We start from the raw sequence: 57,671 nt of genomic DNA, 5'->3' as shown, positions 1-57,671 counted from the left end.
GAATCCGCTGAATTGCATCCACAACCGCGGCTTGCACCTCTGGATGATTTGGATCACCCTGATAGCCCATGGTAGCAGACAGGTCTACGGCGCCAATAAATACCCCGTCAATTCCATCAATCTGAAGAATAGCATCCAGATTTTTCAATCCGGTAACCGACTCGATCTGGATCAGCAAACAGATTTCTTCATGCGCAGTCTGATAATAATTCGGAATGCTGTTCCAGCGCGTGGCACGTGCCAGTGCAGCGCCAACGCCACGAATTCCTTCCGGTGGATAACGCACTGCCTTAACCATCAGTTCCGCCTGTTCCACAGTTTCGACCATCGGAATCAATAAAGTCTGCGCACCGATATCGAGCAGCTGCTTGATCAGCTGTACACTGCCAACCGGAGGTCTTACCACCGCTTGCGACGGATAAGCGGCAATACTTTGCAGTTGCGACAATGTAATTCTCAAATCGCTGGGAGCATGCTCACCATCAATCAGTAACCAGTCATAGCCGGCATTTGCTGCAATCTCGGTACCATAGGCATCGGCCAGTCCAATCCATAAGCCGATTTGCTGCTGGGTTTTAAGTTTGTGTTTAAAATAATTGGTCACTTGCATCCGCTAACCTATTTGCATGTTGCTGCCGATGCCTCTTATTAAACGCTTCTTGCTTAAAAGTGCCAATAGACAAAAAATAGTTTTTAATCTGATTTAGCTCTAAGTTTGGCTGACACACAGTTCAAGATCATGTCAAAATTGGCTTTGCTAGATGCTGTTTTATTGTAATAATCTGGGGAATAGGAAAGTGTATATAGTTAAAATCCCTACCCGCTGCTTATTTGAAAAGATTGGAGTCCATTGATGGATTTACTCAAGATCGCGCAAAATCGCTACACCACTAAAGCCTATGATCCTAGCAAAAAAATCCCCCCAGCCCAGTTTGATCGCCTGTTAGAAATTTTGCGTCTTACCCCCTCTTCGATCAATATTCAGCCGTGGCATTTTTTTATTGCGGATCATGATGCTGCCAAAAAGCGCATTGCAAAAGCCTTGGTCGGCACTTATGCCTACAATGCACCCAAAGTTCTGGATTCTTCACATACCATTTTATTCTGCACCAAAGCAGATATTAATGAGCAACATTTAGACAACTTATTAAACCGTGATGATCTTAGCGGCCGTTTTAAAGATGAATCTGCCAAGGAAGGCCAGAAAAATACACGCGCAGGCTATATACATTACTATCGTAATGAAAAAGGAGATATTCAGCGCTGGGCGGAAAACCAGACCTTTATTGCACTAGGCCAGTTGCTTCTGGCTGCCGGAATTGAAGGTATCGATGCCACACCGATTGGCGGTTTTGATGAAGAGATTATCAGTGAAGAACTACAACTTGCAGAACAGGGTTTGATCCCTTCCGTATTGTTGACTTTAGGCTATCGCAGTGAAAATGACTTCAATGCCAAGCTACCTAAATCACGCCTACCTGCCGAAGATATTTTCACCAAACTGTAATTAAATTATGTTATAAAAGGGGCCAAGTGCCCCTTTGCATATCAATTCGGGCCTATTTTTTGCTTTATTCTCCAAATATCTAACTAGAATAACAATTAGAGGTATCCATGTCTGTTATAGCTTCCCGCTCCTTAAAATTCGAATGCAAACATTGCGATAAAATCTATTTACACCATTATGCGCATTCCCAGTATCATTATCCGCATTGTCCCGACTGTAAACAGGCCGGCTTGCTGCTGGGACGGGCAGAAAAACAAGACCTGCTGCGTTATCCGCTTGAATTTGCCTCTTCCTATGTTAGACAGACATTGCATAAGCTAGGCAAATCACACTGATCACACCTAGGATTAATCCTATCGTGCTTGCAGGTTTGAGGCGCTCCTTAAAGATCAGCAACCCTGCAATTACACCAAAAATGACTACCAGAATATTCATGCCGGCAAACACGATTGCCGGTGTATCTTTAAGCAGCATATGTGCCTTGACATAAAAGGCGATGTTGGCGAAGTTCAGTACGCCCAGTAGCAGGCCTAAGCCGATGTCCTTGCCGGACCCCAGATGATGATATTTGAGTAGTAGATACAGCATCGATAGAATCATGGCGCATACAAACATCAGATTAAGCGCTACGGCAAATTGCAAACCCAAGCTGGTCGTATATTTCAACAATACATCAATCAGTGCATAACCCATCCAGACCAAACCCAGATATAACATTCCCTGACTGCCCTGCCCGCTACTTTGGCGATGTGAAAGCAGAATGCACAGTACTGCACTGATCCCCAAGGCAATACCCAGTATTTTTAGCTGGTTGAACTGTTCCTGAAAAATAAAATAGGCTGCCGCCAGAGATAAAACCACCGAGAGACGCTGGGCAATTTCTGTTTTTAAAATTCCCGCTGTCTGTAAGGCCTGAGCCAGAAACAGGAACACGCTTGGAAGCAAAATACCCAAGGCTAAAATGAGTAACCACGGTGTCTGGGTCATTGAAATATGCTGAATATCAGGCTTGAACCAGACAAAACATAAGAGACTAGCTGAGGCATAATTCCAGCTAATCATGTGAATCGGGCTCAAGCCCGTGTTCCTGGCGACTTTTAATAATATTGAGACTACAACACTACATAATGCTGCAATAAAAATCAGTTCCATACGCTGCTCTTATTTTTTCATCTTTATTTATCCATAAAAAAGCCCACATTTGCTGTGGGCCCTTCTTATAAATCATTCATCAGGAATTATTTATAACGCTCAACCATTTTCTCTAGAGAAATCGGGCGAATCTTGTCTGCATTACCTGCAGTACCAAAAGCTTCGTAACGATCAATACAGATTTGCTTCATTGCATCTACAGTTGCACTGAAGAATTTACGTGGATCAAATTCGCTTGGTTTTTCAGCCATCATACGGCGCATTGCACCTGTAGACGCCAAACGTAAGTCAGTGTCGATATTAATTTTACGCACACCGTGCTTGATCGCTTCAACCAGTTGTTCAACAGGTACACCATAAGTTTCCTTGATGTCGCCGCCATACTGGTTAATTACTGCCAACCACTCTTGTGGCACAGAGCTTGAACCGTGCATAACCAAATGCGTATTTGGAAGTGCCGCATGAATTTCTTTAATGCGGTCAATCGCCAGAATATCGCCTGTAGGTGGACGCGTAAATTTGTACGCACCGTGTGAAGTACCTACAGCAATCGCCAGCGCATCCACATTGGTATCAGCAACGAAGCTACGCGCTTCTTCAACTGAAGTCAGGAGTTGAGAATGATCCAGTACGCCTTCTGCGCCTACGCCATCTTCTTCACCCGCCATACCTGTTTCAAGGCTACCCAAACAACCGATTTCACCTTCAACAGATACGCCACACGCATGTGCCATTTGAACTGTACGACGAGTCACATCAACGTTATATTCATATGAAGTTGGTGTTTTACCGTCTTCACCAAGTGAACCATCCATCATCACTGATGAAAAGCCTAACTGGATTGAACGTTGACAAATGTCAGGGCTGGTTCCGTGGTCTTGATGCATTACCACTGGAATATGTGGCCATTCTTCAATTGCAGCCAAAATCAGGTGACGCAAGAACGGAGCACCTGCATATTTACGCGCACCCGCAGATGCTTGTACGATAACAGGTGAATTGGTTGCATCTGCTGCAAGCATAATTGCACGCATTTGTTCTAAGTTGTTTACGTTAAATGCTGGTACGCCGTAAGCATGTTCGCCGGCGTGATCCAAGAGCTGGCGCAATGAAATAAGAGCCATAATATCCTCCCAGTGAATGCCACATATTCTACATGTTCAAAGGTTTCAATTCAGCAACAAATAACACTATTTAAAAAAAATCCCTGCTTTTGCAGGGATTTTGTCTCACATGCACTGGATTAAGGTGCTACAGGCTCAGAAGTCGCTGTAACTGACTGGTCTGCAGTGGCTGCGTCTGCTGGCGCATTGGCAATTTCAGCTGGAATATCGGTATTTTTTTCATCTAAAACTGGCTGGTCAATGGCATCAATCGCGGCTTGCTGTTCTGGCGTTATAGTCTCATTGGCCACTGCTGCCGAGCTTTCTGTTTCAGCGACCGGTGCATTTTCCTGTTTCGCACATGCAGTCAGTGCCAATGATGCAGCGAATAAAGCTGCCAAAGTTAACTGTTTTTTCATCACGTGATCTCATCATTTGGTGATTTAATCTCTGCATCTTATGACAGATTTATTGCATTTTCATGACGAAGCCATGAAGGAGAATCTATCTTTGTCAAAAAATAGACATAAAAAAAGCTGGCATACGCCAGCTTTTTTTCACCTTAAAAGATGCAATCAAGCACGTTCTAAGAGTACCGCAACTGCAGGAAGGGTTTTACCTTCAACGAATTCAAGGAATGCACCGCCACCCGTCGAGATATAGCCAATCTTGTCAGCCACTTCGTACTTGTCGATCGCAGCAAGTGTGTCACCCCCACCCGCGATCGAGAAACCTTCCGATTCAGCAATCGCTAAAGATAAAGTTTTGGTACCTTCACCGAATTGATCGACTTCAAATACACCGACTGGGCCATTCCAGAGAATGGTTTTAGAGGTTTTCAGGATTTCTGCAAATGCTTTCGCAGTTTCCGGACCAACGTCTAGAATCATGTCGTTATCAGCAACATCTGCAACGTTTTTCACCGTTGCTTTCGCAGCAGCCAATGAACCCAGGAAATCTTCAAAGTTGATTTCAGAGGCATCTGCAACCACAACATCAGTAGGAAGCGGAACTGATACTTTTGCAGCAATGGCTTTTGCTGTATCGATCAGATCTTTTTCACACAGTGACTTACCAACGTTATAGCCTGCCGCAGCAAGGAAAGTATTGGCAATACCACCACCCACGATCAATTGATCGCAGATGTCAGACAGTGAAGTCAACACATCAAGTTTAGTCGATACTTTAGAACCCGCAACAATTGCCACCATTGGCTTTTCAGGTGTCTTAAGTGCACGGCCTAGTGCATCAAGTTCAGCTGCCAATAAAGGACCTGCTGCTGCAACTTTAGCAAGACGCGCTACGCCTTCAGTCGATGCTTCTGCACGGTGCGCTGTACCGAATGCATCCATCACGAATACATCACACAGCGCTGCATATTTTGCAGCAAGTTCAGGATTGTTTTTCTTCTCACCAACGTTAAAACGGCAGTTCTCAAGTAACACAACTTGACCCGGCTGAACCTCAACGCCATCTAGGTAGTCGGTAAATAATTTTACGTCTTGACCCAAAGCTTCAGTCAAGTAAGCCGCTACAGGTGCAAGCGATTGTTCAGCTTTAGGCTCACCTTCAACCGGACGACCAAGGTGAGAATACACCATCACTGCAGCGCCTTTTTCAACTGCTGCTTGAATGGTTGGCAATGCTGCACGAAGACGCGCATCGCTGGTGATCACACCATTTTTAACAGGAACGTTTAAATCTTCACGGATCAGAACACGTTTACCTGCTAAATCGAGGTCAGTCATACGCTGAAAGTTCATGTAGAGCTCACTTTATAGATATTAAAACCAGCCGATTTTAAATGATTATGCAGAAAAAGGTTAGCATCTTTTGCAGAAAACATTCTGAATGCCAAAGTTTTGTTATGATAGAAAAAAGCTTCTTTTAGATTCAGTGCCTATGTCGATACATCCTGATCCAAATCTTAACCGTTTGAATGTGTTAGGTGAGCCTTTATCAAGCTGCTGCTTCGATCCGATTACCGGTTATTTCCGCAATGGCTTTTGCCATACTGCGACCACTGATCTGGGGCAGCATACGGTATGCGCGCAGATGACGTCGGAATTTCTCAATTTCTCGCAAAAAGTGGGCAATGACCTGATCACACCTTTGCCAGAGCTGGACTTCCCTGGCCTGCAACCCGGTGATTTCTGGTGCCTCTGCGTGACACGCTGGGTCGAAGCCTATGAAGCAGGTCAAGCGCCCCCGATCAAGCTGCAAGCCTGCCATAAAGCGGTGCTGTCTTATGTACCTTTAAATATTCTTGAGGAATATGCTGTCTAATGAATGCTGTACAGATTATTTTGGCATCCTCCAGCCAAACCCGTAAAGAGTTGATGGATCGCCTGCATATTGATTATATTTCTCTAGTACCGGATATCGATGAATCTCCTCGCGGTGAAAATCACGCAGATGATTTGGCCAAGCGGCTGGCTTTTGAGAAAGCCAAATATATTGCTGAGAAAAATCCTGAAGCGATTGTGATTGGTTCGGATCAGGTGGCATGGCGTGAAGGCGCACCAGATATTTTTATTGGCAAACCTTTAACCCCTGAAAAAGCCATTCGCCAGTTACAGGCCAATTCGGACAAGATTGTCTATTTCAGTACTGCACTCAGTGTGCAACAGCAGGCTACTGGTTATGAACGAACGCTGGTCGAGCACTATAAAGTCAAGTTCCGTAAACTGTCCAAAGCCGAAATTGAACGCTATGTCACGATTGAACAGCCACTGCATTGTGCCGGCAGTTTCAAATGTGAAAGCCTCGGCATCAGCCTGTTTGAAGAAATGATCGGGCAAGACCAGACCACTTTGATGGGCATGCCGATGATCAAGCTGTGTCACATTCTTCGTGAATTGAAAATTTTAGTTCCTTAATCTCCCCTTAATTCAGGCTGTAATCTATGTCTCAACCTTTAGACGTTTTAGGCGGAATCACCGCTGAACAATTTTTGAGTGAATACTGGCAAAAAAAACCGTTACTGGTGCGTAATGCGATGCCTGAAATTGCCAATCTGCTTGAACCTGACGACGTGATGGAACTTGCGCTTGAAGAACACGTCACTGCGCGTTTAATCAAGCAAAAAGACCGTGATCCGAATCAGTGGAGCGTGAAATCTTCGCCTTTACTTAAAGCTGATTTTCAGAAAATGCCCAAGCTATGGACACTTTTGGTTCAGGCGGTAGATCATTATTCATTTGACCTGTCGGAAATGTGGAAAAAGTTCCCGTTTATTCCACAGTGGCGCCGCGATGACATCATGGTGTCTTATGCACCTCAAGGCGGCTCTGTAGGAAAGCACTTTGATTTTTACGATGTCTTTCTGGTACAAGGCTACGGGCATCGTCGCTGGCAGCTCGGACAAATGTGTGATGCCGAAACTGCATTGGTTCCGGGTCAGCCACTGAAATTATTGCCTGAAATTGAGGTGAATTTTGACGAAGTTCTGGCACCTGGCGACTTGCTGTATGTGCCACCTGGTTTGGCGCATTACGGCGTTGCAGAAGATGATTGTCTAACCTTTTCCTTTGGCTTCCGTATGCCAAATGTGAGCGATATGATGGATCGTGTCGGTGATAAATTTTCTGAGAATGAAAGTTTACGCAATCCGCTGGTTGATATTATTCGTGACCAAGTCGGAGCCATTGGTGAAGTCAGCGGCAATGAGCTGGAATATCTAAAAGAACAGATCATGCAGCAACTGCATAATTCGAATGTTTTAGAAGATGCCATTATGACTTTAATGTCAGAACCCAAATATCCAGAGAACCTTCCGGAAGCGGAAGAAATCGGCACAGGTGATCTAGAAGAAGCACTGGATCAGGGTTATAGCCTGATGCTCGAACCGGCTTCACGCCTGCTCTACACCGAAGCAGACGGCGATGTTCTGTTCTGGGCCAATGGTGAAGGGATTGAAATCTCTGAGGTATTTAGCACAAAACTCAAGCAGCTTGCAGATGGTGAAATCATATTGCTGGATGAAAACTTCGCTGATGAAGATATTCTGGAAGATGTCGCGGCATTATTAAATGATGCGGTACTGATGCTGGTTCCGCCAGCAGAACAAGATTGATTCTAAGCTAAAGCCAAATAAAAAGAGGATTAAATAATCCTCTTTTTATTTGCAAAGATTAGGGTTGATAGAGCTCCAATACGACCTGAATCACTGTATGCCCTTTCTCAGACTCAATCTGAAACACGCCTCCCATACGTTCGACCCGCATTTTCATGCTGCGCATCCCAATACTCAGACCATTTTTTTGCACTATTTCAGCATCAAACCCAACGCCATTGTCCTGAATACTTAAAGTGAGTTGATGTGGCAGAAAATATTCCAGACTGACTTTCGCCTGACTGGCCTGACTGTGCTTAATGATATTGGTCAGACTTTCTTCGACCACCCGAATCAGGGTCAAACATTGCAATGCGGTCGGTTCACGCTGCCAGACTTTTGGAAATAACCATTCAACCTCAATATTTATCTCTTCCAGCAACTGGGTAAAACGATAACGTACCGGGGCAATCCAGAGTAGTGGGGTTTCCGGTACTTTATTTTCGATAGACGAACCACTATCAATGATTTGTCTGAGATCATCTCTGAGCAATTTCAGCATGGAAAGAAACTGTCGGTTGGGAATGCTGTCAGTACTCTGATCGACCAGAATCATAGAGCGCACAATCGAGCCTCCTAGCCCATCATGCAGTTCATGCGATAAGTTAATCCGCTCCTGTAAGCGGACATTATCCAGCTCCAGTTGATGTTTATCGTTCAGGCTTTTATTCAGATCAGCGCCGACCTGCTGGACTTTACGTTCTAACTGGCTATTAAATTTTTCGATTTTCCTGACATTACGATTCAACCGCGTGGCCATAATCAGTACCACAAACAGGGTAATAATTGGTGAGGTATAGGGTGATAAAGGTGAAAAATCACTAATTGCCGTTTGACTTAAAATGATCAGATCTACGATTACACATAACAAAATCCCCCACAGACACAGCATCAGGAAAAGATATTCCCCATTGCGGGTTTTAAGTGCGTGATAGCTCACATAAATAATACAGCTTATAAATAATCCCACATAGAAAATAAATGCTGTGCCCAGTACCTGCCCCAGATAATCCAAGGAACTCATCACAATCAGCAGAGCAAATAAAAGCGTGATCAGGATAAATCCCCGCTCCACATACTTAAATCTCTGTTTTAAAAAGCGGATCAAATACAGACTAAAACAGTGGATATAGGCAATAAAACAAAGCATATTGGCTTTGCTGGCCGCGATGCTGGAGCGAAACGGAAAGCTTTCTGTGGTCAGTACATTGGAAATAAACAGAATCCATAGGAATGAACTGAGTGCCAGCCAGCCAAAGGTGGTTTCTGAACGTCGAAATTGCCAGACAATGAAGCAGATGATCCCAATCATTGCTGAGAAAATCATATTCATCTGAAACAGCGTGCGGCGATCCCAGATTTCGCCTAAATACTTCTGGCTATTGACCAGCACATTATTAAATTCAATTTTACCCAGTCCGGCGTTCTGAAAACTATAACCCTGTACATAAACCAGAATTTCATTACTGCCCTTGTTTAAGCCACTGATGGGCAAAATCCAGTAACGCGGCATATTCCAACTTTTTGACAATGGCTCTTGCAGGTGTTGATCTGACCAGAGTAAATCACCATTCAGGAACACGGCGCCGGCCGAATTAATATAATCAATGGAAAAGGCAATCGGTTCTGCAAGACGAATATTGTCTTGGCATGACCAGTTCCAAACAATTTTATACCAGGCCCCACCATGATAATCTTTCCAGTTACGCTGCCAGTTATCCGGTAAACTGACACTTTGCCAGCCAGATGCAGGCATCTGGCTAGGATTTTGCACCTGAACCTTTTGAATGTAGTCAATCTTTACATCACAGAGATCATTGACCTGAAAATGGTCTTGCGCCTGACTCATACCACTTAACAGACACAGCCAGCAGCAAAAGAGCAAAATACCGATCCATTGCAATCTCTGTCGCTGCCTGCTTCCAGAACGAGCTGGATGCATCACAGAATTCCTAAATGCCGTGCGGTACTGACTGCCTTGGTACGCCGACTGACGGACAGTTTCCGGTAAATATGTTTGATATGACTTTCCACGGTATAACGTGACACACAGAGCTGCTCGGCAATCTCTCGATTACTCAGGCCTTGTGCGACCAGTGACAGAATTTCTTTTTCCCGATGGGTCAGCACTTCCTGCTCGGCATCCGAGTGGTTGCGTTCGACTGGTGGTGATGAAGCAGGTATAGAAATCTGCTTGAGAATTTCCCGCGCAATAAAAGGATCAATTGGCGCGCCACCCCGTAAAATACTGCGGATCACCAGAGTGACCTCCACATCATCGCGTTCTTTTAATACATAACCGGTGGCACCCGCCTGAATTGCGGTAAATAAACTGTTCTGCGTACTCCAGGCCGAAACCACCAAAATCAGAGTTTGTGCGTCATTTTCGCGAATTTTTTCAATAATCGAAATCCCACTTCCATCCGGCAGCCCCAAATCGACCAATGCCAGTGAAATCGGCTGTTGTTTTAAAATGAAATATGCTTCTTTAAGATTATTGGCAAAGAGCAGAACATCTTCGCTATAGCCCAAATTGGTTAATATAATTTTTAAACGTCGTTGAATGACATACTCATCTTCAACGATTAATACAGGTACTGGCAAGACTGCCTCTAGTGCTGTCATAAGCACGCCCCTTATATTTATTGTTATGTCACCTTGAAGAGTAAAATATAACCAAAAAAACTCTAAAAATCATGATTTATTTCATTTTTATGCTATTTCTTTCTAGCCTCATAGGGATATTCTAAATACCGTCTGCTTAAAACCAGCATAAAAAAATACCATCTACGCAGTGAATGGCATTTCTTAAGCACAATTTTAGAGTTTTAATAGGCTGAATATTTTAAGCGGCGCCGTATTGCTGTTTTAAATATTTTACAATCTCAGCTGATTCAAACATATTCACGCCTGTATTTGGATCGACCAGATAAGGAACCTGAATATTATTTCCCATCATTTCAAATAAATGTTCACGCTTCCCGCCTGGTAGTGGTTCATATTTCCCCGGTCTTAAGCGCAACTTGGCTGGCCCATAATCCTGCCAACGTTCTTTGGCGACATTATGAAAAACAAAGGGAATTTCAAGCTCTGAGAGAACGCCACGTACCACTCGGACAAAAGGACTGGCTTCAAAACCCCATAATTCCAATAGCTGTTCCGGTGCCGGACGATCAACCACCTGTTTATTGATCCAGACTCCGCGCGCACCATTAATAATCGTTCCAGCAAAAGCAGCGACTGGAATTTTCGGATAAGTTGCATATTTCTTTGGCGTTTTGCCACTTTTGCCATAATGCTTGAAGAGATGATGGATAATATCTTGCGACTCATACATCTGATCGCCTGTATTTTCATCCACCAAAAATGGAAAGCGAGTCTTGCCGCCCAACTGTTTTACGACCGGACGATATTTCGTACCACCCTTAGGGCACGGATAAACTTCATAGTCCAAATTAAGTAAGGTCAGCACTTCTCGCACCCGACGACAAAAAGGTGAACCTTCAAATTCATAGAGCTTAATTGATTTTTCAGGCTGATTCGGAAATGGCGTTCCAACCATGCCACGTCCTCCTTGGGCGACTGAAGAGGCTAATGCTTGTGCAACCTTGATTTGATGACTCAACATAGTATTTTCCTATTTTTGTTTTATATGAATGAAAGACAGAATCTAAGCATCCTGTCTTTCAGGGTACAAATGAGTTTTGTTGTTATTCTTGCATGCAGAAATGCAGATTCTAGCCGATTAAGCCATTAAGGCTGTTTTGGACACCACAATACCATTATTGTCTGCATAGACATAATCGCCAGCATTAAACGTGACTCCACCAAAACAGAGAGAGATATCAACTTCACCCACACCCTTGCGATTACTCTTTTGCGGAATAGCCGCCAATGCATGCACACCAAGATCAAGTTCAGCAATCGCATCGACATCACGGACGCAACCGTAAATAATCACGCCATTCCAGTGATTTTTTACCGCTGATTCTGCAATCAGGTCACCCATCAAGGCACAGCGCATCGATGCACCGCCATCTACCACCAGTACCTTGCCCGTTCCATCTGTGGCCAATAACTCTTTCACCCGTGAGTTATCTTCAAAACATTTTACTGTCACAATCTGACCGCCAAAGGTTTTGCGCGCCCCATAACTCTTAAAAAATTTACCGTCCAGGCAAGGTGTCACCACCTGAAGCTCTAGGTCTGGATGATCATCTAACAAGTCACAGGTGACAAATGCTGCTGTAGACACGGTGTTTTCCCCTCATTTCATTTTTTGTATGCGTAAATTATCATAAATTTCAAATTTTACCGTCTGAGTTAGCGCGGCCTCGACCATAGTATGAGCCACCTGATCGGCTGTCACTGGCTTATACGCAAAACTATCCGGAATAAAACGCGATATTTTATGATAAACCTGCTGTGCGGCATCCTCCAAAAAACGCTGCTCGGGACGTTCGCCAATTAATAATGAAGGCCGAATCAGGCTGATTTTATCCAGACTCAAGGTCTGTACATATTCTTCTAGCTGGCCTTTAACCTGATTATAATAAAAATGAGACTGGGAGTTGGCGCCCATCGCACTCAACAGCAAGTAATGCGCTGAAGTCTGTTGCAGCAATTCGGCAAAATGGGCATTAATAGTATAATCAATATTATAAAAGGCCTGCTTGGATCCGGCTTGTTTCATGGTACTGCCCAAACAGCTAAAACCGTGACTGTGCTCGCTGACATCCTGATCATTCAGCATCAGAAAATCTTCAAGTACCAATTGCTGGACTTTATCCAAACTATCCAGATCATTTTGATATTTTCTGACCACTGCAGTAATATGCTGGCAAGTTGGCTCGTCTTGCAGACGTTTTAAGAGTTGTTTTCCCACCAAACCGGTGGCACCTATGACGATGGGATGAATCAGCGATTTAGTCATTTTTTATACGATCTCCTAGGTAGAATACTAATCTAACGTTTTCTTTAGAATTTTTCTGCATCTAAAATGTTGTCAAAGCATGTCAAGACTTGACTTCGGTGCTCAGTTTAATCAAAATATGGCACTTGTTTACGGGCTGGTGATAATTCCTCTGATGATGGTTTTCAGTTGAGTTTCAGCCCGCCCAGACCAATCTATTTCAAGGAGTGCACGAGTGGCAAACTCTGCTCAAGCTAAAAAACGTGCTCGTCAAAACGTTAAAGCACGCAAACACAACGCAAGCTTGCGTTCTATGGTTCGTACCTATCTTAAACGTACATTAGCTGCTATCGGCACTAATGACTATGCTGTTGCTACTGAAGCGTACAAAACGCTTGTTCCAGTAATCGACCGCATGGCTGACAAAGGCATCATCCATAAAAACAAAGCAGCTCGTCACAAGAGCCGCTTGAACGCGCAAGTTAAAGCACTAGCTTCTAACTAATCGCAAATAAAAAAAGCCCTTTTTAGGGCTTTTTTTGTATCTGAAATTTAGAAAATTTAAAGAAAAAAAATATCAATCTTCATATCATACCGCCTGGCTGATGTATTTAACCTGCCAATACCATGCTGAGATTAGATAACTATTTAATAAATTCAAAACCAAGTCATATTTCTATTTTCAAGTTCTTTTAACTTATCGATCTTTATCCATAGAGGATGGCGAAGTCGTTTTGTCCTGTTTCGAATTGTCAGTGTCCCGTTTTTGACATGCGGTTAAACCCAAAATCGCGATCAGGCTTAAAACTGTAATAATTTTCATAATTTTTTCTCAAGAAGATTTCCATATCTATCAAGCATAGATAATTTTCAGCGTTACATTATTGAACTTTTATCTTATAAATGTAAAAAATGCTATTTTAGAATTTACTCTTTAACGTTTTAGACCGACGTATAGTTAATGATCAATACAGAAGTTCAGCATCTTTATAATTTTTACAGCTAAAAATAAAAAACCCAATTGCTGCGCACAATTGAGTCTTGGATAAAATAATTTTATTTAAGAAGTCTGTGAGCGCTTAAAATCAGCAATATCCAGCTCATGTACCTGACCACGCCAGATCCATTTCAGTTTTGATTCCAGAAAAACATCGCCCTCGAACCAGACAAACAGACCTTCCATCATTTTAGGCCAGTCTTCTCGGCTGATGTCCTGACGCCCGGACATTACGGCAATCATCGCTGCCAGAATCGTGTCATGACTGACCGCCAGACTCAGCCCATACTTATTTTGCGGATGGGTGTTATAAATCAGTTCCAGCACATCCACCACACCATGAATCGGCTGTTTCATCCCCGGCAAGGCATTATTCACAAAACTGTTCACAAAACCGAGAGCGCCCTGCTTGGCAAAATAAGGACCGGCTTTTTGAATATCCAGCACAAAACTGCCCGGCTCGACCAGCAATCCCTGTTCGATAATTTCAATACGATGGGTATTCTGTTCAGGGGTAACCGCATCTGCACCTTCAATCATGAGCGCAGCAGTATCAATACAGCGCTGGATCGGGCTCGAAATACAGTGATGAATTACACGATCTGTCTGATCAGCCAGATAAGCACCCCATTCCTGTGCCAGATCCCGCCCCTGACCAGTCAATTGCAGGTCATAACCTGCCAGACCTTGACCCGGAACATCTTCACGAACCGAATGGCGTGTGAATAAGGTGACAGGCGTCTGTACATCAGGCAATAAATCAATTGCACTTAACATACTCGGTGGAAGCAGTTTCAGGGACACGTGACAGCCAACTGGATTGGTAATGAGTTAATCATCACTATACCATGCTCAGGATTTTGCTCAATGCTCGGCCTGCATGTCAGCCACCGCCTGTAATGCAATATTTTTCATATTATTATTTTTATAGGCAATAAATCCGCCATTGAGTAAGGTATCGCGATGATTATAAATAAATGGCCGCCCTTTTAAATCGACCAAACCACCACCAATCCGTTCGAGCATACATTGACCAGCACTGGTGTCCCATTCCGAAGTTGGGTGAAAACGTGGATAGATATCCACCTGATCTTCCAGCATCATACAAAACTTGTAGGCGCTGCCCGCTTTGAACTCTGTATATTCGGTAAGTTTGGCCAGATGCTGTAAATAGTCGACATATTTCGGTTTCTGCTGGCTACTTTGACTCAGACCAATCGCAATTCGTTGGTCTGTTGGCGCTGCTTCATAGCCAAACCACGTATCTCGCTGAATATCATATTTATAAGGCAGCCCCTGCTCTGCACAGAAATAAATCAGTTGCTGTTCTGGTACTGCCAATATGGCAAAAGTCGTCAAACTTCCACGAACCAAACTCAAATTGATGGTGAATTCAGGCCGCTGATGCAAAAACTCCTTGGTGCCATCTAGCGGATCTAATAACCAGAATTCTGGCCATGAACGACGCTCATGTTCTTTTCCTTCTTCTGACAATAAAGGCAAGTCTGAAATATCTGCCAAAGCCTGAGTTAGAAAAGTATTGACCCTTAAGTCTGCCTGAGTTACCGGAGAATTATCATTTTTTTGGATGACATCAAAAGCCGCACCAGAACAATAACGCTGATATTCTTCTCGCAAAATTTCACAGGCTTGTGTCAAAATGGGCACAAACTGCAAAATCATCGGATCTTGTGGTGCTGCTATTGCTTTAAACATAGAAAACCTAAATATGTCAAAATGCTCTGAAAAACCTACCATAATTTTCGATATGGATGGAACTTTACTTGATCTTGCCTACGATGATTTCATCTGGAATGAGTTGCTGCCTGTGCGTTATGCTGCCACACATGGCTGTAGCATGGAACACAGTCAGGCGACCCTCTCCGCATTCTATCAGGAACATAATCATACCCTAAACTGGTACTCCTCACGCTTCTGGACGGCTAAAGTCGAAGTTGATGTTCTGGCGATGCAGATTGAACATAAAGACAAAGTCGCTTTACGCCCGTATTGTCTCGAATTACTGGATTATCTGAAAACGAATGGCTACCCGATCTGGCTGGCCACCAATGCCGATTGTGCCGGACTGGCCTTTAAATTGGATCACTTAAATTTAAGCCATTATTTTGATGTGATTGTCAGTTCAGAAACGATTGGGCACGCCAAAGAATTTGTTGAATTCTGGCAAGGCTTGAACGCCATGCATCCCTTCGATCCGCAACATGCTTATTTTATTGATGATACTGAAAAAGTCCTGAATGGGGCCAAAGCCTACGGGATTGAAAACCTGCTCAGTATCCAGCAACCCTCTTCGGCCAAAGTCGCACGCGAGACTTGCAATTATCCGATGCTGCACCAATTAACAGATTTAATCACTTATTTAAATCAGGCTGAGGTAGAGAAAAAATATGCGTAAATCGTCTTTACCCGAAGATGCGGTAGGCATGCGTATAGACAAATGGCTTTGGGCAGCACGGTTTTTCAAGACCCGTTCCATTGCCAAACATGCAATTGAAGGTGGTAAAGTCCACCACAATGGTGAACGTGTCAAAGTATCACGCGAAGTTCGTGTTGGCATGGAACTGACGATTCAGCAAGGCATCGACAAGAAAACCGTCCTGGTGAAAGAACTTTCCGATGTTCGTGGGCCCGCACCTGTGGCACAAAAACTGTATGAAGAAACCGAAGTCAGTATTGCTCGACGGGAATTGATTACCTCACAAAGAAAGTTGCATAATCTAGCTCGTCCCGATCATCGTCCAAGCAAGAAAGATCGCCGGGATATCAGTAAATTTAAAAATGAAAATAGTCAGAGTTTTGATCAGTCATGGTCCTATAATGACGATTAAATTCAAGCGTCAGAATGTGTCGTACATGCGCTGACATTGATAGAACACTAGGGAAAATTCTGTCACTATACGCCTGTGGAACAAAGCTCTAATTTAAGACATCCACTTGAGTACTAACTGAGTGACATCGTATTGAGGTTGTAAGATGGATGAGAATAAAAACAAGGCGCTTAATGCTGCCTTAAGCCAGATTGAAAAACAGTTTGGTAAAAATACAGTCATGCGTCTTGGTGACAATACCGTTCAGGCTGTTGAAGCAGTATCTACAGGTTCTTTAACCCTGGATATCGCACTCGGTATTGGTGGCCTACCGAAGGGCCGTATCGTCGAGATTTATGGTCCTGAATCATCAGGTAAAACCACGATGACCCTGCAAGCAATTGCAGAATGTCAAAAAGCCGGTGGTACATGTGCATTTATCGATGCCGAACATGCACTTGATCCGCAATATGCGCGTAAACTTGGCGTAGATATTGATAACCTGCTGGTATCGCAGCCCGATCACGGTGAACAGGCACTTGAAATCGCAGATATGCTGGTACGCTCTGGTGCAATTGACATGATCGTGGTCGATTCTGTAGCTGCTCTAACGCCACGTGCGGAAATTGAAGGCGAAATGGGTGACTCGCATATGGGTCTGCAAGCCCGTTTGATGAGCCAGGCACTGCGTAAAATCACCGGTAATGCCAAGCGTTCCAACTGTATGGTGATCTTCATTAACCAGATTCGTATGAAGATTGGTGTCATGTTCGGTAGCCCGGAAACCACGACTGGCGGTAACGCATTGAAGTTCTATGCATCTGTACGTCTAGACATCCGTCGTATTGGTCAGGTGAAAGAAGGTGACGAGATCGTTGGTTCTGAAACCAAAGTCAAAGTCGTGAAAAACAAAATGGCACCTCCATTTAGAGAAGCGCTGTTCCAGATTCTATACGGCAAAGGCGTGAACCATCTAGGTGAATTGATCGATCTTGCTGTACAGCAAGAAATCGTGCAGAAAGCCGGTGCGTGGTATTCTTATCAAGGCGACAAAATTGGCCAAGGTAAGAACAATACCATCCGTTATCTGGAAGAGCATAAAGAAATGGCGCAAACCATTGAAAAGCTGATTCGCGAGCAACTGCTGACCAAAGCCGTGATCACTGAAGAAGATAATAAAGAAGAAGCAGATCTTTTAGATGCCTAATCTATTATTATCTGCCTAGTCTTTAAACATCACGACACAGCGCCCTACGGGGCGTTTTGTTATTATGGGTAGATGATAAAATGCGAGAGAAAGATGTCAGAGGCAAAATTCAGCAAACTGCTCGATTATGAAACTTTAAAACAGCAATTTGGCGATGCTGATGATCAAGCGACCCAGCAAAACACATCGAAACAAAAACCCACTTTCGACTCAGAAGAGCGCCTGTTTGATACCCCTGATGATGAAAAGAAAAAACCGGGCTTAACTGGCTCGCGTTTGCGTTCGTATGCCTTTGCCGTACTGACCCGCAAGGAATATGCCAAAGCCGAACTGATCGAGAAGCTATGCCTATATGCAGAGGATCGCGATGAAGTGCTGGAATTAGTTGAAGAATTATCACGAGAGAATTATCAGAGTGATCAGCGTGTCGCAGAAACCATGCTGTCGAGCCAAAAGCGTAAAGGCAAAGGCCCCAATCAGATTAAAATGAAATTAAAAAACAAGAAAGTTGATACGGCTTTAATCGCAGAAGAACTGAAAGAAACTGACTGGGTGCAGCAAGCCTATGCGCTGAAAGTCAAAAAATATGGGGCGGAAGTTACTAAAGATCCGAAGCTCAAGGCCAAACAGATCCGTTTTCTGATGTACCGTGGTTTTGAAATGGATACGATTATTAAGGCGATTAACCGTAAAGTGGAAGATTAATTTGTATTCAGATTCATTAATAGACCCTCTACAAAAGTGTTTGCAGATTGATCTTAAAATGAGAAAATCAGTTCGCTAGCAGAACGAATTATCGGGATAATAAAATATTAAAAATTAGCTGATATTAGAAGTGAGCTTTGAGATTAATAGGCTGGGATAAAATTTTTTTATTATTTAAAAATATGGTGGCAACCCTACCAGCAAAGCTCCGGCACATCATAGTTCTATTACCGTTGCTACCTTCCGGTCCTGGCGGGGTTCATAGAGTACAATTGCGAAGTAACCAGCAGGGCTACCATTACAAAAACAGAGTATAGAGATTTTTAATCAAGTTGCAAGCTTTGTTCCTTAAAATAATCCATCAAGCTATCCGTTTGATTATTTTAAAAACAATATTAATATTTCTGCTGATTTTCAAGCGATCTTCACAATCAATCCATCAACACCCAGATTCGCATGATCTTTGTAAAACCTTGTTGCAATTTCTAAAAATGCCGTTTTTAATGTGTGCAATGTATATGAATGATCTTCTTTAAAAGATGAGCAGCGGATACGTATCTCACAAAGAATTATGGAAATTTTATGATGTTTAAAAAGACCGTATTGTGTGCAGTGACAGCACTCTTTACCACACCGCTATTTGCCAATATTCCAATTGAATCGCGTGGCTTGAGCCAGACTGCCAATCAAGCGTCAATGAATACCCAGTCTGCGAGTTCTGCCGGCGTATCGACACCTGTGCAAACCAATACCAGCTGGCAGATTATGCAAAAAAACCAGCAACTGGAAAGTGATCTGCGGATCTTGCGCGGCAAAATGGAAGAACAGGAAAATGAAATTGCCCAACTGAAAAGCGAACTGACCAATCGCTATGCCGATCTCGATCAGCGCCTGGAACTGTTACAGCAAAAAATTGAACCGGCTGAAGAAAACCCAACGGAGGACAACCCACAGGATAGTTCTCCCAGTTTAAATGCGAATGAGATCAATACAGCGAGCAGCGGACAACAGCCCACCGAGCTGGACAAAGCAGCCTATACAGTAGCCTTAGATGCCTATAAAAATGGCGGTGCAGCCAAAGCCATTGCACCCATGCAGAACTTTATTAAAAACAATCCGAATAGTGTGTATATCAGCAATGCCTATTTCTGGTTAGCAGAATTCAATCTGGCCATCGATCCGCCAAATTTTGAAGAAGCAAAACGCAATTACACCATTGTGGCAGACCGCTATCCAAAGTCGACCCGTGCTTCGCGTGCGCTTTATCAACTGCATAACATTAGCAAGGACGTCGAGCAAAAACCGGCCATTGCCACCCAGTACAAGAACAAATTACTCAGTAATTACCCGCAATCTGAAGAAGCTAAATTTTTTAAGTAATAATCTTCTAGATAACCCTTAATTCAGCAATAAAAAAGACACCTTAAAGGTGTCTTTTTTACTTGAAATATTTTAGCGCACAATGCCACGCTTGGATTGTTCAAGAGAATCAATCAAACGTTGTGCTTCGGCAACTTCCGGCAAGATATCTTTACGAATCTGCTCGATTGCTTCCTGCGTGGTTAAACCTGATTTATAAATCAGTTTAAAGGCAGTACGCAAACCGTCAATTATGGCCTTAGACCAGCCCTTACGACGCATTCCCTCAATATTCATAGCAAAAGCGTGCGCAGGATTACCTGACACCATCACATAGGCCGGCACATCTTTCAAAATCAGTGATGCTCCGCCAATCATGCTATAAGAGTCAATCTTGCAGAATTGATGAATCCCTGAGTTTCCACCAATGACCACATAATCCCCGACATGAACATGTCCAGCCACACCGACATTATTGGCAAAGATATTGTGATCACCGACCATGCAGTCATGGGCAATATGGGTGTTGACCATTAGAAGATTATGACTGCCAATCTTGGTTAAACCCTGATCCTGAACGGTACCACGATGCAAACTACAATGCTCACGGATCTTGTTGTGATCGCCAATCTCAAGCCAGGTTTCTTCACCGGCATACTTAAGATCCTGACAAACCTCGCCTACACTGGCGAACTGGAAAATTTCATTATATTCACCTATACGCGTATAGCCACCCACCACTACATGTGAATGAAGTTTGCTACCCGCACCAATAGTGACGTTTGGCCCAATAATACAGTATGGACCAATTTCTACATCAGCAGCGATGACTGCTGATGCGTCAATAATGGCAGTTGGATGAATAAGGGGATTATTGCTCATGCCTGCTCGACTTTTTGATGCGAAACCATAATTTCCGCGGTTGTTGCGACGACGCCATCTACAGTGGCAATACAATTATATTTGTAAATGCCGCGCTTTTGCATCACCAATTCAGCTTTTAATACCAATTGATCGCCTGCAACCACCTGTTTTTTAAACCTAACCTTCTCCGCACCGGCAAAAAGGAACAATGAACCCGCACTTGGTGTTTCATTGTTCATCACAAAACCCAGAATTCCCGAGATTTGTGCCAGTGCTTCAACAATCAGCACACCCGGCATAATTGGATAATTCGGAAAATGGCCTTGCAAAAACTCTTCATTAATTGAGACGTTTTTATAACCAACAATGCCATTTTCGGTAATCTCGACCACGCGATCAACCAATAAAAATGGATAACGATGGGGCAAATATTCACGAATCTTTTGAATATTCATTGGCAATTCAGGTTTCGTGAATGTAGGCAAATTCGACTCTGTCATCATAATTATTTACGCAACTTAAATGTTGATTCAATGGACTCAATTTGAGATTGCATATGATCTAGTCGTTTCATCACCTGGGTCAATGGCACATCTGCTAATTGTTTAAAACGCACAGCAGCACGTTTCCAGTGCAAACTTTCCAACATAGGTGTACCAGAAGAATAACTGCCCGCCTCAGAAATATTTTTTGTCACCATTGACATGCCAGTAATTGTGACATTATCTGCGATATTAATGTGCCCTACTACCCCCACCGCACCTGCAAATACACAGTTTTTGCCAATTGTAGTGCTTCCGGCGATTCCGCATTTTGCTGCGAGTGCGGTATTGGCACCAATCTTGACGTTATGCGCGATTTGCACAAGATTATCAATAATCACACCCTGTTGCAAAATCGTATCATCCAATGCACCGCGGTCTATACTACAGTTTGACCCGATACGCACATCATCAGCAATACGCACAGAACCAAGCTGGGCAATACGATGCCATTTACCTTGATAAGGTGCAAAACCAAAACCTTCGCTGCCAATCACGGTATTGGCATGAATACGAACGCGATTGCCAATTTTGGCGCCACCCGTCAGCGTCACATGCGCATCAATAAAACAGTCCTGACCGATTTCCACATCATTATCGACATGTACATGAGGCTGAATAACGGTATTGGCGCCCACAACACAATGCTCGCCAATCACCACATAGTGTCCAATATACGCATCATCGGCGATGATCGCTGAAGGATGAATTTGAGCAGTACTTTCGATACCACGCTGGGTATTTTTTTTCTCAAATACATGGGTCAGGATCGCAAAAGCCAGATAAGGATTTGCAACAACAATAAAGTTTTGATGTGACGTTATTTGTTGTTTCAGTTCAGCCGTGACAATTAAAGCAGCTGCCTGACTTTGATTGGCTTGCTCTACATATTTGTCTGCATTGACGAATGCCAAATCTTGCGATGTCGCATGCTCAAGACTGGCCAAAGCGCTCAAACGCAAATCTGCCTGACCTACGCACTCGCCTTGAACCAGGCGAGCAAGGTCAGCTAACTGAAGCTGTTGATGATTCATTGATTACTTAATTGCATTAACCTTTTGAATCATTTTATCAGTTAAATCATATTTAGCGTCATAAGCAAGTGCTGAATTTTTATTTAAAACCACATCCAGGTTATTTTCTTTACGTAATTGTTCAGCAATTTGCTTTACACGTGCATCAAATACCGTCCGAATTTGCTGAATCGAACTCTGAACATTACTCTGCACAGATTGTTGCAACTGATTCAATTCCTGAAATTTAGCCTGATATTGCGTAGACATCTTCTGCTTTTCAGCATCGCCCAGTTTGGTATTAGACTGAGCACGCTGCTGCAAAGCTTCCAGTTCTTTACTGAGTTGTTCAATCTTGCTGGTTTGTGGCTGAATTTTTTGTTGAAATGCCGTGTTTTGCTGTTTCAGATAAGTACTGCCTTCGACTACACGCTCCAAATCGATTACCCCGATACCAGCTGCTTGAGTCAAAGGTGCAATACTTGCCAAAGCCAGGCTCATCGCCATGATCATTTTTTTCATATTCTTACTCATTCAAAAAAATTTGCTCATAAAGCCTCGCAACCTCATGAGCAAAATCTATATTCAGGATTAGCTAATAATCTTAGAAAGTACGGCCGATTTCGAACTGGATATTTTTAGTTTCATCACCGTCTTTCTTATTCAACGGATAAGCATAGCTCAGTGACAATGGGCCAATCATGGTAATCCAGGTGAAACCGGCACCAACGCTATAACGCATATTGCCTGCATCGAAACCGAAGTTATCTTTACAGTATTGGCGAGCATTATAAGTAGTACCACCTACAATAAGATTACTGTCTGGAGCAGGCACATCACAGTTGGTATCAAAAACCTGCGCACCTTCTGCAAAGATAACCGGACGAACCTGACGCGCCCAATCGCCTTTAAATGGCACTGGCAGTACTAGCTCAGTACCAAACTGAACCAATGCATTACCACCTACTTCTTCAGGTGAAGGATCCGGCTCACCTCTTTCACTAAAATATACACCATCATATTTTGGACCTAAGGTACTATTTTCATAGCCACGCACCGAACCAAAACCACCGGCATAAAAATTCTTATAGAATGGCAGGTCATTACCATAGCCCAACTTACCATAACCGCGCAGAACAAAGTCTTTACCTAACGGGAAGAAGGCCTGAGCATCATAAGTCACTTTTTGATATTCCACTTCACTACCCGGTAATGCAACTTCTGCATTAATACGATGTGACATACCATTAGTCGGGAACATCGGACGGTTTAAGGTATTATACGACCAGCCTAAATTTAAGTTATATGTTAAGAATTTACCTTCAAATTCACTTTCATAACTATTGGTGACTACACTACCCTCTGGACATGTCCATGCAGGGTCATTACCCGGATTAGCAATTGAACATGTTTGGAATGTATTGGTATCAATACTCTTCCCTCCATTCGCTTCTAGATAATCACGAACATACGTAGATACAAACTGACCTGTTGTCACTTTAGTTTGATCGATATTTAAACCAGCACTAACACTCTGGTTTTCATCAATTGGATAACCAAAGTTAATTCCACCACCAAAACTGTCCGTCACATAGTTGTTGACGTTATAATCATCGTCTAGCTTGGTCTTGCGGTAGTACATGTTATAACCGCGACGTACACCATCAATGGTGAAGTACGGGTCCATCACACTCAGGTTATAGTAATCTTGGGTTTCAGAACGTGACAGGTCAATCGATACGCTATTACCGGTTCCCAGGAAGTTGGTTTGACTTAAACCTGCCTGGAAGGTCACACCACCACTTTGCGAGAAACCGACAGCCAGAGTACTGGTACCCGAATGCTGCTCTTCAACGGCAACATTTAGATCCACCTGATCGGGTGCACCCGGAATACGTGCAGGTTTGATATCGACTGTTTTAAAGAAACCGGTACGTTCCAGACGGACTTTGGACAGATCAATCTTTTCATTACTGGCAAGCGCACCTTCCATCTGGCGCATTTCACGACGTAATACTTCATCGCCAGTTTTGGTGTTACCGGTAAAATTGATACGTCGTACTGTAACTTGCTGACCTGGATTGATATAGTAATTTAAATCAACCTGTTTGGTTTCATTATTAATTTGAGGAACAATATTCACTTCTGCATAATAATAACCAGCATTACCATATTTACGCTGTAATAGCTGCTTAACCACATTTACTTTTTCTTGCGAATAAGTTTCACCTTCTTTAAACAGCTGTAAGGCTTGCAATTCTTCAGTTTGATAAAGTGCATCACCTAAATATTTGGTTTGACCAAATTTAAATTGTTCGCCTTCATCTACAGACACTTCAATAAAGACATTCTTTTTATCTTCACTCAAGTTCAAACTGGAATTGGTAATATTAAAGTTAATATAACCCTGGTTCAGATACATAGCACGCAATGCTTCAAGGCTTGCAGCCATTTTTTCACGTGCATAACGGTCATTACGTGAAATCACCGAGTTCCAGCTACTTTCTTTAACAGCAAATACCTGTTTAATATCTGATTCTTTGAAAACAGTATTGCCAATGATATTGATATCAAAAACTTTTGCGGCTTTACCTTCAATAAAATCAATCTGCAATTCAACCCGGTTATTCGGTCTTGCTGTCGTCGTGACTGTAACATCTGCATCATAGCGACCTTGCTGCATGTATTGCTGCTCAAGCTCGGTTTCGACTGTCTGTAAAGCAGATTTTTTCAGCACTTCACCTTCAGCCAGACCCATTTTTTTCAGGCCATCTTCAAGTGCTTCCTTTGGAATCAGCTTATTGCCTTTCAGTTCGATTTTCGAAATGACTGGGCGCTCTACCACCTGAAAAACTAGAGTATTGCCTTGCTGAACAGCTTTGATGTCATCAAATAAGCCTGATGCATATAAACTGCGAATTGCATTGGCAATGACCGGATCATTGACCCGATCACCACTGTTAATTGGCACGAGGCCATATACATTCTCAGGAGTTAAACGCACTAATCCATCAAATTTTATATCTTGTACAATGAATTCATCTGCTGCATATACTTGTTGTGCTACTGCCATTGCACTAACGAGTGCCAGAGGCATAAATAAATGTGTGTGCTGCATGCCAGTCTTTTCCGCTGTTAATTTATTCCATCTACGTTGTTATAAACGCATAAAATCATTAAATAATGCCAGAAGCATCATACTGCCGAGCAGTACCATACCAATTTTCAGTCCAACCAATTGTATTTGTTCGGAAACAGGTTTACCACGAATTAATTCAACAAAATAGTAAACCAGATGTCCGCCATCAAGCATTGGAATCGGCAGTAGATTTAATATTCCTAAACTTACACTCATTAGCGCCATAAAGGAAATAAAAGTTTCCCAACCCATTTCCGCGCTTTGTCCTGCGACTTTGGCAATGGTGATCGGTCCAGATAAGTTATCCAGTCCAATCATGCCACGTACCATTTTGACAATCGAGTTCAGAATCATCGAAGATAAGTGCGCAGTTTTATCAAATGCCATCACCAGTGCTTCAGCTGGATTGTAGTGAATGGTCTGCTTATATTCTGCGGGAATCGAGATTTTACCCGGATCACTTTGTACACCGAGCATACCCGTGACATTACCCATATTGTCACGCTTGCCCTGTGGCATCACTTCAAGTTGCACCACCTGGTTTTCGCGCAATACATCCATCTTCAGTAGTTTTTCTGGTGATACCTGTACGATTTGTACCACATCAAACCAGTCTTTCATCTGGACACCATCAATAGCCAGAATTTTATCACCTTGCTTCAGGCCTTGGCGAATTGCTGCACCATCTTCAGTCAGCTTGCTAATCACAGCCGGAATTTCCGGTCGATAAGGCAAGAAGCCCAGACTGTCTAACGGAGATTGACTCTGGTCTTTTAAATAGTCCCGAATCGGTAACTGGAACAGCTTGTTTTCCCCGGCACGTTCTGCCTGAATAGACACTACGCCGGTTTCACCCACACGATCCACCAGCGCATAACTCAGTTTTTCCCAGGTTTCGACTGGAGTCCCGTCCACAGCAACAATTTTGTCACCCGGCTGCATTTGTACTGTTGCAGCCGGCGTATCTGGTAAAACTTTACCGACCCGGGTATTCAGCTGCTCTTGTGCCGGTAAAAACAGCACCCAGAATAACAGCACCGCAAGAATGAGGTTGATCAATGGTCCCGCTGCCACAATGGCAATCCGTTTCCAGGGATGCTGACGGTTAAATGCTTTGGGCAAGTCTTGTTCAGCAACATTGCCTTCACGTTCATCCAGCATTTTCACGTAACCGCCTAAAGGTAAGGCGGATAGCTGATATTGAATGCCGGATTTTTTTGAGGTCCACTTTAACAGCGTTGGTCCAAAACCAATCGAATAGACCAACACTTTAACGCCCAGTTTACGCGCCACAATATAGTGACCAAACTCATGAATCGCAATTAAGGGACCGAGTAACAGGATTGCGGCTGCAATAATAAACAAGGCGTTCATGTCTTAACTTCCTTTATTCACAACATACTGCTGTGATAAACCTCGTGCCATTTGATCTGCCTGCAAGATAGCCTCCAGATCATTTGCCGGCTGATTATCCATCTGATTCAGGACATGCTCAACCACTTGAGGAATTTGGGTAAACCTAATTTGCTGATGTAAAAATGCGTCAACTGCAATTTCATTGGCCGCATTTAAAATCGTGGGTGCAATCCCGCCACTCTGCATCGCCTGACGCGCCAACTTTAATGCAGGAAAACGAATCACATCCGGTTCCTGAAAGTTAAGCTGCGAGTGCATAAACAGATCTAAGGCTGGTACATGCGTACTGATTCGCTCAGGCCATGCCAATGCATGTGCAATAGGTGTGCCCATATCCGGATTACCCATTTGTGCCAAAGTTGAACCATCTACATATTGAACCATGGAGTGAATAATACTCTGTGGATGCACCACGACTGTAACAAATTGTTCTTGAACTGCAAACAAATGACAGGCTTCGATCAATTCCAGACCTTTATTCATTAAAGTCGCTGAATCGACCGAAATTTTTTGGCCCATTGACCAGTTGGGATGCTTGCAGGCCTGTGCAGGCGTCACATCTTCAAGCTGTTGTAGACTATGATTGAGAAACGGCCCACCAGATGCAGTTAACAAAATTTGCGAGACACCCAGCTTGGGCTTGCCATGACGCTCTGCCTCAAAATAGTGCTGTGGTAAACACTGGAAAATCGCATTGTGTTCGGAATCCACCGGAAGCAACAATGCACCATGATCGCGTGCAGCCTGCATCATGATGTCACCGGACATCACCAAAGCTTCTTTATTGGCCAACAGTACGCGCTTGCCTGCTTTTACTGCAGCCAGTGTCGGCAACAATCCAGCAGCACCGACAATGGCAGCCATGACAATATCGACATCCGCATGTTCAGCCACAGCAATTAAACCAGCTTCATCTTGCAGAATTTCAATATCAGCCAGACCATGTTGCTGAAGGAGTTTTGAAAACTCATCCACTTTTGCCGCAGGCACCACCGCCACTTTAGGGCGGTATTGCTGGCAAATCTTGACCAGTTCAGCAATACGACTTTGCGCGGTTACAGCAAAAACCGAGTACGCTTCAGGATGTCGCTGCAAGATTTTTAAAGTACTTTGACCAATAGAACCTGTAGCACCCAGTATACAAACCGCTTGTGACATTTATAAATCTACACCAATAAGTTTTAGAACAGCAATACCTGCCGCAAAGATTGGAGCTGCAGCAAGCAAAGAATCAATACGATCCAGCACCCCGCCATGACCCGGTAAAATACGGCCCGAGTCTTTAATACCGGCACGTCGTTTGATCATGGATTCAAACAGATCTCCCAGTACTGAACTGAAGACCGTGATCACCGATAAGGTCAGGAATAAAATAAGTTCTGGCCAGGTCATCTCCAGATAAAGCAAAGCAACTGCAATCACAATCAGCATTGAGGTGATCACACCACCATACAGCCCTTCTACAGATTTGTTTGGGCTGACATTTGGTGCAAGTTTTTTCCTACCGAATTTACGGCCAACAAAATACGCACCGCTGTCTGCGCCCCATACCAGTAAAAACAGGTACATCAACCACCACGGTGAACTTTGCCAAACCGAGAAAATTGCGGTGACAGCAGCAGAAATCAGCACTACACCAATGCCATTTAGGCTTGTATTGTACCAGCCGTCATACTCAGGATAAGACTTGACCCAGTAAATACTGAGTAACCAGGTAATAATAGAAGCCACCCATAACAACAAAGCGACTTCAGCAAAATACAATGCCAATGCTGATAGAGCCGCGGTCAGCACCCCATATCCCCATGCAACGGGCTTGATGACCTGCTTAAATTTTCGCGGCATGAGTTTAAACCACTCATAACCGGCAACCCCAGCAGCAAGAACCATCAATACAAACATTGGATAATGTGATTCAGTAGCAAACATACAGCTCAGTACAACTGCTACCAACACCAATGCGGTTATAATCCGCTCAAACATGTATTAATTCTCAAGTTTTTCCTGATGAACCTGCTCTGATGTTTTACCGAAACGACGTTCACGCCCACCAAATACGGCAAGTGCATCATCAAGTTCTTCAACGGTAAATTCTGGCCACAGCGTCTCAGTGAAATAAAGCTCTGCATAGGCTGCCTGCCATAACAGAAAATTCGACAGACGGAAATCTCCGCCAGTACGAATCAGCAGATCAACTGCTGGTAAGTCACCGAGGCTGACATATTGACCAAATACATCAGTATCAATTGCATCAAGATCTAATTTATTTGTTAAAACATCACTGGCAATTTGCTTTGCAGCTTGTGCCATATCCCACATACCGCCATAACTGATTGCAATAGTGAGTGTCATACTATTGAAATTAGCAGTCCTTTGTTCGGCTTGCAACATGAGTCCCTGCAATTCAGCGGACAAACGGCTGCGATCACCGATAAAACGTAAGGCAATATTGAATTTTTCCATGCGGGGGAGTTGCTCATGAATCGTGTCAAGCAGGAGTTTCATGAGCAATTCGACTTCAAACTGTGGACGATTCCAGTTTTCACTGGAAAAGGCAAAAACAGTTAAAGCCTGGATATTTCTTTTTCTACAGTGTTCTACAATCGGATCCAGAACCGTTTTTCCTTCACGGTGTCCATCACCTTTCTGCATCTGATTTTTTTTGGCGAAACGATTGTTGCCATCCATAATGATGGCAACATGTTTCGGAAGACAGGGATTTTCTTCAGCAGCGGTCATCGATGAATTAGACCTTCATCAATTCAGCTTCTTTCGCAGCCAAGCGTTTGTCAACTTCAGCAACAAATTTGTCGGTAATTTTCTGGATTTCATCAGCAGCACGACGTTCTTCATCTTCAGAAATTTCTTTTTCTTTCAATAAAGCTTTGATATCACCCAATACATCACGGCGAATGTTACGAATTGCCACTTTCGCATTTTCTGCTTCAGTACGGGCAACTTTCTGCATGTCACGACGTGTTTCTTCAGTGAGTGCTGCCATAGGTACACGGATCGCATCTGCTGAAATCGGGTTAAGACCCAAGTCAGATTCACGAATCGCTTTATCAATTGCAGCCACCATTGAACGTTCAAACGGTTGAACCAACAGGGTACGTGAATCTTCAACACCAACGTTTGCCACCTGGTTCAATGGAACGTCTGAACCATAGTAAGAAACCATCACATTATTTAAAATAGATGGATGCGCGCGACCGGTACGAACTTTTGCAAAACCATGCTCTAGAGATTCTAGAGTTTTGTTCATACGGTCTTCGCTGTCTTTTTTAAGATCGTTAATCATATGATCTTCCTTACTTAATTCTAAAAAAGTTAATTGCTAAATTAGCGCGTAGTATAAAGTGCTTTGGTGCTCACGTCATTAATTGGTAACGTGAGTCCCTTCTTTTTCGCCCATCACCACTGAAAGTAATGCGCCAGATTTATTCATATCGAATACTTGTAGCGGCACATTATGGTCACGACATAAACAGATCGCAGTTAAGTCCATGACACCCAGTTTTTCATCCAGCACCTGATCAAAGGTTAAAGTGTCATATTTAACCGCATCGTCATATTTGCTTGGATCTTTGTTATATACGCCATCGACTTTAGTGGCTTTCAAAATCAAATCTGATTCGATTTCAATACCACGCAAACATGCTGCGGTATCTGTGGTAAAGAATGGATTACCTGTACCTGCCACGAATACACACACTTCACCCTGAGTCAGGTGACGGATCGCATCACGGCTCGAGTAAGACTCAACCACTGCACCAATTGGCAGTGCAGACATCAAACGGGTTTTAATATTACGGCGCACCAAAGCGTCGCGTAGTGCCAGACCGTTCATCACGGTTGCCAGCATACCCATCTGATCACCAGTGACCCGGCCAACCAGACCGTCTTTTTGCAGCTGGCTACCGCGGTACAGGTTACCACCACCGACCACGATACCTACTTGTACGCCTAAACCCACAAGGTGCGCAATAGAAAGCGACATCTGGTCGAGCACTTGTGCATCGATTCCCATGTCTTTATTGCCTGCCAGCGCTTCACCAGAAAGCTTTAACAGAATGCGACCAAAGCGTGGCTTTTTAGAATCCAACATCATCAAACTCCAAAGTATTCAATTTAAATTTTTTTAATTCAAAATTTTAAGCAGATTTGACTGAAATGAGTTTTGCATACAGATCGTACTCGTCTGCATCGGTAATCTCGACTTCAAGCAAATCCCCTGCCTTAATGACGCTTTTATCGATATCTTCCACAAAAACATTGCCATCAATTTCAGGTGCATCTGCATAAGAACGCGCAACTGCCACCGGGAATTCTTCTTCCAGATCATCTACCAGCACGGTCATGGTCTGACCAATACGTTTTTGGAGTTTGGCTGCCGAGATTTCTTGCTGAACCTGCATGAAACGCTCATAACGCTCTTGTTTAATTTCTTCAGGAACGTGGTCTGGCAAATCGTTTGCTGTCGCACCTTCAACTGGTGAATAGGTAAAGCAACCTACACGATCCAATTGAGCTTGTTTCAGCCAATCGAGCAGCATCTGGAAGTCTTCTTCGGTTTCACCCGGGAAGCCCACCACAAATGTTGAACGGATAACCAGATCAGGACATTTTTCACGCCAGATATTCAATCGCTCCAGTGTGTTTTCACTGTGCGCAGGACGTTTCATCAGCTTGAGAATTTTTGGACTCGCATGCTGAAATGGAATATCCAGATAAGGCAGGATTTTGCCTTGAGCCATCAGGTCAATCACGGCATCGACATGCGGATATGGATAAACATAGTGCAAACGCACCCAGATTCCCAACTGACCGAGTGCTTCACACATGTCATAGAATTTGGTTTTCACCGGCTGGCCGTTCCAGAAATCCAGCTTGTATTTGGTGTCCAGACCGTAAGCAGAAGTATCCTGGGAGATAACGAGTACTTCTTTAACACCGGCACGTTTCAGCGCTGCGGCTTCTTCAAGCACAGAACCAACTGGACGGGAGACCAAATCACCACGCATGCTTGGAATAATACAGAAAGTACAACGATGGTTGCAGCCTTCCGATATTTTCAAATAGGCATAATGTTTAGGTGTTAGGCGGATACCTTGCTCTGGAACTAAATCAATAAATGGATTGTGTTTTGGCGGTTCAGGCACGTATTGATGAACCGCATCCATAACATCTTTATATGCCGCTGCACCTGTCACTTTCAGGACATTCGGATGCATCTGGCGAATCTTGTCTTCGTCTTTACCTAGACAGCCTGTTACGATGACGCGACCATTCGCGCTCATCGCCTCACCAATCGCGTCTAGCGATTCTTGCACTGCGGATTCAATGAAACCACAGGTATTTACTACAACTAAATCAGCACCGTCATAATCCGAAGCGACGTCATAACCTTCAGTCTTTAACTGGGTTAAAATACGTTCAGAATCTACCAATGCCTTAGGACAACCTAAAGATACAAAACCGACTTTGGGGGACTTCATGAATTTTCGCTCTACTAGAATGCGCGTATTGTATGTCTTTTCGCATCATAAAAATAGTTGAAAACCTGACTCTTTGCATCATGCACTAAAATAACGCCATAAAATATACAACATATTTGCGCGCGCACCAAAATAGAACATTTTAGATTTACAGCCTCAATTTAATCCGCTATACCTAAGATGAATTGTGTCGCTGTGGCACATTTCTGCATTTCATCGCAATAAATAAGCTTTAGTCATAAAAGTTGGCGTGCATCTTGCATCAAATCAGAACTTAAAATTGATTAAATTGCTTTATGAAGATGCCATTGCGCCATTTTAATACAGGAAAAAAACCGCGAATGGATCAGCTTATTCCGATCGACTATCGTGTTTTAGTGGACAATATGACCACGTGTATCTTATTGGTAGACCGCGATCTTAATATTTATTATCTCAACTCTGCCTGCGAAGCCTTATTTGATGTGAGCTTATTTCGCGCCAGTGGAAGTCCAGCACTGGGTCTTCTGCAACATCCGACCGATGAGTTTAATACTGAAGAAGCGCTGAACAACACTTTAACTACAGGCCAACCTTATACGCGCCGTGAAGCCACACTGATTGTCAACTTTAAGGACATTCATGTCGATTACACGGTTTCTCAACTAAATCTGGGTAAGCCCTATCACCCACTGTTGTTAATCGAGCTCAATCCTCGTGACCGCATGCTTAAAATTTCGCGTGAAGAAAACCTGATTCAGCAACATCAAGTGGCTCGCCAGCTGATTCGTGGTGTCGCGCACGAAATCAAGAATCCACTCGGCGGAATTCGGGGGGCAACACAACTTCTGGCTCGCAGTCTGAATGATCCACAATACAAAGAATTTACCGATATTATTATTAGTGAAGTCGATCGACTCCGAAATCTGGCCGACACCATGCTCGGTTCACGCCAACTGCCAAGCTATGAGCTGGTGAATGTACATGAGCCACTTGAGCGGGTGCGCTCACTCATCGCCAATCAAAGCAAAAAGAAAATCAAGATTATTCGGGATTATGACCTGTCCTTACCTGAAGTTCTGGCAGACCGTGATCAACTGATTCAGGTGATCTTGAATATTTGTGCCAATGCAGTACAGGCCATGACCGAGAACAAAGAGTTTTTTGTCGATCACCAGCCTGAACTGGTTTTAAGAACCCGGATTCAGCGCCTATTTACCATTAACGGGGCAATTCATCGCTCTGTGGTACGCATTGATATTGAAGACAATGGCCCTGGGGTCCCCGAAGACATTATCGAATCTGTGTTTTATCCACTGGTCACCAGTCGCGCCAAAGGTACCGGACTGGGTCTCAGTATTGCTCAAAATATTATTCATCAGCATAACGGCATGATTGAATGTCAGTCCGTGGCTGGAAAAACCGTGTTTAGCTTATATTTACCTTGGGAGTCGAATCATGTCGCGAAATAAAATATGGGTGATTGATGACGATCGTGCCATGCGCTGGGTACTGGAAAAAACCTTTAAAGAAGAAGGCTTGGACGTGACCAGCTTTGAAGAAGCACAATCCGCACTAGATCAACTCAGTGTTGATGCACCAGATGTGATTCTGACCGATATCCGTATGCCGGGGATTGATGGACTCACCTTCTTGGGTAAGGTCAAACACAATTATCCTGACCTGCCTGTGATTATTATGACGGCGCATTCAGACCTAGAGTCTGCTGTATCAAGTTATCAAACTGGTGCTTTTGAATATCTGCCAAAGCCTTTTGATATTGATGAAGCGCTGGCACTGGTCAATCGTGCGATTTTGCATATTACCAAGCTGCAACAACAAGAATCAGCAAAAGTTGCCCCGCCGATTCAATCGACTGAAATTATCGGTGAATCTCCCGCCATGCAGGAAGTGTTTCGCGCCATCGGCCGTTTAGCGCAATCGCATATTACTGTACTCATTAATGGTGAGTCCGGTACAGGGAAAGAATTGGTGGCACATGCCTTGCACCGCCATTCACCGCGTAGTGCAAAGCCCTTTATTGCCCTGAATATGGCAGCCATTCCCAAAGACCTGATCGAAACCGAACTTTTTGGTCACGAAAAAGGTGCATTTACCGGTGCCAATACCCAGCGTCAAGGTCGTTTTGAACAGGCCAACGGCGGCACGCTGTTTCTGGATGAAATTGGCGACATGCCTTTTGAAACCCAAACCCGTTTATTGCGTGTTTTGGCCGATGGCGAGTTCTACCGTGTTGGCGGTCATATTCCAGTTAAGGTCGATGTGCGTATCGTGGCAGCGACACATCAGGATCTGGAAAAACTGGTACATGACGGCCGTTTCCGTGAAGACTTGTATCACCGCCTGAATGTGATTCGGATTCACATTCCAAAACTGGCACATCGCAGTGAAGACATTCCGATGCTGGCGCAGCACTTCCTGGCACGTGCTGGTAAAGAACTCGGCGTTAATCCCAAAATTTTGCGTCCTGAAACCCAGGAATATATGCAAAAACTGCCGTGGCAAGGTAATGTGCGTCAACTTGAAAATACCTGTCGCTGGCTGACCGTGATGATCACAGGTCGTGAAGTCTATCCAGAAGACCTACCACCTGAGCTGAAACAAATCCCAATTCAAGATTTAGATTTAGGCTCACCAATTCCAAACTTAAACCAAGTGGGTCCACAGCACTGGGATGAATTGCTGGGTCAATGGGCGATGCAAAAGCTCAAAAATGGCGAAATGAAACTTCTGGATGCTGCCACTCCGATGTTCGAACGCACTCTGATCAATGCTGCATTACAACAGACCCGTGGCCGTAAACGTCATGCCGCAGAACTGCTCGGTTGGGGCCGCAACACCCTTACCCGCAAACTGAAAGAGCTCGGCATGGATACCACTGACGATGAAGTCGAAGAAGAAATTGAAAGCTGATGTTTGAACAATAAAAAAGCGCCAGAGGGCGCTTTTTTATTAACTCTAGTTTATGCAGTAAAACCCACATAACGAAAATATCCTTGCGCTCCCAGATCCGACTTATAAATCAGGTAATCTGGATAGGTCGCTTGGGTGATTTCATCCAGCATATTCACCTGATCATCATTGGCATGCAGATCATCTACCGAACGCGGCATGCTGTGCTCGAATTCATCAGTCATATATTCAAAGCCAATATCCATGGCAATAAACAAAGTATGCTCACATGGTTGTACATATTGTTCTTCATTCCAGTCTATAACGTTTTGCTGGCAATGCGGGCAGGCAATATTATCGATGGCCTGGATATCGAGTTGGATCAGTTGGTAAGGCATATCAAGATCAATCTGTTTACTATACCCATATTTTAACAAATTTCTGCTATGGGCTTCGCTAAATAAAACACCAAGCAATAAAAAAGGAATCCTGAGATTCCTTTTTTTCATCTGATGATGGAGGATTGGCTTATTTATGCGCTGCTTTATAGCGAGACAATGCTGTCACCGCTACTGCCGACACCACGACAGCTGGCAAACTTGCCATAAGAATACCTGTGGTTCCCAAGCCTAATGCTAGAATTTTTCCGGTTAAAAGCGGACCAGTCATGGCACCTAAACGCCCCAAAGAAATCGCGCTACCCACACCTGTGACTTTTCCTGCACCTGAATAAAAAATCGGTGAAATGCCATAAAGAATAGACTGACCACCTGTAGAGAAGATCCCGCCCATTACTCCGGCCAAAATTAATAGCGGAATTGAGGTGGTAGTGAACAACAATACCAGCGCAACAAATAAACCACTATAAATAATGACAGCCATTTGCCATAGTTTTAAACGATCTAACAAATACCCCAAACCCAAGGTTCCAATCACTGCACCCACCTGGAACACAAGCATCACCAGAAAAGCCTGCTGTCTTTCCAGGCCTTGTTCCATCAGCAAATTAGGCAACCAGCTAATCAAAATATAGTTGATCATCAGGGTGAAGAAGAAACCTACCCAAAGCGGCACTGTATTTTTATACTGCTGTTGCTTGAATAACACTTCAACCATACCCGGCACAGCTTCAGCAGACACTTGCACATCGGCCGCCACTTTAGGCTTATCTTTAAGCACGAAGGCCATCAACGGAATCAATGCCAAAGGCGTTAGTCCCCCAATCAGGAACAGGGTTTGCCATTGAATATCTGGAAACGACATGGCCAGTCCGGCAACAAAAATAGCACCTACAGGCAGACCACAATACATCAAGCTATTTAACTTGCCTCGGTTGGCTTCTGTCGCTTCATCACCCACCACTGAAATCATGGTCGGCATTGCAGCCCCCAACCCCAATCCCGTAAAGAAACGCGCTGCGTATAAAACTTCAACGCTTGGCGCAATTGCAGTCAACGACATAAACAGGCCAAAAATAGTCACGGAGAGTATCAGGACTTTCTTTTGCCCCAGATAATCCGCAATACGTCCGCCAAAGAATGCGCCAAACAGCATTCCAAAGACCCCAAGGCTAAACACATAACCCATTTGAACTTGATCTAAACCAAAGCTTGCTGCAATTCCTTTTGCTGCAATCCCAGGAGCCTGAAGGTCAAAACCTTCAAAGAATGCGACCCAAAAACATAAAAATATTGTTAATATTTTTTGAACTTTTCCGCTGTGTGGCTGCGCCATGATTGATCTCCATCAAAAATTTACAAATCGCTCGATGAACTGACGATTTGTTGCGCTATTCTCATCTTAATTCTGTTCCAGAAATACCACTACAATAGTCGGGTTTAAGCTCTTCATTTAAACTCAATAACAACCAAATTAGACTTAAAAGCTTGTACAGACAGAGTTTTTAAATATTAATTATTTTTATTGTTTAAATTTATCAATAACTTATTTTAATAGTAGCTATTTACAATCGAACCATAGTCAAAACTTATCCAGAAAATTTTCCTGTAAAAAAGCCCACATAATGTGGGCTTTTTAAGCTTCAAATCTTAAGCAGATTTTTTTGCCTGGGCATTCTTACGAATTGTAATCATCACCAGTTGTACTGCTGCCGGTGTTACACCCGGAATACGGCTGGCTTGAGCCAGTGTTTCAGGACGCACATCTTTTAGCTTTAGGGTAATTTCACGTGACAAACCTGACACGATGTCATAATCAAAATCTGCTGGAATACGTGTTTCTTCCAGACGCTTCATTTGTGCGACATCTTCATGCTGACGGTTAATATAACCTGCATATTTCACTGCAATTTCAATTTGCTCACCGACAAATGGTGAAACTTCAGAACCGGTCAATTCAGCAATTTGCGCAAATGAAATATTAGGACGTTTCAACAAATCAATCGCAGAACATTCTTTAGAAAGATCTGCACCGGTCATCTCAACGAATTTTTTACCCATCGGATTGTTTGGCGCCGCCCAAAGATGTTGCAAACGACCTGTTTCACGTTCAACTGCTTCCATTTTCTCGCAGTAAACTGCCCAGCGTGCGTCATCGACCAGACCCAGTTCACGACCGATTGCAGTTAAACGCTGATCTGCATTGTCTTCACGCAGCATCAAGCGATATTCGGCACGCGAGGTAAACATACGGTACGGTTCTTTGGTACCCAAGGTAATCAGGTCATCTACCAGCACACCCATATATGCTTCGTCACGTTTCGGCGTCCATTGTTCCTGATCCCAGGCACGACGCGCTGCGTTCAAGCCTGCAAGCAAGCCTTGCGCACCGGCTTCTTCATAACCTGTTGTACCGTTGATTTGACCGGCAAAATACAGGTTATTGATCGCTTTGGTTTCAAGGGTAAATTTCAACGCTTGCGGGTTGAAATAATCATATTCGATGGCATAACCCGGACGAAGAATGTGTGCATTCTCCATGCCGCGGATTGAGCGTACCAATTCAAACTGCACATCAAATGGTAAAGAGGTTGAAATACCATTTGGATAAAGCTCATGTGTATCCAGACCTTCAGGCTCCAGGAATACCTGATGCGAATCTTTATCGGCAAAACGGTGAATCTTGTCTTCAATTGATGGGCAATAACGCGGCCCCACACCTTCAATTTTACCGGTATACATCGGTGAGCGATCTAGACCACCGCGAATAATCTCATGCGTACGTTCATTGGTATGCGTGATATAGCAGTTCACCTGTTCCGGATGCATAGACGCATCGCCCATAAACGACATGGTTGGAGATGGGAAATCACCCGGCTGCGGTGTCATTACAGAAAAGTCGACCGAACGTGCATCGATACGCGGTGGTGTACCGGTTTTTAAACGCCCCACAGGTAAATTCAATTCGCGCAAACGTGCTGCCAATGAAATCGACGGCGGATCACCGGCACGACCACCACTGGATTTTTCCAGACCAACGTGAATTACGCCGCCCAAGAATGTACCCGCAGTCAACACCACAGTTTTGGCATCAAAACGAATGCCCATTTGGGTAACCACACCTTTGACGGTATCGCCTTCAACAATCAGGTCATCAGCCGCTTGCTGGAAAATATCCAAGTTCGCCTGATTCTCTAAGGTTTCACGAATTGCCGCTTTAAAACGCATACGGTCTGCCTGCGCACGTGTTGCACGAACTGCTGCACCTTTACGCGAGTTCAAAATACGGAACTGAATACCGCCTTTGTCGGCAGCCAGTGCCATTGCACCGCCCAAGGCATCAATTTCACGCACCAGGTGCGATTTACCAATACCACCGATAGCCGGGTTACAGCTCATCTGCCCTAAAGTCTCAATGTTATGAGTTAAGAGTAAAGTCTGTCGACCCATACGCGCTGCAGCCAGAGCCGCTTCTGTACCGGCGTGACCGCCACCGATAACAATGACATCGTATACTTTAGGATAATGCATAGTGGTAATTGAGAGATAAAAAAGGATAGCTGAGTATTATAGCAAATTTCACTCTAAAGTAGACAGATTCAGTCGAATTTATCCTGAGATAAAAACCGCTCCTATACTGCAACAATCAAGCACTGTAATTTAACTTTGCAGAGGGACTATATAAATTAAACATATAAGTCCAGAAATTTACTCGATTTGCATTGTTTAATCTTGAGCATTTTTTAATCTATACAGTGGTTACATTACAAACAAAGGTATAAAAGATGAATAAGAATATTTTCCTCTCAACTGTTCTCTGTGGTTTATGCTTTGCACCATTTGCAGCATCAGCAAATGACAAGGTAGACACCACTTACAATGCACAAAAGTACCAACAGGTTTGTAAAGGCAAAACCCAAGGTGCACAAGTCAGCTTTGCTCATCGGGGCATTATCTGGAATGGAACCTGTGAACCGCAGTTTTTCGCCTCATCCAAGAATGCGTCAATTAAAGGTGATGAAGCAGAGCTGATGAGTACCTGTAGTGGCAACAGTAGCGCGACCAGTGCAACTATTAATGGCACGGAGGTCAAAGGTAAATGTGCATTAGGCTTTGTACCACCACGTCCTCAGGGACAATCTCAGATGCAGAACCAGCCAATGCAACCACAGATGAGCCAGCCGCAGATGCAAAACCAACCTATGCAAACACCGATGAATGATCAGAATCCGTCTGCTTCACCAATGCAAACTCAGCCAGGCATGTAAGCTGTCATAGCTCTAAATAGCTTACATTTCAAGTAAAAGCTTTGACGGGCAAAGTGAATACATTTTGCCCGTTTTATATTGCTTATTTATTCAGCTCCGCTACACTTAAAATCTATCTAAAAATCAATAATAAAAAGGATTTTTCATGGATTCGGGGTTTTTTAACTTTTTTTTGCCTATTACATTGGCAATCATGATGATGGGGCTGGGACTCGAATTAAAAATCAAGGATTTCCTGCGCTTAAGCCGCTATCCTAAAGTCATTTTTATTGCCCTATTTACACAGCTCGTGCTGTTGACCAGTATTGCTTTCTTTATTTGCCTGATTCTGGACTTAGCTCCTTTACTCGCAGTAGGTTTAATGCTTCTGGCCGCTTCACCAGGAGGCCCAACCGCCAATCTGTTTAGCTATCTGTATAAAGGCGATGTCGCGCTGAATATCACCCTGACCGCCATCAATACCATTATTTCTATTTTCACCCTGCCCTTTATTATCAATCTGTCATTACAATATTTTATGAGTCACGACTCGACTGTGACATTTCCAGTTGAAAAAATGATACAGGTCTTTTTAATTACCCTGATCCCCGTGATCATCGGGATGCTGCTTCGGGCCAAATTTCCACGCTTATCCATTACCGTCAGCAAATCGATGCGCTTCGTTTCAATTAGTTTTTTAAGCATACTCTTGATATTTGCCGTTTTTAGAGATCGTTTTAATCTCTTTGAATATTTTTCCAGTATTGGTTTAGCCACTGTGATTTTATGTTTTTCCAGCCTGTTTATTGGTTATTGCATTCCGCTACTGATGGGTATTCCAGAAAAAATGGCACGGGCCTGTACCTTTGAAATCGGCATTCATAATACGGCGATTGCGATCACCATTGCGATTTCGGTCTTAGGCGATGTCACTATGGCAATTCCGGCCGGCATTTACACCATTGTCATGTATAGTTTTGCGACTATTTTCGGGGTAATGATGAGTCGCCAATATATCGGTTATCGCCATAAAAATCGTTTATCGGATTTGTAATTTATTTGGCTGAGTCTGCGATAAAGCTGTATGCTTTTCCCAAGAAAAGCAAAAGTATTAAAATAATTTTTAACAAGGAGCATGACAGATGGATTCTGGCATTATTACGATTTTACTGCCGCTTGCGCTCGCGATTATTATGGTGGGTTTAGGTCTCGAACTTACCCTCAAAGATTTCGCCCGGGTCACCCAACATCCTAAAGCTGTTTTAGTCGCATTATTTTGCCAACTGGTCTTATTGGTCGGTATTGCATTTATCCTGTGTAAAGTTTTGGCCCTGCCTCCACTTCTTGCCGTGGGTCTGATGCTGTTAGCTGCCTCACCTGGCGGCAGTACGGCCAATCTGTTTAGCTATCTTTTCAAAGGTGATCTGGCACTCAACATCACCCTGACTGCAATTAATTCAGTGATTGCAGCCTTAACTTTACCGTTGATTGTTAATTTTTCGATTATGCATTTCATGCAGGACAGCCAGCAGATCACACTCCAGCTTGGTAAAATTTTTCAGGTGTTTGGCATCATTATTATTCCTGTCGCGATTGGTATGCTGATTCGACATCATGCACCACGCCTGACTGAAAAACTGAATAGACCGCTGCGCATTTTTGCAGTCATATTCTTGATTCTGATTATTGTCGGGGCCATCTATAGTGAACGCACCAATATTGCCGAATATCTGACTCAGGTCGGTGTCGCCACGGCATTGTTCTGTATTTTCAGCCTGACCATCGGCTATTTTGTCCCCCGCTTAATGAATATAGATACCGCTCAGGCACGGGCCAGTGCCTTTGAAATCGGCATTCACAACAGCACATTAGCCATGACCATTGCCCTGACCGTGATGTCCAGCACTGCTGTGGCCATGCCTGCCGCGGTTTATTCAATCTTCATGTATATTTTTGCTGCCATTTTTGGTCTACTGCTTAACCGCTTTGCACCATTAGACAGAACACCTCTTCTCTCTAAGGTTTCATAAGTCTTTATAGAGCTTTATACAGGGTGCTTCGGCATCCTTTTTATTTTGGGTATGCATCAAGAAGATAGCAGCGTTGTGTCTGAACTTCCGTTACAATAGCTTTTTGAAAAATGTATAAAGGTTATTTCTGTGAAGTGGTTACAAATTCATATTACGGTTGAACAAGCTCAGGTCGATTATACTGAGACATTACTCAGCTCACTAGGCGCAGTGAGTGTGACCCTGGATGATGCTGAAAACCAGGATTTGCTGGAACCACTTCCAGGCGAAACACCACTCTGGAATAAAGTGATTGTGACTGGTATTTATGCACAGGAAGAAGGCGAAGAAATTGACGTTGCTGCACTAGAAACCTTTATTGGTGCGCAAATGCCAGAAGCGCCGATCAAGTACGAATTCATTGAAGATCAGGCTTGGGAACGCACCTGGATGGATGCGTATGAGCCAATCCAGATTGCTGAAAAATACTGGATTGTACCGGAATGGATGCAAGCACCTGAAGCCGATGCAGTCAATATCAAGCTTGATCCGGGTCTGGCATTCGGTACAGGGAACCACGCCTCTACATTCTTGTGCTTACAATGGCTCGGCAAAATTGACGTTAAAGACAAAATCGTCATCGATTATGGCTGTGGTTCAGGCATTCTCGCGGTAGCTGCCCTGCTCTTAGGTGCTAAAAAAGCATATGCCACTGATATTGACCCACAAGCAGTTCTGGCCACCCAGCAAAATGCTGAACTGAATGGCGTACTGGACAAACTTTATGTCGGCCTGCCAGAAGAATTTAGAGATGAACTCGGCACTAGCAAAGCTGACGTATTTGTTGCCAATATTTTGGCTGCGCCACTAATGATGCTGGCTCCTGAGTTCGCAACTTTAATTAAATCTGAGGGACAGTTCGCACTTGCCGGAGTTATCGAAGAGCAAGTTGCTGATGTTACTAGCATTTACTCAAATTATTTTGATATATTAGAAGTAGAAAAACGAGACGAGCACTGGTGCCGTATCTCGGGTAAACGCCATAAGAATGAATGAGTCTACAAATAGTTTATGAGTGACAAACGAACCCATTGCCCTACCTGTTCCACCACCTACAAGGTCACAGTTGCTCAACTCACCATTGCGCAGGGTATGGTTTGCTGTCCCAAATGTACCACTTCATTTAATGCCTTATCGCATCTGGTGGCCGAAGCCCAAAACTCGGTCACTACCTCAGCGTCTCAGGATCAAACCTATTCTCGATATAACCCACCTGTATATGGTCGCGATCAACAGCAAAATACGCACAGTCTTTTATATATTTTCGATCAGAAAGTTGAACATTCAAATATCGATCTGGAAACCTATTTAAACAATCTGAACTATTTCAGTACCGAACCTATCTCGGTACTGCCGAGCATGAACTGGGAAGATCAGGCAGAAAAACAGATATACCGTGGGCCAATGTATTATATTGGCTGGAGCATCTTGAACCTGATGCTATTTGGCGTATTGCTGTTCCAGTTTTTCTGGTTTAATCCGCAATACATCAAAAATAGTCATATCATGAGTCTGGCCTTTAACAATGTATGCGAGGTGTTTAATTGTTCCAATCTGGAAAAATACTACACGCTGATTCAGGTCAATAAAGTCAAGATCAAGGCAACCAGTCACAAGAAAACTGAATTTAGCGGTGAGCTGATCAACTTCCATGACCGTAGCCTGGCTTTACCGATTTTAAAAATCAATCTGGAACAGCGCGGTGAAGTTGTTGCGACTTATAACCTGTCTGCCAAAGAGTATCTGATTGAAAGTCTGGTCAATATTGAACGTATCCCGAAAAACAGTCCATTTAAATTCAAATTTGAGCTTCCTGTCGATCGTAAAAGCTTTGATCGCTATAGTTTGGAAATAATTCGCCCTTAATCTGAATAGAAAGCATTAAAAAATTAAAAAAAGTTAAAAAAATGCAGTTTTCTTGCTCACTTTTGCTTAGACAATGGTATGATACGCGCCACGAAAGCTATGTGCTGCAACTCCTCGCTACTTTTTCACAACAAATACAGTCTTGCCTAATGCGCTATAAAATTTATTGCGTATCGTGCAGATTTTTTTGTTTTGATTTTGGTCAGTAACAAAACTTTAACTATTGTTACGCTTATTTTTCGACCAAAACGTTGAGATGTGTCAAGCTATTGGCTCAATGCAATGATTAAGTTTTAGAACTCCAGTTTTAGGATCTAAAGCGGAGTTCATTTCAATTTTAGACCACTTTTTATATCGCTTTACCCAAGCGATATTTGTTTTTCGGATTAATTCGCATGAATAGCAAATCTCCTATTTTTACTGCACAATCTGATGTTGCTTTACGTATCCACGTAGATCGCGCAGTTCGCCATTATTTTGCGCAACTACAGGGCGAGCAACCATCTCAGGTATACGACATGGTGCTAGCAGAAATGGAGAAACCTCTTCTATCTGTAGTTCTAGAATATACACGTGGTAACCAAACACGTGCTGCCGAGATTCTCGGACTCAACCGTGGTACTTTACGTAAAAAGTTAAAAGCTCACGGTTTAATGAGTGAATAAATGATAAAATGCTTGCGGCTTCCGCAGGCATTTTTTTTAACCTGTAAATTGCTGATTTTGTTTTATTCTGTTCCTTGAAAACTGTGACGAAGATCATGACTATTAAACGCGCTTTAATCTCTGTGTCTGACAAGACTGGTATTGTTGAATTTGCACAAGAACTTGCTGCTCTAGGGGTAGAAATTTTATCTACAGGTGGTACCTACAAATTGTTGAAAGACAATAGTGTCGCTGTAGTAGAAGTTTCAGAGCATACTGGTTTCCCAGAGATGATGGACGGCCGTGTAAAAACGCTACATCCTAAAATTCATGGTGGTATTCTGGCTCGTCGTGGTCTAGACGAAGCTGTGATGGCTGAACACAACATTGATGCTATTGATTTAGTCGTTGTAAACCTCTATCCATTTGCTGCAACTGTAGCAAAACCAAACTGTTCACTGGCTGATGCGATCGAAAACATCGACATTGGTGGCCCTACCATGGTTCGCGCTGCGGCAAAAAACCATGCATCTGTAGGCATCGTGGTAAATGCTTCTGACTATGCCACTGTTGTAGCTGAGCTTAAAGCTGAAGGCGCTTTATCGCATGCGATTCGTTTCGACCTTGCAGTAAAAGCATTTGAACATACTGCACAATATGACGGCATGATCGCATCTTACCTTGGCGCTCGCGTAGGCAAACAAGAAGGTGAAGCGGACAAGTTTGCACGTACCTTCAATACACAATTGAACAAAGCTCAAGATCTTCGTTACGGTGAAAACCCGCACCAGTCTGCTGCGTTCTACGTTGAAGACACAGCGACAGAAGCCTCAGTTTCAACTGCGAAACAGCTACAAGGTAAAGAACTCTCTTATAACAACATTGCAGACACAGACGCTGCACTTGAATGTGTTAAATCTTTTGCGAAACCTGCTTGTGTAATCGTTAAGCACGCAAACCCATGTGGCGTTGCAGTGTCTTTAGACGGCATTCAAGCGGCTTATGACCTTGCGTATGCAACAGATCCCGAATCTGCATTTGGCGGCATCATTGCATTCAACCGTGAATTAGACGTTGCAACTGCACAAGCGATTGTTGAGCGTCAATTCGTTGAAGTGATCATTGCACCAAGTATTGCTGATGGCGTACTTGAAGTGACTGGTGCGAAGAAAAACGTACGTGTTTTAGTTTGCGGTGAACTTCCAGCAATCGATGCACGTCAATCGCAACTTGATTACAAACGCGTGAATGGCGGCTTGTTAGTACAAGATCAAGACTTGGGCATGATTACTAAAGCTGATCTTAAAGTGGTGACCAAGCGCGCTCCGACTGAACAAGAAATCGATGACATGATCTTTGCCTGGAAAGTCGCAAAATACGTGAAATCTAATGCGATTGTTTATGCGAAAAACCGTCAAACCATTGGTGTTGGCGCAGGTCAAATGAGCCGTGTTAACTCTGCTCGTATTGCTGCAATTAAAGCTGAACATGCTGGCTTGGTGGTTGAGGGTGCTGTCATGGCGTCTGACGCATTCTTCCCATTCCGTGATGGTATTGATAACGCCGCTAAAGCGGGTATCAAATGCATTATCCAGCCGGGTGGTTCTATGCGTGACGAAGAAACCATTGCGGCTGCTGACGAAGCAGGTATTGCGATGGTGTTCACTGGCATGCGTCATTTCCGTCACTAATTGATTCAAAGTCGTATTTATTAATCCCCCTAAATCCCCCTTTGTAAAAAGGGGGACTTTTCACAAATAAAGGGACATTTTTATTCGTGAAGCCCTTCTTTTTTACAGGGTGAGAAGCATGGCTTCGCAAGGTGGGATTCTATTCTTTTGAGGGATTTTTAGATGAATATTTTAGTTTTGGGTAATGGCGGTCGTGAACATGCATTGGCATGGAAAATCGCCCAAGATGATAAAGTTGCTAAAGTCTTTGTTGCTCCGGGCAATGCAGGTACAGCCACTGAAAATAAATGTGAAAACGTAAATTTAAGCATTTTAGACAATGCTGCGATTATCGATTTCGCAAAAAACAATGCAGTTGAGCTTGTCATTGTCGGCCCAGAAGCTCCATTGGTAAACGGTGTCGTTGATGCTTGCCGTGAGGCGGGTGTGAAAATTTGGGGTCCAACTCAATTTGCTGCGCAGCTTGAAGGCTCTAAAGCTTTCGCGAAACATTTCTTAAAACGCCACAACATTCCAACTGCGTTTTACGATGTATTTACAGAAGTAGATGCTGCGAAAGCATTTGTTGAAAAAAATGGTGCGCCGATCGTCATTAAGGCCGACGGTCTTGCTGCGGGCAAAGGTGTGATCGTTGCCATGACCAATCAAGAAGCATTTGATGCGATCGATGACATGCTTGCAGGCAACAAATTTGGCGATGCAGGTTCTCGCGTTGTAATTGAAGAATTCCTTGCAGGCGAAGAAGCATCTTTCATTTGTATGATTGATGGCGACAACATCTTACCTATGGCGACTTCACAAGATCACAAACGTATCTTTGAAGGCGACCAAGGTCCAAACACGGGTGGTATGGGTGCTTACTCGCCTGCGCCTGTTGTGACTGCGGATGTATTTGAAAAAACCATGAATGAAGTGATGCGTCCTACCGTTGAAGGTATGAAAAAAGACGGTCACGTTTATACTGGTTTCTTGTACGCTGGCTTGATGATTGATGAACAAGGTCAACCGAAAGTGATCGAGTTCAACTGTCGTTTTGGCGACCCTGAAACTCAACCCATCATGATGCGTTTAAAATCATCTTTAGTGGATTTGGTTCAAGCAGGCTTAGACGGTAATTTACCGAAAGAAGCTGAATGGGATGAGCGCAAGACTGTCGGTATCGTACTGGCATCAAAAGGCTACCCAGAAACATCAAGCAATGGTGATGTGATTTCTGGTTTAGACACTGAAATGACTGATGCAAAAGTTTTCCATGCCGGTACGAAAGCCAATGAAAATGGCGAGATTGTGACTGCGGGTGGTCGTGTACTTTGCGTAACTGCGCTTGGTAATACGATTGGTGAAGCACAAGCCAAAGCTTTGGAACTTTGCAAAAAAGTGACATTCGACGGCGTTCAATATCGTAAAGATATCGGTTACCGTGCCATTGCACGTGAAAATGCTTAATTTTTTTTCGTAAAGATATTAAGTTAAAAAACCCCGATTCATTCGGGGTTTTTTGATATATTCAATTAGATATAAAACAAACACTTCCTGAAAAATGATAACTAATTTATTTAATCGACCATCTGAAGAAATACAATATTTAGGTACTCCATATACTCAAGATTGCATTGAAGCAATTGCTTTGGTCATACAGATCGAAGACCAATTAGAACGTGCGCTTGTTTTAACGTATGAACATAGTCACTGTTTTTTAATTAAAGGATATAGAAATATCTATCTAATTAGATTCGGATTCCGATCAGACTATATTTCAGAAGGCTATAAAGGTTTTGTAAAAGCATTAAATCTTTTACAGCGACATGAAGTTGAAATTAAAGAATTAATTATTACACCTAAAGAATTTGAAATTATAAATAAAAACTCTCTAAGTGATAGTAATATAGATTGCTTTTTAAACAACCCTAGGAGCCGAACTAACACTATTTATGAATACATTAGCAATTTAAATTTTATGCTTAAAGAACCACTAAGAATAGATGGATATTATCCTAATGAATTACCACTTAATTTAATTGATGAAAGAGTCTTGGATTTGGCTTTAAAATTCAGAGATGATGCAGACGCATCAATAATGAAAGCCTATACTCGATTAGAAGACATTATTCGTAAAAAAATAAATTCACACAAATTTTCCGCCTCTCTTATGGAGGATGCATTTTGTTCAGATTTAAAGAAAAATAGATTATCTCCTTTTAAATGGGACTCAGAAAATGAGGAATCATCTACCGCGATAGGAAGACTATTTGTAAATACATTTAAAGCTTATCGCAATCAACGAGCTCACAGCGAAGTAAATAAATCTACATCTCAACTTCAAAGAGAGTTTTTATTAATTAATGAGCTTTATTTATTAGAAAGTGAAACCATTAAAAGATGACGAAGAATTAATATGAAAAAAATCATTGAAACCCCTCGCCTCATCCTCCGCCAATGGCAAGACTCCGACACTGCACCCTTTATCCAAATGTGTGCAGACGACAATGTCATGCGTTATTTCCTCAAAAAACTAAATGCAGAGGAAACTACCGCTTTTATGCAGCGCTTAAAAGACGCAATTGAAACGCGTGGCTGGGGACTCTTTGCCGTAGAACTCAAAGACACGGGCGAATTCATGGGATTTATTGGCTTACACGTGCATCCACCTGAATTTGAAATTGCCGATGCACCTGAAATTGGCTGGCGCTTGCTACCGCAATACTGGAATCAAGGCTATGCGACTGAAGGAGCCAAAGCGGTACTGAAATATGCCTTTAGGACCCTACGCCTAGAGAAAGTCATTTCTTTTACTGCATGCGTCAATACGCCATCAGAACGTGTCATGCAAAACATTGGCTTAGAAAAAATAGGAGAGTTTGATCATCCGCTTGTACCTGCCGATCATAGTTTGTGTAGACACGTACTCTATGAAAAACAGCGTTCGGATTATCTCTATATTCCCTTCTGTTAAAACAAGCTTACAGTATCATGACCTGAGAAAACCAAGATCAGATACTGACTCGCTTAAGTTAATATAAAGGAAAGATTCATCTCTTTAATGATAGAATTTTCTTCATTTCCCAAAATCAGATATTTTTTTATATTTATCTATATGCATTTTTTATATTTCTATCTTACAAAATCTTATAAAGATCACTATTTAAACACACCCATTAAAACTATATTTTCAATATAAATAATATATTGTTTTAATTAATATTTTCTTTAAAAGATCTTTTTTATATTCGACTAAAGAGATAAGCAAGGCTTTTCTATCCAGTATATTGAATATAGATTTATTGCTATGATATCTGCAACTTCAGAGTACCTAAACCTTGCCATGTCCTTATAAAATATCTATTTTCTCTCTCCAAAATAGATCAAGTACATCAGGTTTGGGCCGCCTCTGACTTGATCAAGTTCATCAGAACTGTTGCTGCACGCTTGCATCTTCTGAATTCAAGCCATCTTCAGCAATGATCAAGCCACCTACTTAGATCGTAATAAAACTCTTATTTAACACGATTTAAAAATGCTTATACTCTAGGCAACAATAGAATTAGGACAATTTCATGAAAAAGTTACTTGGCGTTATCTTGAGTGCCTCTGTATTGACTTTAACTGGGTGTGGTAAACAGGAAGCGCCTGCCAATGATGCAGCGCAAAGCAAAGATGCAAATGGTCTTCAGACTGTAACTATGGCTTCGACCGGTTCAGATGCAGAAGTATGGCGTTATATCGCGACACTGCCTGAAACCAAAGCAGCCGGCATCAAACTTGATGTGAAAAATTTCACTGACTACGTGTCAATGAACACGGCAGTAGCCAACAAAGAAATTGATGTGAATGCATTCCAGTCATATGCCTATATGGTTGCGTATAACGATGCCAATACAGCAAAAATTGCACCATTGTCTACCACCTATTTAGAACCAATGGGAATTTACTCAAGCAAAGTAAAATCTTTGAATGAGTTTAAAACAGGTGCAACCATTGCCATTCCAAACGACGGTGCAAATGAATCACGCGCGTTATTACTTTTACAATCGGCAGGTCTGGTCAAATTAAAAGCTGGCTTTGACAATGTAAAAGGCACAACAGCTGATGTGGCTGAAAATGCAAAACAAATCGTGATTAAGCCTATTCAAATGGCAACTGCAGTACGTGTAAAAGATGAAGTTGATGCAATTGTGCTAGGCAATACGCTGGCAATGGAAGGCGGTTTAAACGTATTAAAAGATGCGGTTTACTATGAGCCAATTGATCAAAGCACAAAAATGAATGTAAACGTATTAGCGGTTGCAGCAGATCGTCAAACGGATCCTGTACTGCAAAAAGTAGGTGCCTTGTATCATACGCCAGCAGTTCAAGCGTATGTCGATGAAAATTTTGGTGGCACTAAAGTTGCAGTAAACAAGCCGGTGACGTATTTAACTGAATCAAAATAGTACTATAATAGTCTTTTAGAACAGGCAAGGACGATTTCTTGCCTGTTTTTTTATCCGTGATGCAGTTTTTGACACTATGATTGAATTTAAAGATATTTCAAAACAGTATGAGCTTAAGGGTCAAACCTTGCATGCCTTGAATCAGATTAATCTATCGATTCCAACCGGCAGTATTTTTGGCATCATCGGTTATAGTGGTGCCGGTAAAAGTACCCTCATCCGTCTGATTAATTTACTTGAGCGTCCAAGCTCAGGTCAGATTATCATTAATGGAACAGATTTTACCGCACTCGATGCCAAAACATTGCGTCAAGAACGTGCCAATATCGGCATGATTTTCCAGCATTTTAATTTAATGCAAACCAAAACCGTGGCGGCCAATATCGAAATGCCTATGAAGCTTCTGGGCTGGAGCAAGGCTGAACGGGAAAAACGCCTCGAAGAATTATTAGATTTTATTGACCTGAAACATAAACGGCAGGCTTTTCCGGATGAATTGTCTGGTGGTCAAAAACAGCGCGTCGGGATTGCCCGTGCCCTTGCCAACCATCCCAAGATTTTACTTTGTGATGAAGCGACTTCGGCACTCGATCCACAAACCACCAAATCAGTTCTGCAATTACTCAAAAAAATCAATCAAGAGCAAGGTATTACCATTGTCATGGTCACTCATGAAATGGATGTAATTGAAACCGTCTGTGATTATGTCGCTGTGATGGAAAAAGGTGATGTGATTGAAACCGGCAGCACGCTACAGATCTTCAGTCAGCCGCAACACCCGACCACCAAAAATTTTATTCAAACCGTGCTTCAGCAACATTTGCCGGTCAATATTCTGAATAATCTGGAAAACCAGAATCATCACAGTATTTATTGTTTAAAATTCCTTGGTAGCTCGGCACAGGAAACGGTGATTCAGGCCGTGATTAAACAGTTTGATATCAGTTTAAATATCCTGTTTGCCAACATGACCGAAATTAATGGTTCGGTGATTGGTCAGATGTTTATTCAGCTCCTGGGTGATTCCGCAGAGATTAGCGCTGCAGTGCAATATCTGAAAGATAACGGCGTACAGGTAGATCAAGCAGGAGTACAGGCATGAGAGATTTAATTGTACAGTGGCTGACGACAATTACTGCGCCGTTCTGGAAAAGCTCGCTGTCGATGGATCAATTTGTGACAGCGCTGCAAGAAACCTTTCATATGGTGTTCTTCGCAATGCTGTTTGGCTGTATCTGGGGTTTTATTCAGGCAATTACTTTAGTGGTGACGCGTCCTAACGGCATCTTGCAAAATCGTGTGATTTATCACGGTCTCAATCCGATTGTCAATGCGCTACGTTCACTACCATTTATTATTCTACTGATTGCCGTTATTCCGCTGACCAAGTTTTTGGTCGGCACTTCAATTGGTACTTGGGCCGCAATTGTACCACTGACTATTTATGTCGGCCCTTATATTGGTCGCTTGGTTGAAACCTCATTACTGGAAGTGAATGAAGGCATTATTGAATCTGCGCAAGCGATGGGTGCAACCCCAATGCAGATTATCTTCAAGTTTGTCTTACCTGAAGCACGTAGTTCACTGATTCTGAACCTGACCACTGCCACCATCAGCTTGATTGGTGCAACAGCAATGGCGGGTGCTGTCGGTGCCGGCGGTATCGGTGATCTGGCCATTTCTTACGGTTATCAGCGTTTCGATACCTCTGTGGTGATCATGACGGTGATTGTGTTATTGATTTTGGTACAGATTGTACAAAGTCTGGGGGACTGGTTGTCCCGACTTCGTTAATCTAGTTTTTATTGTTTTTAATACTTACGAACCCTTTCTCATTATTTCAAAGTAAAGTCCTGCAACTATTTGATACGTGCCATGGCGACAGGAAGTCGCCCGTTGATCTGTGGTACTGGGATGTACCATCAGATCAACAAAGGGGTTTTGTTACTTTTGCCCCGTCAAAAGTAAGGCACAAATATTACAAAGTTAAAATTGAAGTAAAAATAACGAAATTCTATTTTTCAAATAATGTCATGAATAAACTTACTAATATTTAAAATTCTTCTTTTACTTTTGAAAGCACTGCTATGCAAGGTAACAAAAATCTTCTGTTGGCTTGATGATACTTCCTTGTGCCACAGATCAACTGGCGACATCCATGTCGCTAGTCAGAAATTCAATTTCGGTTAACAATCCCATCTCGTTATAGATATAGACAAAGCCCCAAATCAACATTTAATTAAAATCTAAAAGTTAGCCATTTCCCCTCATTTTCAAACTGAAACAATAAATCCCATGTTAAACTATTCAATGGTTTTAGCAGGGACTCATCTATGCACTTTGTTCATCTTGGTATTCATACAGAATTTTCGATTACTGAATCCATCGTACGGATACCTGACCTGGTCAAAGCTGCCGAAAAAGAGCAGATGCCTGCCCTCGCGCTGACGGATCTGTCTAACCTGCATGCCGCAGTCAAGTTCTATGGCAAATGCTTAGGCAAAGGCATCAAGCCGATCCTCGGTTCTGAAATTCGCCTGAATGATGCCGAACATCGTATGACCTTATTGGCGATGACCAATAAAGGCTGGCGTAACCTGACTGAACTGGTGTCTGAAGGCTTTATCAGTGGTCAGCAATTAGACATTCCCTGCGTACAAAAACAATGGATTTTAAACCAGTCCGAGGACATGATTGCCCTGCTCGGCATGCATTCCGATGTCGGCAAGATGCTGATGAGTTCAAATCCGCAAAAAGCTGAACCCTTGCTGGAAGAATGGGTCGAAAAATTCGGCAATCGCGTTTATATCGCCCTGACCCGCACCAACCGTCCGGATGAAGATGACTTCATTCTGGAAGCAGTGAAACTGGCCAAAAAATATAATATCGGTGTAGTGGCACATAACGACGTGCACTTCATGACCCGCAATGATTATGAAGCCCACGAAGCCCGGGTGTGTATCGCCGATGGTTATGTACTGGGGGATAACCGCCGCCCTAAAACCTATTCACCTGAACAATATTTTAAATCTGCAGAGGAAATGGCAGAGCTGTTCTCGGATATTCCCTCTGCGATTGAGAACACTTACCACATTGCCAAACGCTGTAATGTCACATTGCGACTGGGTCAATACTTTCTGCCGGATTATCCGATTCCTGAAGGTCATACCATTGATACTTTCTTTGCACACTTGTCCAAAGAAGGTCTGGAAGAACGTCTGAATTTCCTGTATCCACCTGAACAGCGTGATGAACACTGGCCAGAAGTTCGCAAGCCTTATGATGAGCGTATCGAATACGAGATTAATATCATTAACTCGATGGGATTCCCGGGCTACTTCCTGATCGTCATGGACTTCATTCAGTGGTCGAAAAGTAACGGCGTCCCGGTAGGTCCGGGCCGTGGTTCGGGTGCAGGCTCACTGGTGGCTTATAGCTTAAAAATCACCGATCTTGATCCGCTACGTTATGAATTACTCTTCGAACGTTTCTTGAACCCGGAACGTGTGTCGATGCCCGATTTCGACGTCGATTTCTGTATCGCAGGTCGTGACCGCGTGATTGACTATGTGGCGCGTACTTATGGGCGTGATGCAGTTTCGCAAATTGCCACCTTCGGTACCATGGCGGCCAAAGGTGCGATTCGTGATGTGGCGCGTGTCTTGGGTAAATCTTATGGCTTGGCGGATCGTATCTCGAAAATGATTCCGACCAAGCCTTTAGGTCTAAGCCTGCTTGAGTCACTAGAAGCTGAACCCCAGCTTAAAGATATCGTCACCAATCCATCCAATCCAGATAATGATGATGCGGCTGAAATCTGGGAAATGGCACTAAAACTGGAAGGTATTACCCGAAATACCGGTAAACATGCCGGTGGTGTGGTCATCTCGCCAACCAAAATTACCGATTTCTCTGCCGTCATGTGTGAGGCTGATGGTACTTCACGCGTGGCACAGTTCGATAAAGATGATGTTGAATCTACTGGTCTGGTAAAGTTTGACTTCTTGGGTCTGCGTAACCTGACCGTAATTGAAGATGCAGTTAAAAATATTAATAAACGCATCAAATCTGACAAGCCTCTAGACATTGCCTATATCCCGCTTGAAGATAAAGACGCGTATCTGGTCTTTGCCAATGCCAACACCACCGCGGTATTCCAGTTTGAATCCGTGGGCATGAAGAAGATGCTGAAAGAGGCACGCCCAAGCAAATTTGAAGAAATTATTGCCTTCGTGTCGCTGTACCGTCCGGGCCCGATGGATCTGATTCCTGACTTTATCCACCGGATGCATGGAGGCGATTTTGAATATCTGCATCCCTTGCTTGAAGGCGTACTAGAACCCACCTACGGGATTATGGTCTATCAGGAACAGGTCATGCAGGCTGCACAGTACTGTGCCGGCTATACCCTCGGTGGCGCGGACTTGTTACGTCGTGCCATGGGTAAGAAAAAACCGGAAGAGATGGTCAAACAGCGCCAGATCTTTATTGAAGGTGCATCGAAAAAAGACATTGATGAAGCCACTGCCAACCATATTTTCGACTATATGGAAAAGTTTGCCGGCTATGGCTTTAACAAATCACATGCTGCGGCCTATGCTTTGGTTGCCTATCAGACTGCATGGCTAAAAGCGCATTATCCGGCGGAATTCCTGTCTGCGGTGTTGACCTCGGAGATGCAGAACACCGACAACGTGGTATTCCTGATTGATGACTGTCGCAAGAATAACCTGGAAGTTTTACCACCTTCCGTGAATATGTCGCTGTATCAGTTCCATGCCACGGATGAACAAACCATTGTCTATGGTCTGGGTGCGATTAAAGGTGTCGGTGAAGCTGCGATGCAATCAGTGATTGACGCGCGTACACAAGAAGGTCCTTTCCGTGACCTGTTTGATTTCTGTCATCGTATTGACCTGAAAAAAATCAATAAACGTACCCTGGAAGCATTGATTCGCTCCGGTGCGCTGGATTGTTTAGGCATTGATCGTGCCGACCTGATGACACAACTGCCTGAAGCGGTGCAAGCTGCGGAACAGGCGCGCTCCAACCGTGAAACCGGCATCATGGACCTGTTTGGTGAAGTGGAAGAAGTTCAGCGCAAACCCTCTAAACCGGTCAAGCCATGGGCGGATGAAGTTCGCCTGAAAGGTGAGAAAGACACACTTGGTCTGTATTTAACCGGCCACCCGATTGATGTCTATCGCAATGAACTGAAATCCTTTGTACCTAGTCAGATCAATGAGCTGACGCCGACACGCCGTGGCGTGACCACCGTGTTTGCAGGACTGGTGGTGGATATTGCCAACTTCCCGAACCGGATGATGATGACTCTGGATGATGGTACGGCGCGTATTGAAATTTCAGCCAATCATGAACGTTTTAACCGCTTTAAAGAGATTATCCAGCTGGATAAAGTTGTGGTGATTGAAGGTGAAATTTATGAGCGTGAAGGTTTTGACCGCCCAATGGGACGTCTCACTAAAGCCTTTAGCCTGAATGAAATTCGCCAGAAGCGTGCCAACAGCATTAAAATCACCTTAACTACTGAGCATTTCAGTAAAAGTCTGAGTCGTGACTTGCAGCAGATTTTGACACCATATACCAATATCGACATGTCAGCGCATATTCCGGTAATTCTGTATTTAGACTATCCTTATGCTACGACTGAACTTCATCTGGGTCTCAACTGGAAAGTGGCGCCACTGGACGAACTCTTGGCTAAATTGCGTGATTATTTTGGTAAAGAAGCATTGCATATTGAATATCAGGTCAAGTCCAAAGCCGCCAAAGCTGTTTCTTATGAACAGGCCAAACCGGTCAATGTTCCACCGCCACCTGCTGGCATGAGCATGGACGATGCGCTGGAACTGTATCAGGCTGAATCCCAGCCACAATATTCATAAATCCTGATCTTTAAAACACCTTTAAATTGGAATCCTCATGAGTCAAATTGACAATGCTGCTGTTTCAGCACATCTCTCCCATGTGCGTATTGTCATGGTCAATACCACTTTACCTGCCAACATCGGCAGTGCTTTACGCGCCATGAAAACCATGGGCCTGTCCAAGCTGGTTCTGGTGGCGCCAAAAACCTATCCGCATCCGGATATTGATGCACTGGCCGCAGGCGCAACTGACCTGATCGAGCAGATCGAGATTGTAGAAACGCTCGAAGATGCCATTAAAGACTGTCAGATTGTATTCGGTACCAGCGCACGTAGCCGTACCATTCCCTGGCCGCTGTTAGATGTGCGCCCTGCTGCGACAAAAGCCATGAGCGCCGTGGTACAAGAGCAGCAAGAAGTTGCAATTCTATTTGGCCGTGAAGACCGCGGTCTGACCAATGAAGAACTGGCAATGGCCAACTATCACCTGACCATTCCAGTCAATACCGATTACGGCGTACTGAATGTGGCTCAAGCCATTCAGGTGATCTGCTATGAAATGCGCATGGCAGCCATGAGCCAGATTGAACAACCACGTGATGCTAAAGCAACCATGCAAGTCATTGATGGCATTGAAATGGAATGGGATGAGCCTTTGGTGAATCATGCGCAGATGGAACAGTTCTATCCGCATTTGGAAAAAATGCTGGCCGAAATTGAATTTATGGACCCAAAAAATCCAAGATTATTGCCTTTACGCTTGCGTCGTCTCTTCGGACGTATACAATTAGATCGTATGGAATATCACTTACTTCGTGGTATTTTCAGCCGTGTTCAGGCATTGAATAACGGTACCTGGAAAAAATCTTCACACACATCATCACAGGACGAGGATCAAATCTAATGCTAAAACAGCTCAAAGAAGATATACAAGCTGTCTTTGCGCGCGATCCTGCAGCACGCAATACCTTAGAAGTCTTAACCACTTACCCTGGCATCCATGCGCTGATCATGCATCGCATGGCACATGAGCTATGGAACAAAGACTGTAAGGGAACTGCACGTGCATTGTCTTCATTTAGCCGTTTTGCGACTGGTATTGAAATACATCCGGGCGCCAAGATAGGCCATCGTTTCTTTATTGATCACGGTATGGGTGTCGTAATTGGGGAAACTGCAGAAATTGGCGA

The 57,671-nt window shown here is 43.4% G+C and carries 57 protein-coding genes and 1 other RNA gene (2 of these 58 cut by a window edge); 29 read left to right on the top strand and 29 right to left on the bottom strand.

Annotated features, from left to right (window positions below; translation table 11 throughout):
• Positions 1–610, bottom strand: the 5' portion of a protein-coding gene (hpaI, locus tag FTU87_RS01770; RefSeq protein WP_180096583.1) for a 4-hydroxy-2-oxoheptanedioate aldolase. The gene continues 185 nt to the left of window position 1, outside the view; the window shows 610 of its 795 coding nt (coding positions 1–610); it begins with the start codon at positions 608–610; its stop codon lies off the left edge, out of view.
• Between the two features lie 243 nt (positions 611–853).
• Here hpaI and nfsB point away from each other — a divergent pair, with 243 nt between their 5' ends.
• Both nfsB and FTU87_RS15070 read left to right on the top strand, forming a co-directional pair.
• On the top strand, positions 854–1,507 hold the full coding sequence (gene nfsB / locus FTU87_RS01765; protein ID WP_064102054.1) for an oxygen-insensitive NAD(P)H nitroreductase: 654 nt from the start codon (positions 854–856) through the stop codon (positions 1,505–1,507).
• Between the two features lie 107 nt (positions 1,508–1,614).
• Entirely contained in the window at positions 1,615–1,842 is a 228-nt protein-coding gene (locus FTU87_RS15070) for a hypothetical protein (RefSeq protein WP_257220450.1), read from the top strand.
• Here FTU87_RS15070 and FTU87_RS01760 read toward each other — a convergent pair.
• The 4 genes from FTU87_RS01760 to FTU87_RS01745 all read right to left on the bottom strand — a co-directional run bounded on the left by FTU87_RS01760 (position 1,805) and on the right by FTU87_RS01745 (position 5,525).
• Positions 1,805–2,659: a DMT family transporter gene (locus FTU87_RS01760; protein ID WP_180096582.1), complete on the bottom strand. Its 855-nt coding sequence runs from the start codon at positions 2,657–2,659 to the stop codon at positions 1,805–1,807. The two genes, FTU87_RS15070 and FTU87_RS01760, sit on opposite strands and share 38 nt — an antisense overlap.
• A gap of 86 nt (positions 2,660–2,745) precedes the next feature.
• Positions 2,746–3,783: a class II fructose-bisphosphate aldolase gene (gene fba / locus FTU87_RS01755; RefSeq protein WP_180096581.1), complete on the bottom strand. Its 1,038-nt coding sequence runs from the start codon at positions 3,781–3,783 to the stop codon at positions 2,746–2,748.
• A gap of 119 nt (positions 3,784–3,902) precedes the next feature.
• The gene (locus FTU87_RS01750) at positions 3,903–4,181 is read right to left on the bottom strand and encodes a hypothetical protein (RefSeq protein WP_005096734.1); all 279 of its coding nucleotides are present in this window, start codon (positions 4,179–4,181) and stop codon (positions 3,903–3,905) included.
• A gap of 156 nt (positions 4,182–4,337) precedes the next feature.
• Complete coding sequence (locus tag FTU87_RS01745; RefSeq protein WP_180096580.1) at positions 4,338–5,525, bottom strand: phosphoglycerate kinase; 1,188 nt, start codon at positions 5,523–5,525, stop codon at positions 4,338–4,340.
• A gap of 139 nt (positions 5,526–5,664) precedes the next feature.
• On the opposite strand from FTU87_RS01745, the gene FTU87_RS01740 reads away from it, so the two are divergent.
• Genes FTU87_RS01740 through FTU87_RS01730 form a run of 3 tightly spaced genes read left to right on the top strand, consistent with a single transcriptional unit; the run spans position 5,665 to position 7,837 of the window.
• The gene (locus tag FTU87_RS01740; RefSeq protein WP_005096732.1) at positions 5,665–6,048 is read left to right on the top strand and encodes a DUF2237 family protein; all 384 of its coding nucleotides are present in this window, start codon (positions 5,665–5,667) and stop codon (positions 6,046–6,048) included.
• Entirely contained in the window at positions 6,048–6,641 is a 594-nt protein-coding gene (locus FTU87_RS01735) for a nucleoside triphosphate pyrophosphatase (protein ID WP_005171155.1), read from the top strand. Before FTU87_RS01740 ends, FTU87_RS01735 begins: the two co-directional genes overlap by 1 nt.
• Before the next feature lie 26 nt (positions 6,642–6,667).
• Positions 6,668–7,837 (top strand): cupin domain-containing protein, encoded by a 1,170-nt coding sequence (locus tag FTU87_RS01730; protein ID WP_180096579.1) that lies wholly within the window; start codon positions 6,668–6,670, stop codon positions 7,835–7,837.
• A gap of 58 nt (positions 7,838–7,895) precedes the next feature.
• Here the strand turns inward: FTU87_RS01730 and FTU87_RS01725 are convergent, their stop codons facing one another.
• The 5 genes from FTU87_RS01725 to FTU87_RS01705 all read right to left on the bottom strand — a co-directional run bounded on the left by FTU87_RS01725 (position 7,896) and on the right by FTU87_RS01705 (position 12,809).
• Complete coding sequence (locus FTU87_RS01725) at positions 7,896–9,818, bottom strand: ATP-binding protein (RefSeq protein ID WP_180075799.1); 1,923 nt, start codon at positions 9,816–9,818, stop codon at positions 7,896–7,898.
• Positions 9,818–10,501 carry a response regulator transcription factor gene (locus FTU87_RS01720; protein ID WP_180096578.1) on the bottom strand — a complete coding sequence of 228 codons (684 nt, stop codon included), beginning with the start codon at positions 10,499–10,501 and terminating at the stop codon, positions 9,818–9,820. Before FTU87_RS01720 ends, FTU87_RS01725 begins: the two co-directional genes overlap by 1 nt.
• Before the next feature lie 220 nt (positions 10,502–10,721).
• Positions 10,722–11,504, bottom strand: a complete 783-nt coding sequence (locus tag FTU87_RS01715) for a glutathione S-transferase N-terminal domain-containing protein (RefSeq protein ID WP_180039791.1) — start codon at positions 11,502–11,504, stop codon at positions 10,722–10,724.
• Positions 11,505–11,621: 117 nt separating this feature from the next.
• On the bottom strand, positions 11,622–12,131 hold the full coding sequence (rraA, locus tag FTU87_RS01710; protein WP_180096577.1) for a ribonuclease E activity regulator RraA: 510 nt from the start codon (positions 12,129–12,131) through the stop codon (positions 11,622–11,624).
• A 12-nt stretch (positions 12,132–12,143) separates the two neighbouring features.
• The gene (locus FTU87_RS01705; RefSeq protein WP_180039795.1) at positions 12,144–12,809 is read right to left on the bottom strand and encodes an NAD(P)H-binding protein; all 666 of its coding nucleotides are present in this window, start codon (positions 12,807–12,809) and stop codon (positions 12,144–12,146) included.
• Positions 12,810–13,023: 214 nt separating this feature from the next.
• Between FTU87_RS01705 and rpsT the strand changes: the two genes are divergently transcribed.
• Positions 13,024–13,293, top strand: a complete 270-nt coding sequence (rpsT, locus tag FTU87_RS01700) for a 30S ribosomal protein S20 (RefSeq protein ID WP_180096576.1) — start codon at positions 13,024–13,026, stop codon at positions 13,291–13,293.
• Positions 13,294–13,485: 192 nt separating this feature from the next.
• On the opposite strand, the gene FTU87_RS15065 is transcribed toward rpsT, so the two are convergent.
• From FTU87_RS15065 to FTU87_RS01690, 3 genes are all read right to left on the bottom strand, one after another.
• Complete coding sequence (locus FTU87_RS15065) at positions 13,486–13,611, bottom strand: hypothetical protein (protein WP_257220449.1); 126 nt, start codon at positions 13,609–13,611, stop codon at positions 13,486–13,488.
• A gap of 237 nt (positions 13,612–13,848) precedes the next feature.
• Positions 13,849–14,589, bottom strand: a complete 741-nt coding sequence (locus FTU87_RS01695; RefSeq protein WP_180096575.1) for a phosphoglycerate mutase family protein — start codon at positions 14,587–14,589, stop codon at positions 13,849–13,851.
• A gap of 60 nt (positions 14,590–14,649) precedes the next feature.
• Positions 14,650–15,501: a 3'(2'),5'-bisphosphate nucleotidase CysQ gene (locus FTU87_RS01690; RefSeq protein ID WP_005096720.1), complete on the bottom strand. Its 852-nt coding sequence runs from the start codon at positions 15,499–15,501 to the stop codon at positions 14,650–14,652.
• A 13-nt stretch (positions 15,502–15,514) separates the two neighbouring features.
• Between FTU87_RS01690 and FTU87_RS01685 the strand changes: the two genes are divergently transcribed.
• The 4 genes from FTU87_RS01685 (at position 15,515) to FTU87_RS01670 (ending at position 18,525) form a co-directional block, all read left to right on the top strand.
• Positions 15,515–16,201 carry an HAD-IA family hydrolase gene (locus tag FTU87_RS01685; RefSeq protein WP_035337664.1) on the top strand — a complete coding sequence of 229 codons (687 nt, stop codon included), beginning with the start codon at positions 15,515–15,517 and terminating at the stop codon, positions 16,199–16,201.
• Entirely contained in the window at positions 16,194–16,634 is a 441-nt protein-coding gene (locus FTU87_RS01680; protein WP_005096718.1) for an RNA-binding S4 domain-containing protein, read from the top strand. The genes FTU87_RS01685 and FTU87_RS01680 overlap by 8 nt, the downstream gene beginning before the upstream one ends.
• A gap of 145 nt (positions 16,635–16,779) precedes the next feature.
• Positions 16,780–17,820: a recombinase RecA gene (gene recA, locus FTU87_RS01675; protein ID WP_005096717.1), complete on the top strand. Its 1,041-nt coding sequence runs from the start codon at positions 16,780–16,782 to the stop codon at positions 17,818–17,820.
• A gap of 93 nt (positions 17,821–17,913) precedes the next feature.
• A complete protein-coding gene (locus tag FTU87_RS01670) occupies positions 17,914–18,525 on the top strand; it encodes a regulatory protein RecX (RefSeq protein WP_180096574.1) in 612 nt (203 codons plus the stop codon).
• Between the two features lie 192 nt (positions 18,526–18,717).
• Here FTU87_RS01670 and ffs read toward each other — a convergent pair.
• An RNA gene (gene ffs, locus FTU87_RS01665) (signal recognition particle sRNA small type) lies at positions 18,718–18,814 on the bottom strand.
• A gap of 293 nt (positions 18,815–19,107) precedes the next feature.
• On the opposite strand from ffs, the gene FTU87_RS01660 reads away from it, so the two are divergent.
• Entirely contained in the window at positions 19,108–19,905 is a 798-nt protein-coding gene (locus tag FTU87_RS01660) for a YbgF trimerization domain-containing protein (protein WP_074382857.1), read from the top strand.
• Between the two features lie 72 nt (positions 19,906–19,977).
• Here the strand turns inward: FTU87_RS01660 and lpxA are convergent, their stop codons facing one another.
• The 12 genes from lpxA to rimO form a co-directional block, all read right to left on the bottom strand.
• The gene (gene lpxA / locus FTU87_RS01655; RefSeq protein ID WP_074382858.1) at positions 19,978–20,766 is read right to left on the bottom strand and encodes an acyl-ACP--UDP-N-acetylglucosamine O-acyltransferase; all 789 of its coding nucleotides are present in this window, start codon (positions 20,764–20,766) and stop codon (positions 19,978–19,980) included.
• Complete coding sequence (gene fabZ / locus FTU87_RS01650; RefSeq protein ID WP_171063349.1) at positions 20,763–21,248, bottom strand: 3-hydroxyacyl-ACP dehydratase FabZ; 486 nt, start codon at positions 21,246–21,248, stop codon at positions 20,763–20,765. The genes lpxA and fabZ overlap by 4 nt, the downstream gene beginning before the upstream one ends.
• A gap of 5 nt (positions 21,249–21,253) precedes the next feature.
• Positions 21,254–22,324, bottom strand: coding sequence for a UDP-3-O-(3-hydroxymyristoyl)glucosamine N-acyltransferase (gene lpxD / locus FTU87_RS01645; protein ID WP_005096712.1), 1,071 nt, complete (start codon positions 22,322–22,324; stop codon positions 21,254–21,256).
• 3 nt (positions 22,325–22,327) lie between these two features.
• On the bottom strand, positions 22,328–22,825 hold the full coding sequence (locus FTU87_RS01640) for an OmpH family outer membrane protein (RefSeq protein WP_180096573.1): 498 nt from the start codon (positions 22,823–22,825) through the stop codon (positions 22,328–22,330).
• An 82-nt stretch (positions 22,826–22,907) separates the two neighbouring features.
• Positions 22,908–25,376, bottom strand: a complete 2,469-nt coding sequence (bamA, locus tag FTU87_RS01635) for an outer membrane protein assembly factor BamA (RefSeq protein ID WP_373684758.1) — start codon at positions 25,374–25,376, stop codon at positions 22,908–22,910.
• 84 nt (positions 25,377–25,460) lie between these two features.
• Positions 25,461–26,816 (bottom strand): RIP metalloprotease RseP, encoded by a 1,356-nt coding sequence (gene rseP, locus FTU87_RS01630; RefSeq protein WP_180096571.1) that lies wholly within the window; start codon positions 26,814–26,816, stop codon positions 25,461–25,463.
• A 3-nt stretch (positions 26,817–26,819) separates the two neighbouring features.
• Positions 26,820–28,016, bottom strand: coding sequence for a 1-deoxy-D-xylulose-5-phosphate reductoisomerase (ispC, locus tag FTU87_RS01625; protein ID WP_180096570.1), 1,197 nt, complete (start codon positions 28,014–28,016; stop codon positions 26,820–26,822).
• Complete coding sequence (locus FTU87_RS01620) at positions 28,017–28,841, bottom strand: phosphatidate cytidylyltransferase (protein ID WP_100355039.1); 825 nt, start codon at positions 28,839–28,841, stop codon at positions 28,017–28,019.
• 3 nt (positions 28,842–28,844) lie between these two features.
• On the bottom strand, positions 28,845–29,597 hold the full coding sequence (uppS, locus tag FTU87_RS01615) for a polyprenyl diphosphate synthase (RefSeq protein ID WP_005096706.1): 753 nt from the start codon (positions 29,595–29,597) through the stop codon (positions 28,845–28,847).
• A 7-nt stretch (positions 29,598–29,604) separates the two neighbouring features.
• Complete coding sequence (gene frr / locus FTU87_RS01610) at positions 29,605–30,159, bottom strand: ribosome recycling factor (protein ID WP_005096705.1); 555 nt, start codon at positions 30,157–30,159, stop codon at positions 29,605–29,607.
• A 78-nt stretch (positions 30,160–30,237) separates the two neighbouring features.
• Entirely contained in the window at positions 30,238–30,966 is a 729-nt protein-coding gene (pyrH, locus tag FTU87_RS01605; RefSeq protein WP_004279886.1) for a UMP kinase, read from the bottom strand.
• A 46-nt stretch (positions 30,967–31,012) separates the two neighbouring features.
• Positions 31,013–32,356: a 30S ribosomal protein S12 methylthiotransferase RimO gene (gene rimO / locus FTU87_RS01600; RefSeq protein WP_005096703.1), complete on the bottom strand. Its 1,344-nt coding sequence runs from the start codon at positions 32,354–32,356 to the stop codon at positions 31,013–31,015.
• 341 nt (positions 32,357–32,697) lie between these two features.
• Here rimO and glnL point away from each other — a divergent pair, with 341 nt between their 5' ends.
• The gene (gene glnL, locus FTU87_RS01595) at positions 32,698–33,807 is read left to right on the top strand and encodes a nitrogen regulation protein NR(II) (protein ID WP_005096702.1); all 1,110 of its coding nucleotides are present in this window, start codon (positions 32,698–32,700) and stop codon (positions 33,805–33,807) included.
• Positions 33,794–35,269 (top strand): nitrogen regulation protein NR(I), encoded by a 1,476-nt coding sequence (gene glnG, locus FTU87_RS01590; RefSeq protein WP_074382865.1) that lies wholly within the window; start codon positions 33,794–33,796, stop codon positions 35,267–35,269. Before glnL ends, glnG begins: the two co-directional genes overlap by 14 nt.
• Positions 35,270–35,319: 50 nt before the next feature.
• Here glnG and FTU87_RS01585 read toward each other — a convergent pair whose 3' ends face one another.
• The 3 genes from FTU87_RS01585 to mnmG form a co-directional block, all read right to left on the bottom strand.
• Positions 35,320–35,646, bottom strand: coding sequence for a hypothetical protein (locus tag FTU87_RS01585; RefSeq protein ID WP_074383169.1), 327 nt, complete (start codon positions 35,644–35,646; stop codon positions 35,320–35,322).
• A gap of 130 nt (positions 35,647–35,776) precedes the next feature.
• Complete coding sequence (gene mhpT / locus FTU87_RS01580) at positions 35,777–36,982, bottom strand: 3-(3-hydroxy-phenyl)propionate transporter MhpT (RefSeq protein WP_100355040.1); 1,206 nt, start codon at positions 36,980–36,982, stop codon at positions 35,777–35,779.
• A 314-nt stretch (positions 36,983–37,296) separates the two neighbouring features.
• Positions 37,297–39,177 (bottom strand): tRNA uridine-5-carboxymethylaminomethyl(34) synthesis enzyme MnmG, encoded by a 1,881-nt coding sequence (gene mnmG / locus FTU87_RS01575; protein ID WP_180096569.1) that lies wholly within the window; start codon positions 39,175–39,177, stop codon positions 37,297–37,299.
• Between the two features lie 254 nt (positions 39,178–39,431).
• Between mnmG and FTU87_RS01570 the strand changes: the two genes are divergently transcribed.
• From FTU87_RS01570 to cysE, 16 genes are all read left to right on the top strand, one after another.
• Entirely contained in the window at positions 39,432–39,914 is a 483-nt protein-coding gene (locus FTU87_RS01570; RefSeq protein ID WP_180096568.1) for a hypothetical protein, read from the top strand.
• Positions 39,915–40,059: 145 nt separating this feature from the next.
• The gene (locus tag FTU87_RS01565; RefSeq protein WP_180096567.1) at positions 40,060–40,947 is read left to right on the top strand and encodes a bile acid:sodium symporter family protein; all 888 of its coding nucleotides are present in this window, start codon (positions 40,060–40,062) and stop codon (positions 40,945–40,947) included.
• An 88-nt stretch (positions 40,948–41,035) separates the two neighbouring features.
• Positions 41,036–41,923 (top strand): bile acid:sodium symporter family protein, encoded by an 888-nt coding sequence (locus FTU87_RS01560; protein WP_180096566.1) that lies wholly within the window; start codon positions 41,036–41,038, stop codon positions 41,921–41,923.
• 129 nt (positions 41,924–42,052) lie between these two features.
• Positions 42,053–42,958, top strand: coding sequence for a 50S ribosomal protein L11 methyltransferase (gene prmA, locus FTU87_RS01555; RefSeq protein ID WP_100328706.1), 906 nt, complete (start codon positions 42,053–42,055; stop codon positions 42,956–42,958).
• 15 nt (positions 42,959–42,973) lie between these two features.
• Positions 42,974–43,828: a DUF3426 domain-containing protein gene (locus FTU87_RS01550; protein WP_005171257.1), complete on the top strand. Its 855-nt coding sequence runs from the start codon at positions 42,974–42,976 to the stop codon at positions 43,826–43,828.
• A gap of 395 nt (positions 43,829–44,223) precedes the next feature.
• On the top strand, positions 44,224–44,493 hold the full coding sequence (gene fis, locus FTU87_RS01545; RefSeq protein ID WP_001086304.1) for a DNA-binding transcriptional regulator Fis: 270 nt from the start codon (positions 44,224–44,226) through the stop codon (positions 44,491–44,493).
• Positions 44,494–44,588: 95 nt separating this feature from the next.
• Positions 44,589–46,163, top strand: coding sequence for a bifunctional phosphoribosylaminoimidazolecarboxamide formyltransferase/IMP cyclohydrolase (purH, locus tag FTU87_RS01540; RefSeq protein WP_180096565.1), 1,575 nt, complete (start codon positions 44,589–44,591; stop codon positions 46,161–46,163).
• A gap of 162 nt (positions 46,164–46,325) precedes the next feature.
• Positions 46,326–47,609, top strand: a complete 1,284-nt coding sequence (purD, locus tag FTU87_RS01535; protein ID WP_180050266.1) for a phosphoribosylamine--glycine ligase — start codon at positions 46,326–46,328, stop codon at positions 47,607–47,609.
• A 94-nt stretch (positions 47,610–47,703) separates the two neighbouring features.
• On the top strand, positions 47,704–48,546 hold the full coding sequence (locus tag FTU87_RS01530) for a TIGR02391 family protein (RefSeq protein WP_180096564.1): 843 nt from the start codon (positions 47,704–47,706) through the stop codon (positions 48,544–48,546).
• 12 nt (positions 48,547–48,558) lie between these two features.
• Positions 48,559–49,116: a GNAT family N-acetyltransferase gene (locus FTU87_RS01525; protein ID WP_180096563.1), complete on the top strand. Its 558-nt coding sequence runs from the start codon at positions 48,559–48,561 to the stop codon at positions 49,114–49,116.
• Positions 49,117–49,717: 601 nt separating this feature from the next.
• Complete coding sequence (locus tag FTU87_RS01520) at positions 49,718–50,593, top strand: MetQ/NlpA family ABC transporter substrate-binding protein (protein WP_180096562.1); 876 nt, start codon at positions 49,718–49,720, stop codon at positions 50,591–50,593.
• A gap of 76 nt (positions 50,594–50,669) precedes the next feature.
• A complete protein-coding gene (locus tag FTU87_RS01515; RefSeq protein WP_005171261.1) occupies positions 50,670–51,695 on the top strand; it encodes a methionine ABC transporter ATP-binding protein in 1,026 nt (341 codons plus the stop codon).
• Complete coding sequence (locus FTU87_RS01510) at positions 51,692–52,387, top strand: methionine ABC transporter permease (RefSeq protein WP_005096687.1); 696 nt, start codon at positions 51,692–51,694, stop codon at positions 52,385–52,387. The genes FTU87_RS01515 and FTU87_RS01510 overlap by 4 nt, the downstream gene beginning before the upstream one ends.
• A 539-nt stretch (positions 52,388–52,926) precedes the next feature.
• Entirely contained in the window at positions 52,927–56,499 is a 3,573-nt protein-coding gene (gene dnaE, locus FTU87_RS01505; protein ID WP_180096561.1) for a DNA polymerase III subunit alpha, read from the top strand.
• 37 nt (positions 56,500–56,536) lie between these two features.
• Entirely contained in the window at positions 56,537–57,385 is an 849-nt protein-coding gene (locus FTU87_RS01500; protein WP_005096685.1) for an RNA methyltransferase, read from the top strand.
• On the top strand, positions 57,385–57,671 hold the beginning of the coding sequence (cysE, locus tag FTU87_RS01495) for a serine O-acetyltransferase (protein WP_180096560.1). It continues 523 nt past the right edge of the window; 287 of the gene's 810 nt are visible here — the first part of the coding sequence; its start codon is at positions 57,385–57,387; the stop codon falls past the right edge of the window. Before FTU87_RS01500 ends, cysE begins: the two co-directional genes overlap by 1 nt.

Origin of the sequence: Acinetobacter sp. YH12156, assembly GCF_013418235.1 — a bacterium.
In the GTDB taxonomy this organism is placed as follows: domain Bacteria; phylum Pseudomonadota; class Gammaproteobacteria; order Pseudomonadales; family Moraxellaceae; genus Acinetobacter; species Acinetobacter pseudolwoffii.
This window is presented reverse-complemented; position numbering and strand designations above follow the sequence as displayed.

Bases quoted from the DNA above. Each gene is read 5' to 3' on its own strand.
- nfsB (WP_064102054.1), top strand. From the start codon at position 854: ATGGATTTACTCAAGATCGCGCAAAATCGCTACACCACTAAAGCCTAT.
- FTU87_RS15070 (WP_257220450.1), top strand. From the start codon at position 1,615: ATGTCTGTTATAGCTTCCCGCTCCTTAAAATTCGAATGCAAACATTGC.
- FTU87_RS01760 (WP_180096582.1), bottom strand. From the start codon at position 2,659: ATGGAACTGATTTTTATTGCAGCATTATGTAGTGTTGTAGTCTCAATA.
- fba (WP_180096581.1), bottom strand. From the start codon at position 3,783: ATGGCTCTTATTTCATTGCGCCAGCTCTTGGATCACGCCGGCGAACAT.
- FTU87_RS01750 (WP_005096734.1), bottom strand. From the start codon at position 4,181: ATGAAAAAACAGTTAACTTTGGCAGCTTTATTCGCTGCATCATTGGCA.
- FTU87_RS01745 (WP_180096580.1), bottom strand. From the start codon at position 5,525: ATGAACTTTCAGCGTATGACTGACCTCGATTTAGCAGGTAAACGTGTT.
- FTU87_RS01740 (WP_005096732.1), top strand. From the start codon at position 5,665: ATGTCGATACATCCTGATCCAAATCTTAACCGTTTGAATGTGTTAGGT.
- FTU87_RS01735 (WP_005171155.1), top strand. From the start codon at position 6,048: ATGAATGCTGTACAGATTATTTTGGCATCCTCCAGCCAAACCCGTAAA.
- FTU87_RS01730 (WP_180096579.1), top strand. From the start codon at position 6,668: ATGTCTCAACCTTTAGACGTTTTAGGCGGAATCACCGCTGAACAATTT.
- FTU87_RS01725 (WP_180075799.1), bottom strand. From the start codon at position 9,818: ATGCATCCAGCTCGTTCTGGAAGCAGGCAGCGACAGAGATTGCAATGG.
- FTU87_RS01720 (WP_180096578.1), bottom strand. From the start codon at position 10,501: ATGACAGCACTAGAGGCAGTCTTGCCAGTACCTGTATTAATCGTTGAA.
- FTU87_RS01715 (WP_180039791.1), bottom strand. From the start codon at position 11,504: ATGTTGAGTCATCAAATCAAGGTTGCACAAGCATTAGCCTCTTCAGTC.
- FTU87_RS01705 (WP_180039795.1), bottom strand. From the start codon at position 12,809: ATGACTAAATCGCTGATTCATCCCATCGTCATAGGTGCCACCGGTTTG.
- FTU87_RS15065 (WP_257220449.1), bottom strand. From the start codon at position 13,611: ATGAAAATTATTACAGTTTTAAGCCTGATCGCGATTTTGGGTTTAACC.
- FTU87_RS01690 (WP_005096720.1), bottom strand. From the start codon at position 15,501: ATGTTTAAAGCAATAGCAGCACCACAAGATCCGATGATTTTGCAGTTT.
- FTU87_RS01685 (WP_035337664.1), top strand. From the start codon at position 15,515: ATGTCAAAATGCTCTGAAAAACCTACCATAATTTTCGATATGGATGGA.
- FTU87_RS01680 (WP_005096718.1), top strand. From the start codon at position 16,194: ATGCGTAAATCGTCTTTACCCGAAGATGCGGTAGGCATGCGTATAGAC.
- recA (WP_005096717.1), top strand. From the start codon at position 16,780: ATGGATGAGAATAAAAACAAGGCGCTTAATGCTGCCTTAAGCCAGATT.
- FTU87_RS01670 (WP_180096574.1), top strand. From the start codon at position 17,914: ATGTCAGAGGCAAAATTCAGCAAACTGCTCGATTATGAAACTTTAAAA.
- FTU87_RS01660 (WP_074382857.1), top strand. From the start codon at position 19,108: ATGATGTTTAAAAAGACCGTATTGTGTGCAGTGACAGCACTCTTTACC.
- lpxA (WP_074382858.1), bottom strand. From the start codon at position 20,766: ATGAGCAATAATCCCCTTATTCATCCAACTGCCATTATTGACGCATCA.
- fabZ (WP_171063349.1), bottom strand. From the start codon at position 21,248: ATGACAGAGTCGAATTTGCCTACATTCACGAAACCTGAATTGCCAATG.
- lpxD (WP_005096712.1), bottom strand. From the start codon at position 22,324: ATGAATCATCAACAGCTTCAGTTAGCTGACCTTGCTCGCCTGGTTCAA.
- FTU87_RS01640 (WP_180096573.1), bottom strand. From the start codon at position 22,825: ATGAAAAAAATGATCATGGCGATGAGCCTGGCTTTGGCAAGTATTGCA.
- bamA (WP_373684758.1), bottom strand. From the start codon at position 25,376: ATGGCAGTAGCACAACAAGTATATGCAGCAGATGAATTCATTGTACAA.
- rseP (WP_180096571.1), bottom strand. From the start codon at position 26,816: ATGAACGCCTTGTTTATTATTGCAGCCGCAATCCTGTTACTCGGTCCC.
- ispC (WP_180096570.1), bottom strand. From the start codon at position 28,016: ATGTCACAAGCGGTTTGTATACTGGGTGCTACAGGTTCTATTGGTCAA.
- FTU87_RS01620 (WP_100355039.1), bottom strand. From the start codon at position 28,841: ATGTTTGAGCGGATTATAACCGCATTGGTGTTGGTAGCAGTTGTACTG.
- uppS (WP_005096706.1), bottom strand. From the start codon at position 29,597: ATGACCGCTGCTGAAGAAAATCCCTGTCTTCCGAAACATGTTGCCATC.
- frr (WP_005096705.1), bottom strand. From the start codon at position 30,159: ATGATTAACGATCTTAAAAAAGACAGCGAAGACCGTATGAACAAAACT.
- pyrH (WP_004279886.1), bottom strand. From the start codon at position 30,966: ATGTTGGATTCTAAAAAGCCACGCTTTGGTCGCATTCTGTTAAAGCTT.
- rimO (WP_005096703.1), bottom strand. From the start codon at position 32,356: ATGAAGTCCCCCAAAGTCGGTTTTGTATCTTTAGGTTGTCCTAAGGCA.
- glnL (WP_005096702.1), top strand. From the start codon at position 32,698: ATGGATCAGCTTATTCCGATCGACTATCGTGTTTTAGTGGACAATATG.
- glnG (WP_074382865.1), top strand. From the start codon at position 33,794: ATGTCGCGAAATAAAATATGGGTGATTGATGACGATCGTGCCATGCGC.
- FTU87_RS01585 (WP_074383169.1), bottom strand. From the start codon at position 35,646: ATGCCTTACCAACTGATCCAACTCGATATCCAGGCCATCGATAATATT.
- mhpT (WP_100355040.1), bottom strand. From the start codon at position 36,982: ATGGCGCAGCCACACAGCGGAAAAGTTCAAAAAATATTAACAATATTT.
- mnmG (WP_180096569.1), bottom strand. From the start codon at position 39,177: ATGCATTATCCTAAAGTATACGATGTCATTGTTATCGGTGGCGGTCAC.
- FTU87_RS01570 (WP_180096568.1), top strand. From the start codon at position 39,432: ATGAATAAGAATATTTTCCTCTCAACTGTTCTCTGTGGTTTATGCTTT.
- FTU87_RS01565 (WP_180096567.1), top strand. From the start codon at position 40,060: ATGGATTCGGGGTTTTTTAACTTTTTTTTGCCTATTACATTGGCAATC.
- FTU87_RS01560 (WP_180096566.1), top strand. From the start codon at position 41,036: ATGGATTCTGGCATTATTACGATTTTACTGCCGCTTGCGCTCGCGATT.
- FTU87_RS01550 (WP_005171257.1), top strand. From the start codon at position 42,974: ATGAGTGACAAACGAACCCATTGCCCTACCTGTTCCACCACCTACAAG.
- fis (WP_001086304.1), top strand. From the start codon at position 44,224: ATGAATAGCAAATCTCCTATTTTTACTGCACAATCTGATGTTGCTTTA.
- purH (WP_180096565.1), top strand. From the start codon at position 44,589: ATGACTATTAAACGCGCTTTAATCTCTGTGTCTGACAAGACTGGTATT.
- purD (WP_180050266.1), top strand. From the start codon at position 46,326: ATGAATATTTTAGTTTTGGGTAATGGCGGTCGTGAACATGCATTGGCA.
- FTU87_RS01530 (WP_180096564.1), top strand. From the start codon at position 47,704: ATGATAACTAATTTATTTAATCGACCATCTGAAGAAATACAATATTTA.
- FTU87_RS01525 (WP_180096563.1), top strand. From the start codon at position 48,559: ATGAAAAAAATCATTGAAACCCCTCGCCTCATCCTCCGCCAATGGCAA.
- FTU87_RS01520 (WP_180096562.1), top strand. From the start codon at position 49,718: ATGAAAAAGTTACTTGGCGTTATCTTGAGTGCCTCTGTATTGACTTTA.
- FTU87_RS01515 (WP_005171261.1), top strand. From the start codon at position 50,670: ATGATTGAATTTAAAGATATTTCAAAACAGTATGAGCTTAAGGGTCAA.
- FTU87_RS01510 (WP_005096687.1), top strand. From the start codon at position 51,692: ATGAGAGATTTAATTGTACAGTGGCTGACGACAATTACTGCGCCGTTC.
- dnaE (WP_180096561.1), top strand. From the start codon at position 52,927: ATGCACTTTGTTCATCTTGGTATTCATACAGAATTTTCGATTACTGAA.
- FTU87_RS01500 (WP_005096685.1), top strand. From the start codon at position 56,537: ATGAGTCAAATTGACAATGCTGCTGTTTCAGCACATCTCTCCCATGTG.